57 protein-coding genes and 1 pseudogene (1 of these 58 running past the window's edge) are annotated in these 57,671 nt (G+C 42.2%); 53 read left to right on the top strand and 5 right to left on the bottom strand.

From position 1 onward, the window contains the following. The 41 genes from BXY41_RS13905 to BXY41_RS13705 form a co-directional block, all read left to right on the top strand. Positions 1-116, top strand: partial view of an NAD(P)/FAD-dependent oxidoreductase gene (locus BXY41_RS13905; RefSeq protein ID WP_104437468.1) — the 3' end only. 1,480 nt of this gene lie to the left of the window's left edge; only the last 116 of its 1,596 coding nucleotides appear in the window; its start codon lies beyond the left edge, outside the window; the stop codon is at positions 114-116. Positions 117-183: 67 nt separating this feature from the next. Beyond that, positions 184-1,047, top strand: coding sequence for a glutamate 5-kinase (gene proB / locus BXY41_RS13900; RefSeq protein ID WP_104437467.1), 864 nt, complete (start codon positions 184-186; stop codon positions 1,045-1,047). Positions 1,048-1,057: 10 nt separating this feature from the next. Continuing rightward, positions 1,058-1,279 carry a DUF896 domain-containing protein gene (locus BXY41_RS13895; protein ID WP_104437466.1) on the top strand — a complete coding sequence of 74 codons (222 nt, stop codon included), beginning with the start codon at positions 1,058-1,060 and terminating at the stop codon, positions 1,277-1,279. Beyond that, positions 1,257-1,799, top strand: a complete 543-nt coding sequence (locus tag BXY41_RS13890) for a 5-formyltetrahydrofolate cyclo-ligase (RefSeq protein WP_104437465.1) — start codon at positions 1,257-1,259, stop codon at positions 1,797-1,799. Before BXY41_RS13895 ends, BXY41_RS13890 begins: the two co-directional genes overlap by 23 nt. 18 nt (positions 1,800-1,817) lie before the next feature. Next, positions 1,818-3,062 (top strand): glutamate-5-semialdehyde dehydrogenase, encoded by a 1,245-nt coding sequence (locus BXY41_RS13885; protein ID WP_104437464.1) that lies wholly within the window; start codon positions 1,818-1,820, stop codon positions 3,060-3,062. Positions 3,063-3,218: 156 nt separating this feature from the next. Continuing rightward, a complete protein-coding gene (locus BXY41_RS13880; protein WP_104437463.1) occupies positions 3,219-4,025 on the top strand; it encodes a motility protein A in 807 nt (268 codons plus the stop codon). Positions 4,026-4,043: 18 nt separating this feature from the next. After that, positions 4,044-4,745, top strand: a complete 702-nt coding sequence (locus BXY41_RS13875; RefSeq protein WP_104437462.1) for an OmpA/MotB family protein — start codon at positions 4,044-4,046, stop codon at positions 4,743-4,745. Positions 4,746-5,076: 331 nt separating this feature from the next. Then, positions 5,077-6,588 carry a ribosomal protection-like ABC-F family protein gene (abc-f, locus tag BXY41_RS13870; RefSeq protein WP_104437461.1) on the top strand — a complete coding sequence of 504 codons (1,512 nt, stop codon included), beginning with the start codon at positions 5,077-5,079 and terminating at the stop codon, positions 6,586-6,588. A gap of 129 nt (positions 6,589-6,717) precedes the next feature. Beyond that, on the top strand, positions 6,718-8,160 hold the full coding sequence (gene miaB / locus BXY41_RS13865; RefSeq protein ID WP_104437460.1) for a tRNA (N6-isopentenyl adenosine(37)-C2)-methylthiotransferase MiaB: 1,443 nt from the start codon (positions 6,718-6,720) through the stop codon (positions 8,158-8,160). Positions 8,161-8,187: 27 nt separating this feature from the next. After that, a complete protein-coding gene (gene mutS, locus BXY41_RS13860; protein WP_104437459.1) occupies positions 8,188-10,842 on the top strand; it encodes a DNA mismatch repair protein MutS in 2,655 nt (884 codons plus the stop codon). Between the two features lie 20 nt (positions 10,843-10,862). Next, a complete protein-coding gene (gene mutL / locus BXY41_RS13855) occupies positions 10,863-12,836 on the top strand; it encodes a DNA mismatch repair endonuclease MutL (RefSeq protein WP_104437458.1) in 1,974 nt (657 codons plus the stop codon). Next, positions 12,833-13,786 carry a tRNA (adenosine(37)-N6)-dimethylallyltransferase MiaA gene (gene miaA, locus BXY41_RS13850; RefSeq protein ID WP_185140364.1) on the top strand — a complete coding sequence of 318 codons (954 nt, stop codon included), beginning with the start codon at positions 12,833-12,835 and terminating at the stop codon, positions 13,784-13,786. Before mutL ends, miaA begins: the two co-directional genes overlap by 4 nt. A gap of 3 nt (positions 13,787-13,789) precedes the next feature. Then, positions 13,790-15,070, top strand: a complete 1,281-nt coding sequence (locus tag BXY41_RS13845) for a methionine gamma-lyase family protein (RefSeq protein WP_104437456.1) — start codon at positions 13,790-13,792, stop codon at positions 15,068-15,070. 90 nt (positions 15,071-15,160) lie between these two features. Further along, positions 15,161-15,412: a DUF4321 domain-containing protein gene (locus BXY41_RS13840; RefSeq protein WP_104437455.1), complete on the top strand. Its 252-nt coding sequence runs from the start codon at positions 15,161-15,163 to the stop codon at positions 15,410-15,412. A 47-nt stretch (positions 15,413-15,459) separates the two neighbouring features. Continuing rightward, positions 15,460-16,155 carry a RadC family protein gene (gene radC / locus BXY41_RS13835; protein ID WP_104437454.1) on the top strand — a complete coding sequence of 232 codons (696 nt, stop codon included), beginning with the start codon at positions 15,460-15,462 and terminating at the stop codon, positions 16,153-16,155. Beyond that, positions 16,156-17,085 carry a rod shape-determining protein MreC gene (gene mreC / locus BXY41_RS13830; RefSeq protein WP_104437453.1) on the top strand — a complete coding sequence of 310 codons (930 nt, stop codon included), beginning with the start codon at positions 16,156-16,158 and terminating at the stop codon, positions 17,083-17,085. It abuts the gene before it with no gap. A 14-nt stretch (positions 17,086-17,099) separates the two neighbouring features. Next, entirely contained in the window at positions 17,100-17,618 is a 519-nt protein-coding gene (mreD, locus tag BXY41_RS13825) for a rod shape-determining protein MreD (protein WP_104437452.1), read from the top strand. Continuing rightward, positions 17,611-20,475 (top strand): penicillin-binding transpeptidase domain-containing protein, encoded by a 2,865-nt coding sequence (locus BXY41_RS13820; protein ID WP_104437451.1) that lies wholly within the window; start codon positions 17,611-17,613, stop codon positions 20,473-20,475. Before mreD ends, BXY41_RS13820 begins: the two co-directional genes overlap by 8 nt. Before the next feature lie 20 nt (positions 20,476-20,495). Beyond that, positions 20,496-21,161, top strand: a complete 666-nt coding sequence (locus BXY41_RS13815; protein WP_104437450.1) for a septum site-determining protein MinC — start codon at positions 20,496-20,498, stop codon at positions 21,159-21,161. A gap of 35 nt (positions 21,162-21,196) precedes the next feature. Continuing rightward, positions 21,197-21,988, top strand: a complete 792-nt coding sequence (gene minD / locus BXY41_RS13810) for a septum site-determining protein MinD (RefSeq protein WP_104437449.1) — start codon at positions 21,197-21,199, stop codon at positions 21,986-21,988. 11 nt (positions 21,989-21,999) lie between these two features. Beyond that, complete coding sequence (gene minE / locus BXY41_RS13805; RefSeq protein WP_104437448.1) at positions 22,000-22,278, top strand: cell division topological specificity factor MinE; 279 nt, start codon at positions 22,000-22,002, stop codon at positions 22,276-22,278. 2 nt (positions 22,279-22,280) lie between these two features. Further along, the gene (locus BXY41_RS13800; RefSeq protein ID WP_104437447.1) at positions 22,281-23,405 is read left to right on the top strand and encodes an FtsW/RodA/SpoVE family cell cycle protein; all 1,125 of its coding nucleotides are present in this window, start codon (positions 22,281-22,283) and stop codon (positions 23,403-23,405) included. Positions 23,406-23,421: 16 nt separating this feature from the next. Next, positions 23,422-23,817 (top strand): methylglyoxal synthase, encoded by a 396-nt coding sequence (gene mgsA / locus BXY41_RS13795; RefSeq protein WP_097004165.1) that lies wholly within the window; start codon positions 23,422-23,424, stop codon positions 23,815-23,817. A 15-nt stretch (positions 23,818-23,832) separates the two neighbouring features. Beyond that, positions 23,833-24,801, top strand: coding sequence for a D-alanyl-D-alanine carboxypeptidase family protein (locus BXY41_RS13790; protein ID WP_104437446.1), 969 nt, complete (start codon positions 23,833-23,835; stop codon positions 24,799-24,801). Between the two features lie 89 nt (positions 24,802-24,890). Further along, positions 24,891-25,310, top strand: a complete 420-nt coding sequence (locus BXY41_RS13785) for a twitching motility protein PilT (RefSeq protein ID WP_104437445.1) — start codon at positions 24,891-24,893, stop codon at positions 25,308-25,310. Positions 25,311-25,558: 248 nt separating this feature from the next. Beyond that, a complete protein-coding gene (locus BXY41_RS13780) occupies positions 25,559-26,896 on the top strand; it encodes a biotin/lipoyl attachment domain-containing protein (protein ID WP_170072392.1) in 1,338 nt (445 codons plus the stop codon). A gap of 12 nt (positions 26,897-26,908) precedes the next feature. Further along, complete coding sequence (locus BXY41_RS13775; RefSeq protein ID WP_104437443.1) at positions 26,909-27,613, top strand: YggS family pyridoxal phosphate-dependent enzyme; 705 nt, start codon at positions 26,909-26,911, stop codon at positions 27,611-27,613. Continuing rightward, complete coding sequence (locus tag BXY41_RS13770) at positions 27,610-28,128, top strand: cell division protein SepF (protein ID WP_104437442.1); 519 nt, start codon at positions 27,610-27,612, stop codon at positions 28,126-28,128. The genes BXY41_RS13775 and BXY41_RS13770 overlap by 4 nt, the downstream gene beginning before the upstream one ends. Before the next feature lie 239 nt (positions 28,129-28,367). Next, positions 28,368-29,456, top strand: a complete 1,089-nt coding sequence (gene aroB, locus BXY41_RS13765) for a 3-dehydroquinate synthase (protein ID WP_104437441.1) — start codon at positions 28,368-28,370, stop codon at positions 29,454-29,456. Between the two features lie 9 nt (positions 29,457-29,465). Then, a complete protein-coding gene (gene lspA, locus BXY41_RS13760) occupies positions 29,466-29,984 on the top strand; it encodes a signal peptidase II (RefSeq protein ID WP_104437440.1) in 519 nt (172 codons plus the stop codon). Then, entirely contained in the window at positions 29,981-30,895 is a 915-nt protein-coding gene (locus BXY41_RS13755; protein ID WP_104437439.1) for an RluA family pseudouridine synthase, read from the top strand. The genes lspA and BXY41_RS13755 overlap by 4 nt, the downstream gene beginning before the upstream one ends. 120 nt (positions 30,896-31,015) lie before the next feature. Then, positions 31,016-31,657, top strand: a complete 642-nt coding sequence (locus BXY41_RS13750; RefSeq protein ID WP_104437438.1) for a cytidylate kinase-like family protein — start codon at positions 31,016-31,018, stop codon at positions 31,655-31,657. 117 nt (positions 31,658-31,774) lie between these two features. Next, a complete protein-coding gene (yhfZ, locus tag BXY41_RS13745) occupies positions 31,775-32,710 on the top strand; it encodes a GntR family transcriptional regulator YhfZ (protein ID WP_104437437.1) in 936 nt (311 codons plus the stop codon). Positions 32,711-32,766: 56 nt separating this feature from the next. After that, positions 32,767-33,126 carry a PRD domain-containing protein gene (locus tag BXY41_RS13740; RefSeq protein ID WP_104437436.1) on the top strand — a complete coding sequence of 120 codons (360 nt, stop codon included), beginning with the start codon at positions 32,767-32,769 and terminating at the stop codon, positions 33,124-33,126. A 55-nt stretch (positions 33,127-33,181) separates the two neighbouring features. Next, positions 33,182-33,550 (top strand): DUF2620 domain-containing protein, encoded by a 369-nt coding sequence (locus tag BXY41_RS13735; protein WP_104437435.1) that lies wholly within the window; start codon positions 33,182-33,184, stop codon positions 33,548-33,550. Positions 33,551-33,554: 4 nt separating this feature from the next. Continuing rightward, complete coding sequence (locus tag BXY41_RS13730) at positions 33,555-34,865, top strand: YhfT family protein (RefSeq protein WP_104437434.1); 1,311 nt, start codon at positions 33,555-33,557, stop codon at positions 34,863-34,865. 9 nt (positions 34,866-34,874) lie between these two features. After that, positions 34,875-35,858, top strand: a complete 984-nt coding sequence (locus BXY41_RS13725) for an amidase family protein (RefSeq protein ID WP_104437433.1) — start codon at positions 34,875-34,877, stop codon at positions 35,856-35,858. A gap of 21 nt (positions 35,859-35,879) precedes the next feature. Then, positions 35,880-36,758 (top strand): phosphotriesterase family protein, encoded by an 879-nt coding sequence (locus BXY41_RS13720; protein ID WP_104437432.1) that lies wholly within the window; start codon positions 35,880-35,882, stop codon positions 36,756-36,758. Between the two features lies 1 nt (position 36,759). Beyond that, positions 36,760-37,854: an aminotransferase class V-fold PLP-dependent enzyme gene (locus tag BXY41_RS13715; protein WP_104437431.1), complete on the top strand. Its 1,095-nt coding sequence runs from the start codon at positions 36,760-36,762 to the stop codon at positions 37,852-37,854. After that, on the top strand, positions 37,855-39,012 hold the full coding sequence (locus tag BXY41_RS13710; protein ID WP_104437430.1) for an alanine racemase: 1,158 nt from the start codon (positions 37,855-37,857) through the stop codon (positions 39,010-39,012). Beyond that, a complete protein-coding gene (locus BXY41_RS13705; protein WP_104437429.1) occupies positions 39,009-40,229 on the top strand; it encodes a phosphopentomutase in 1,221 nt (406 codons plus the stop codon). The genes BXY41_RS13710 and BXY41_RS13705 overlap by 4 nt, the downstream gene beginning before the upstream one ends. Positions 40,230-40,279: 50 nt before the next feature. On the opposite strand, the gene BXY41_RS13700 is transcribed toward BXY41_RS13705, so the two are convergent. The 5 genes from BXY41_RS13700 to BXY41_RS26575 all read right to left on the bottom strand — a co-directional run bounded on the left by BXY41_RS13700 (position 40,280) and on the right by BXY41_RS26575 (position 44,868). Beyond that, positions 40,280-40,855 (bottom strand): TVP38/TMEM64 family protein, encoded by a 576-nt coding sequence (locus tag BXY41_RS13700; RefSeq protein WP_170072365.1) that lies wholly within the window; start codon positions 40,853-40,855, stop codon positions 40,280-40,282. A gap of 124 nt (positions 40,856-40,979) precedes the next feature. Beyond that, positions 40,980-41,906, bottom strand: a complete 927-nt coding sequence (locus BXY41_RS13695; protein ID WP_104437427.1) for a DUF4097 family beta strand repeat-containing protein — start codon at positions 41,904-41,906, stop codon at positions 40,980-40,982. Between the two features lie 88 nt (positions 41,907-41,994). Continuing rightward, positions 41,995-42,657 (bottom strand): TetR/AcrR family transcriptional regulator, encoded by a 663-nt coding sequence (locus BXY41_RS13690; protein ID WP_104437426.1) that lies wholly within the window; start codon positions 42,655-42,657, stop codon positions 41,995-41,997. A 157-nt stretch (positions 42,658-42,814) separates the two neighbouring features. Continuing rightward, entirely contained in the window at positions 42,815-44,632 is a 1,818-nt protein-coding gene (gene glmS / locus BXY41_RS13685; RefSeq protein ID WP_104437425.1) for a glutamine--fructose-6-phosphate transaminase (isomerizing), read from the bottom strand. Between the two features lie 32 nt (positions 44,633-44,664). After that, complete coding sequence (locus BXY41_RS26575) at positions 44,665-44,868, bottom strand: hypothetical protein (RefSeq protein WP_146088580.1); 204 nt, start codon at positions 44,866-44,868, stop codon at positions 44,665-44,667. 236 nt (positions 44,869-45,104) lie between these two features. Here BXY41_RS26575 and BXY41_RS13680 point away from each other — a divergent pair, with 236 nt between their 5' ends. The 12 genes and pseudogenes from BXY41_RS13680 to BXY41_RS13625 form a co-directional block, all read left to right on the top strand. After that, on the top strand, positions 45,105-46,205 hold the full coding sequence (locus tag BXY41_RS13680) for an ABC transporter ATP-binding protein (protein ID WP_104437424.1): 1,101 nt from the start codon (positions 45,105-45,107) through the stop codon (positions 46,203-46,205). Positions 46,206-46,216: 11 nt separating this feature from the next. Then, positions 46,217-47,083, top strand: coding sequence for a carbohydrate ABC transporter permease (locus BXY41_RS13675; RefSeq protein WP_104437423.1), 867 nt, complete (start codon positions 46,217-46,219; stop codon positions 47,081-47,083). Then, positions 47,083-47,991 (top strand): carbohydrate ABC transporter permease, encoded by a 909-nt coding sequence (locus tag BXY41_RS13670; RefSeq protein WP_104437422.1) that lies wholly within the window; start codon positions 47,083-47,085, stop codon positions 47,989-47,991. Before BXY41_RS13675 ends, BXY41_RS13670 begins: the two co-directional genes overlap by 1 nt. A 42-nt stretch (positions 47,992-48,033) precedes the next feature. Further along, complete coding sequence (locus BXY41_RS13665; RefSeq protein ID WP_104437421.1) at positions 48,034-49,440, top strand: ABC transporter substrate-binding protein; 1,407 nt, start codon at positions 48,034-48,036, stop codon at positions 49,438-49,440. Positions 49,441-49,461: 21 nt separating this feature from the next. Then, positions 49,462-50,193, top strand: a complete 732-nt coding sequence (locus BXY41_RS13660) for a glycerophosphodiester phosphodiesterase (protein WP_104437420.1) — start codon at positions 49,462-49,464, stop codon at positions 50,191-50,193. A gap of 7 nt (positions 50,194-50,200) precedes the next feature. Then, positions 50,201-51,061, top strand: a complete 861-nt coding sequence (locus BXY41_RS13655) for a Cof-type HAD-IIB family hydrolase (RefSeq protein ID WP_104437419.1) — start codon at positions 50,201-50,203, stop codon at positions 51,059-51,061. A gap of 246 nt (positions 51,062-51,307) precedes the next feature. Then, positions 51,308-52,837, top strand: a complete 1,530-nt coding sequence (locus tag BXY41_RS13650) for an LCP family protein (RefSeq protein ID WP_104437418.1) — start codon at positions 51,308-51,310, stop codon at positions 52,835-52,837. A gap of 171 nt (positions 52,838-53,008) precedes the next feature. Continuing rightward, positions 53,009-53,626 carry a YHYH domain-containing protein gene (locus BXY41_RS27210; protein ID WP_242980202.1) on the top strand — a complete coding sequence of 206 codons (618 nt, stop codon included), beginning with the start codon at positions 53,009-53,011 and terminating at the stop codon, positions 53,624-53,626. A 127-nt stretch (positions 53,627-53,753) separates the two neighbouring features. Next, a complete protein-coding gene (locus tag BXY41_RS13640; RefSeq protein ID WP_104437417.1) occupies positions 53,754-54,227 on the top strand; it encodes a hypothetical protein in 474 nt (157 codons plus the stop codon). Between the two features lie 322 nt (positions 54,228-54,549). Then, a complete protein-coding gene (locus BXY41_RS13635; RefSeq protein WP_104437416.1) occupies positions 54,550-56,004 on the top strand; it encodes a sulfatase family protein in 1,455 nt (484 codons plus the stop codon). 23 nt (positions 56,005-56,027) lie between these two features. Continuing rightward, positions 56,028-57,212 (top strand): helix-turn-helix domain-containing protein, encoded by a 1,185-nt coding sequence (locus tag BXY41_RS13630; RefSeq protein ID WP_104437415.1) that lies wholly within the window; start codon positions 56,028-56,030, stop codon positions 57,210-57,212. A 211-nt stretch (positions 57,213-57,423) separates the two neighbouring features. Continuing rightward, positions 57,424-57,671, top strand: a pseudogene (locus BXY41_RS13625) (sulfite exporter TauE/SafE family protein); the annotation flags it as partial.

Here is a 57,671-nt window from a genome sequence, read left to right as displayed (position 1 = left end):
GAATTTACCCATGTGGGGAAGGCGCTGGCTATGCAGGCGGTATCACATCCGCCGCAATGGATGGGCTGAAAGTGGCTGAAGCCATTGCCAGCCGGTATAAAAGCTTTTCTTTCTAAATTGACGTAATTTAAAAAATGATGTAAGATATCAGATAAAAAGTAATTTAGAAAGCGGATGAAGAAGATGAATATTGAGGAACGTATTAAGCTGAAGGATAAAAATCGAATTGTAATTAAAATCGGATCTTCCTCCTTAACCCATACTCATACCGGAGACTTGAATCTGATGAAGATTGAAAAGCTCATCCGGGTAATTTGCGATTTAAAAGGTCAGGGGAAAGAAGTGGTTTTGGTTTCTTCCGGTGCAATTGCAGCAGGACGGCAGGCTCTTGGCCGCCATACAAGACCCGTTACCATATCAGAAAAGCAGGCGTTTGCAGCAGTGGGGCAGGCAAGGCTTATGATGGTGTATCAAAAGCTGTTTGCAGAATACAACCAGATAGCAGCGCAGGTACTTCTAACCAAGAATACCATGGTCAGTGAAAACAGCCGTTTTAATGCACAGAACACATTTGACGAACTTTTAAAACTGGGAACCATACCGGTTGTGAATGAGAATGATACTGTTTCAACCTCAGAGATACCCCTTGTGGATAATTTCGGTGATAATGACAGACTCTCGGCAGTGGTAGCTGCCTTAATCGGGGCAGATCTTCTCATCCTTTTATCTGATATTGACGGACTTTATTCCGACGATCCCAGGCAGAACAAAGATGCCAGGTTCATCAGCCTTGTAAGAGAAATCACACCGGAGCTGATGGATATGGGAAAATCATCATCAGGCAGTGATGTTGGCACAGGAGGAATGTCTGCAAAACTGGCGGCAGCACGGATTGCAACGGACAGTGGCTGTGATATGGTGATTGCCAACGGAGATCATGTGGAAATCATTAGCCAGATTTTAGATGGACAGGAAAAGGGAACGTTGTTTCTGGCCCACCCCAATCATGATTTTGATTTAATGACCTATATTAATTACGAGTATTAAGGAGAGCACGATGAATCAGGATAAGATCGATCGGATTAACACACTTTATCATAAATCAAAAGCAACCGGACTGTCAGAAGAAGAAAAGGCAGAACAGGCAGCTTTGAGAAAAGAATATATTGAAGCCATACGAGGCAGCTTACGGGGAAATTTAAACAATATTTCCATACAGGAAGCAGACGGCACTGTTACAGATCTGGGAAAAAAATATGGCAATGTCGGAGAAGAATGAGATTCGTAAATGGGTAAAGGAACATCGTAGTGGCCTTAATGTGTCACAGGAAGCCAGGTGGGATGATGGGATTTGCCTGAGACTTCTGGAACTTGAGGAGATTAACAGAGCTTTCTGCATATACTGCTATGCTTCCATGCGTCATGAAGCCGGTACCTGGAAATTCATGGAGCATTTATTTAAACAGGGGAAATGCGTGGCTGTTCCCAAAGTATCAGGAAAAAATATGGATTTTTATGTCATTACAGGAAAATCAGATCTGGAAGAAGGCACCATGGGGATTATGGAACCCAAGGCTGACTGTTTAAAAATCAATGATACCCAGGCGCCCATGATAGTACCGGGAATTGCTTTTGATAAAAACAAAAACCGGCTGGGGTACGGAGGCGGATATTATGACCGGTTCTTTGAAAAGGAACCGGATCATAAGAGAATCGCAATTGCTTATGATTTTCAGATATTTGACAGGATCCCTGCAGATCCTCATGATAAAACAGTAGATATGATTATTACCCCTTAAAAGAAAGGCAGGTTCTTTATGACTATAACTGAGATAGGCAGACAGGCGAAAGAAGTGACAGGAATTATAGGAATCATTGGCTCTGCAAAAAAAGAGGAAGGACTGAAAGCAGCGGCAGCCGCTTTGCTGGAAGGAGAGGCGGAGATTCTGTCTGCCAATCAGGATGATGTGATTAAGGCAACGGCGGCAGGAATGAGCCAGGGTCTCATAGACCGTCTGGAGCTGACTCCCAAGCGGATCGAAGATATGGCAGAGGGACTTTTGGCAGTGGCAGCGTTAGAGGATCCGGTGGGGGAAGTGATATCCATGAAGATGCGTCCCAACGGCCTTACCATTGGCCAGAAAAGAGTTCCTCTTGGCGTCGTTGGAATTATATATGAGGCAAGACCCAATGTGACTGCCGATGCCTTTGGACTTTGCTTCAAATCAGGCAATGCAGTGATTTTAAAAGGCGGAAGTGATGCGCTGGAGTCCAATAAAGCCATTGTAAAATGGTTAAGAACCGGGTTATCCCGTGCAGGACTGCCAGAAAATATTCTTCAGCTCATAACAGATACGGACAGAGAGAAGACAAAAGAATTCATGCGTCTTCGGGAATATGTAGATGTACTGATTCCAAGAGGCGGAGCAGGGCTTATAAAGAGCGTTGTGGATAACAGCACCATACCTGTGATTGAGACCGGTACAGGGAACTGCCATATCTTTGTAGATCAATCGGCAGACTTTGACATGGCACTGGATATTATCTTCAATGCAAAGACCCAGAGAATCGGGGTTTGCAATGCCTGTGAGTCCCTTTTGGTACACCGGGCGGTTGCGGAGCGGTTCCTGCCCCTTTTAAACCAGCGCCTTTCAACAAAATCAGTGGAGGTCAGGGCAGATCAGGAAGCATGTAAGCTTGTTAAAGACTTTGTACCTGCAACGGAAGAAGACTGGGGTACGGAGTATCTGGATTATATTGTTTCTTTAAAACTTGTTGATTCAGTAGAAGAAGCCATTTCTCATATTAACCGTTATAATACCAAGCACTCAGAAGCGATTATCACGAATGATTATAATAATGCCCAGAAGTTTTTAAATGAAATTGACGCAGCCGCTGTTTATGTAAATGCGTCGACGCGGTTTACCGATGGATATGAGTTTGGATTTGGGGCTGAGATTGGAATCAGCACTCAGAAACTTCACGCAAGAGGTCCCATGGGACTGAAAGAACTGACTACCACCAAATATATTATTTATGGAAATGGACAGATTCGTCCATAATTCTTCTGTGTCAGAAATGGCGGTTACGCTTTATTTTGATATATGCCAACAAATTGATGTTTTGAAATTAATATTAGCAATATTTTAGCATCTATGTTTTACAGCATATGGTAAAATTGTAGCTGTAATTAATCGTTGGACATAAAGGAGAACACTATGGATTTTTCACTGATTATTGGTATCATAATTGGAGCGGCAGCACTTTTAACCGGTTATTCGCTGGAACATGGAGTTATTTCATCCCTATTTTTATTAAGCCCGTTTATTATTGTTTGCGGCGGCACAGTAGGAGCTGTTGTTGCTTCTTTTTCACTTAACGATATTGCTATGGCGATGAGGGCAATGTTTAAAAGTTTCAGACATCCTCATTCAGCCAGCATGGAAAAAATGATTAGTAAGATTTCCATGATAGCAAACCGTTACAGAGCAGATGGAGTAACCTGTTTAGAGGATATCAGCCGTGATCCTGAATTAAATCAGGAAGAATATTTACTGCTGAAGGAAGGTCTGGTACTGATTCAGGAATTAAAATCTCCCGAATCGATTCAGTACACGCTGGAGTCGGATATCAGGGCATATGTTCAGCAAAAGAGCATTGAAGTCAGTGTATTTGAGGCGGCCGCAGGATATTCTCCAACCATGGGCGTAATCGGAACGGTTATGGGACTGATTATGGTTTTGGCCTCCGGTTTTGATGATCCATCGAAGCTCGCCGGATCCATCGGTACTGCGTTTATCGCCACTTTGTATGGTGTATTTCTCGCAAATATAGTATATCTTCCTATTGCAACCAAATTAAAGACACAGCTGAAACGAAAGCATATCCAGAAGGAAATGATTGTTGATGGTGTATGTATGATTGCCAACGGAAACACCTCCAGAAATATTGAAAACGAACTTGCACTTTATTTTCAGGCCTTTTCTGATGGCGGAAAACGCTATAAGCAGGGAATTGATAATTAGGACAGGGGAGGTATCAAGATGCGAAAAAGAATGATGGACACAGATGGAGAGAAAGATAACTCTGATCGTTGGCTCCTTACATATTCGGATATGATTACACTGCTTCTGGCTCTGTTTATTATTATGTATGGAATGAGTTCGGTTGATACTGTTAAGGTGAAACAGATGTCACAGGGGCTGGAACAGGTATTAAACCACACCTCACAGACAGCAGACGGAAGTACAGGCGGAACAGTAACGGGAATACAGCCGGCAGATAATCTTGAGAAAGTATATAAAGCACTGCAGAATTATATTTCCGATAATAACCTGGGGCAGATGATAGATTTAAGTTCCACTGGCTCCTCAGTAACCATCCATTTAAAGGATGCCATGCTGTTCAGTCCCAATACGGCGGTTCTTTTGCCGGAAAGCAAACCGGTTATTCAGGAAATAAGCAGCAGCCTGCAGTCAATATACACCGATATCAACCATATTACTATTACAGGAAATACGGCTGACCTGGGCAACCGAGATCCGGCTAATGAAGCGGACTCCTGGCAGCTATCGGTTGACCGAGCAGTTTCAGTTTTAAATCAGATGACAGCCATGGGGCTGGAAGCTGACAAAATGTCCATTGAGGGAAATTCTCATTACAATCCGATTGCGTCAAATGACACGGAAAGCGGAAGGGCTCAAAACCGAAGAGTGGAAATTACCATTACGGGAAGGGCGAATTGACGTGATTAAACAGAGTATTATTGTTTGACAATTTAATTATTGTATGATAAACTACCGTCAGAAGAAATGGAAGGGGTGAAAGGATGAAGAAATAATTCTTGTAAAGTAACTGCATAATAATTCAGATATTTTTATATCTTTTTTTATTGTGCCTGTTTTTGCAAGAATATTACTTCATTCTCCAGCCTTTTTTTGTGTCATGAAATAGACACCATCTGCAAAGAGAACGGCCGTGCCTGTTCTTTTTGACCGATCCGGCTGTGAGAAATATGATTCTTGCAGCTGTTTTTTATGCAGAAATTTATTTTCTGCTATATTTGGAGGGATGTCTATGTCATTGATTCAGGTTACAGATCTTTCGTTTACTTACGAAGGAAGCAGTGATCCAGTATTTGAACACGCTACGTTTCAGCTGGATACAGACTGGAAGCTTGGTTTTACAGGAAGAAACGGGCGGGGGAAGACTACATTTTTAAATCTTCTTATGAACCGGATGGAATATACAGGAAGTATTGTATCAAGCGTTACATTTGATTACTTTCCCTATGAAGTGGAGGACAAGGAAGCACAGACCCTTGATATCATCAATTCCATTCTGGGCGACTGTCCATACTGGGAGATAAAAAGAGAGCTGACAAAGCTTCAGGTTTCAGAGGATGTGCTTTACCGGTCCTACAATACACTGTCAAACGGAGAACGGACCAAGGTTTTACTGGCAGCGTTGTTTTTGCGCGAGGGCAATTTCCTTCTGATTGATGAGCCCACCAATCATTTGGACAGGGAAGGAAGGGAATTGGTCAGTCAGTATTTAAACAGCAAGAAAGGGTTTATTCTGGTATCCCACGACCGTAAGTTTTTAGATGATTCGGTAGACCATATTTTATCCATTAACCGAGCTGACATTGAGGTTCAAAAAGGCAACTTCTCCGTGTGGTACGAAAACCGCCAGAGAAAAGATCAATATGAACAGTCGGAAAATGAACGGTTAAAAAAGGATATCCGGCATCTGGAAGCAGCAGCCAGACAATCAGGAGAATGGGCGGATAAAGTAGAATCCACAAAAATAGGAAAAAAATCAATGATTCACGAAAAGTCCATTGATACAAGAGCCTATGTGGGAGAAAAGTCAAGGCGCATGCAGATGCGCAGAAAAAATCTGGAGCGCAGACAGAACCAGGCAATTGATGATAAAAAGGGTCTGTTAAAAAATATTGAGGAAGCAGAAAATTTAAAGCTGTATCCACTAAAGCATCATTCCGGAAGACTTCTTGTTTTAAAAGATATTGTTCCGTTTTACCAGGGTCCGGTGTGCGAGCCGGTCAGCCTAAGCCTTGAACAGGGACAGAGAATATCCCTTCAGGGGAAAAACGGCAGCGGAAAGACAACCATTCTTAAATTGATTCTGGGTAATAAAGCAGCGGGTGATCCCATTGATTACCAGGGGACAATTGAAACTGCAAGCGGAATGAAGATCTCCTACGTTTCCCAGGACACCTCCTTTTTAAAGGGAAGTCTGACAGAATACGGAATACAATGCTCAGTAGAGGATTCCCTGTTTAAAGCGCTTTTAAGGAAACTGGATTTTTCAAGGGAACAATTTCAAAAACCCATGGAATCATTTAGTGAAGGACAAAAGAAAAAAGTTTTAATTGCACGCAGTTTATGTGAACAGGCTCACCTTTATATATGGGACGAACCATTAAACTTTATCGATGTATACTCCAGAATTCAGATTGAAAACCTGATACTGAAATTTCAGCCGGCCATGTTGTTAGTAGAACATGATGAGTTCTTTACCCAGAATGTGGGAGCAGAGCCTGTTACGGTTCGGTCTTCTAACTAAAAAGGCTGTTGGCTGCGGGTTCAAAAAATCGGGAGAACTGTCTGGCAAAGTTGACATTTTATGGTGTTTCATGTAAAATGCTTTTGATAAAGGGTTTAAAAACAGAACGAATGAAAGGGATTTTTTCAGATGCAGATTGATATAGATCAGATAGATTTAACAGGGGAAGTACCAGTAAGAGAACCTGAAAGACAATATTATTTTATGGCAAAAGTCAGCGGGTATGTAAAACGCCGGAGTGAAGAGCTTGGACGCCCCATGACGTTTTGCACCCAGACTTTTGGCTGTCAGATGAATTCCAGAGATTCCGAAAAGCTTGAAGGGATTTTAGAAGCTGTGGGGTTTGTACAGACAGATACCGAAGAAGCGGATTTTGTTCTTTATAATACCTGTACGGTAAGAGAGAATGCCAATCTGAAGGTTTACGGAAGACTTGGAGTTTTAAACAGCCTGAAAAAGAAAAATCCTGATATGATGATCGCACTTTGCGGATGTATGATGCAGGAAGAGGATGTGGTAGAAAAGATTAAAAAGAGCTACCGGTTTGTAGACGTCATTTTTGGTACTCATAACATCTATAAGCTGGCAGAGCTTTTATACCAGCGTCTGGAAGCCAAAAAGATGGTGGTTGACATCTGGAAGGGAACAGACCAGGTGGTGGAAGATCTTCCGGCAGACAGAAAATATTCGTTTAAGTCCGGGGTTAACATCATGTTTGGCTGTGATAATTTCTGCAGCTATTGTATCGTACCTTACGTAAGAGGAAGAGAGCGCAGCCGGAGCCCCAAAGACATTATTACTGAGATCAAAGGACTTGCAGATGACGGTGTGGTAGAAATCATGCTGCTGGGACAGAATGTTAATTCCTATGGAAAAACACTGGAAGAGCCTGTCAGCTTTGCAAATCTTCTTTCCCAGGCAGATGAGGTGGAAGGTTTGGAGCGCATCCGTTTTATGACGTCCCATCCAAAGGATTTATCCGATGAACTGATTGAGACGATGAAAAATTCTAAAAAAGTATGCCGTCATATTCATCTTCCTCTCCAGTCAGGAAGCAGCCGGATCTTAAAGCTGATGAACCGGAGATATACAAAAGAAAAATATCTGGATCTTGTGGATAAAATTCGTACTGCCATGCCGGATATCTCTATTACAACCGACATTATTGTAGGGTTCCCAGGGGAAACGGAGGAAGACTTTTTAGAAACTTTAGACGTTGTGAGAAAAGTACGCTTTGACAGTGCCTTTACCTTCATCTATTCCAAACGTACCGGAACACCGGCAGCGAAAATGGAAGACCAGATACCGGATGAGGTTATAAAGGACCGGTTTGACAGATTGCTGTCCTTAGTCCAGCAGATTTCATCTGAAGTTTGCGGCAGAGAAGTTCATACGGTTCAGAAGGTTCTGGCAGAGGAAGTAAATGACCATAAAGAAGGCTATTTAACCGGACGGTTAAGCAGCAACACAACAGTCCATTTTAAAGGAGATCCTTCTCTGATCGGAAAAATAGTGGACGTATATCTTGATGAATCAAAGGGATTTTACTATATGGGAACGTTAAGACCATAAACAGAAGAAAAGAGGAAACAAAAGAGAATGGCTGGATTATCGCCAATGATGGCTCATTATTTGGAAACAAAAAAAGAATACCCAGGATGTCTTTTATTTTACAGACTGGGTGACTTTTATGAAATGTTTTTTGAAGATGCGATTACGGTATCCAGAGAGCTGGAAATAACTTTAACAGGTAAAGAATGCGGATTAGAGGAACGGGCACCTATGTGCGGCGTTCCTCATCATGCTGTAGAAACCTATTTAAACCGTCTGGTACAAAAGGGATACAAAGTCGCCATCGCCGAACAGATGGAAGATCCCAGACAGGCGAAGGGACTTGTAAAGCGGGAAGTAATCCGTGTGGTAACTCCCGGAACCATAACCAGCGCGCAGGCTCTTGATGAAACAAGAAACAATTATCTGATGGGAGTTGTTTACATCGGAGAAGCATTTGGAATTGCGGTGACCGATATCAGTACCGGTGACTTTCTGGTGACACAGGTGGAATCTGATCGGGAGCTGATTGATGAAATCAACAAATTTACACCTTCTGAGATCATTTGCAATGAAGCCTTTTATGTATCAGGCGTGGACATTGAAGATATAAAAAACCGTTATCAAACTGTTATTTCATCTCTGGATCATCATTATTTTTCCGACGAAGTCTGCAGAAAAATTTTACGTGAGCATTATCAGGTAGGCACCCTTACCGGGCTTGGGCTTGATGATTACGATATGGGTGTAATTGCAGCCGGTGCAGTGATGCAGTACATGTATGAGACCCAGAAAAGCAGCCTGTCCCATATCACGACGATCACACCTTATTCCACCGGGCAGTACATGATAATCGATACTTCTACCAGAAGAAACTTAGAGCTTCTTGAAACCCTTAGGGAAAAGCAGAAAAGGGGAAGTCTTTTATGGGTTCTTGACCGCACCAAAACGGCTATGGGAGCCAGAATGCTGCGTACCTATGTGGAACAGCCTCTGATTCATAAATCTGAGATTATCGGGCGTCAGAATGCCATTGAAGAGCTGAACATGAATTACATATCCAGAGAAGAGATTGGTGAGTATTTAAATCCCATCTATGATCTGGAACGTCTGATCGGAAGGATCAGCTATAAGACCGCAAATCCAAGAGATTTAATTGCATTTAAGAGTTCACTGGAGATGCTTCCCCATATTAAAACGCTGCTGAAGGAATTTACCAGCGAACTTCTAACTGATTTATATAACGAACTGGATCCCCTTGATGATATTAAGGATTATATCGAGCGTGCAATTATAGAAGACCCGCCTGTTTCCATTCGGGAGGGCGGAATCATTCGGGAAGGTTTTCATGAAGAGGCAGATAAGCTTCGCAGTGCAAAAACAGAAGGAAAAACCTGGCTGGCAGATTTAGAGGCAAAAGAAAAAGAAAAAAGCGGCATCAAGAATCTGAAAGTAAAATATAACAAAGTATTTGGTTACTATTTTGAAGTGACCAATTCCTTTAAGGATCTTGTGCCGGATTATTTTATCAGAAAGCAGACGCTGGCCAATGCAGAGCGTTATACCACCAATGAGCTGAAGGAACTGGAAGACATCATACTGGGGGCTGAAGATAAGCTTTTTTCCTTGGAATATGACCTGTTTTGTGAAGTCCGTGATACCATTGCTTCCAAGGTACTGAGAATTCAAAAAAGCGCCAGAGCCATTGCAGGCATTGATGTGCTGGTTTCCTTATCCTCTGTTGCGACGAGAAACAATTATGTAAAACCCCAGATTAATGAAAAAGGTATCATTGATATTAAAAACGGACGTCATCCGGTGGTAGAAAAGATGCTTCGGGACGATATGTTTGTATCCAATGACGTTTATCTGGACAACGGCAAAAACAGGCTGTCCATTATAACCGGTCCTAACATGGCAGGAAAATCAACTTACATGAGGCAGACGGCTTTGATTGTACTGATGGCTCAGATTGGCTGTTTTGTCCCTGCCGATGAAGCGAACATAGGAATCTGTGACCGGATCTTTACCAGGGTGGGAGCTTCTGATGATCTGGCCTCCGGTCAGAGTACCTTTATGGTGGAGATGACAGAGGTTGCCAATATTCTTAGAAATGCCACTAAAAACAGTCTGATTGTTCTGGATGAGATTGGAAGAGGAACCAGTACGTTCGACGGTCTGAGTATTGCATGGGCGGTAGTGGAGCATATCAGCAACCAAAAGCTTCTTGGTGCAAAGACGCTGTTTGCCACTCATTATCATGAACTTACCGAATTGGAAGGAACCATGAGCGGGGTCAATAACTATTGCATCGCTGTGAAAGAACAGGGCGATGACATTGTTTTCCTAAGAAAAATTATTAAAGGCGGAGCCGACAAAAGCTATGGAATCCAGGTTGCGAAGCTGGCTGGAGTTCCCGATACTGTCATAATCAGAGCAAAGGAACTGCTTGCAGAGTTAAGCGATGCGGATATTACGGCAAAAGCGAAAGAAATTGCGGAAGCAAATGGGGGCATAACCCAGCGAAAGGCTGTTCCAAAGCCGGATGAAGTGGATTTACAGCAGATGTCACTGTTTGATACGGTAAAGGATGACGATATTATCCGGGAATTAGGGGAACTTGAGCTGGGCAATATGACACCCATAGATGCCCTGAATACGTTATACCGTCTGCAGACCAAATTAAAAAATCGCTGGCAATAGAAAAAAAAGGAGCAGGTGCCATGGCAAATATAACCGTACTGGATCAAAATACGATTAATAAAATAGCAGCAGGAGAAGTGGTTGAGCGCCCTGCTTCTGTGGTAAAGGAGCTTTTGGAGAACGCAATTGATGCAAAGGCAACGGCTGTTACGGTGGAAATCAAAGAAGGGGGAACCACATTTATCCGTGTGACGGATAATGGCTGCGGTATCCCAAAGGAAGAGGTTTCCCTTGCTTTCCTGCGCCATTCTACCAGTAAGATTAAATCCGTTGAGGATCTGTTTACCGTATCGTCCTTAGGCTTTCGGGGTGAGGCTCTTGCCAGTATCGCCTCTGTTTCCCAGGTGGAAATTATTACGAAAACCAGTGTGGGATTAACCGGAACCAGATATCAGATTGAAGGCGGTATTGAACGCTCTATCGAAGAAATCGGAGCGCCTGAGGGAACCACCTTCATTGCCAGAAACTTGTTTTTTAATACTCCGGCAAGAAAAAAGTTTTTAAAAACTCCGGTTACGGAAGGTGCTCATGTGGCTGATCTGGTAGAAAAGCTGGCATTATCCCACCCGGAGGTATCCATACGTTTCATACAGAACAATCAGAACAAGCTTCACACCTCCGGCAACCATAATCTGAAAGATATTATATATACGGTATTTGGCAGAGAGATAGCCTCTAACCTTTTAGAAGTTTCCGTAAAAAAAGGAGAGGTTACCGTCCATGGTTTTATCGGAAAACCGGTGATTGCCAGAGGCAACCGCAATTATGAAAATTATTTTATCAATGGAAGATTTATAAAAAGCAGTATTATATCACGGGCAATTGAAGAAGCTTACCGGCCGTTTATGATGCAGCACAAGTATCCATTTACCATGCTTCATTTTACCATAGAACCGGAACTGCTTGATGTGAATGTTCACCCCACCAAAATGGAACTTCGTTTTCGCGACGGAGAGATGATTTACCATATGGTTTATCAGGCGGTGGCCAATGCTCTTGCCCATAAAGAATTGATACCGGAGGTCAGCCTGGCTAAAAAAGGGGAAGAAACCAAAGAGGCAATGCCTGGAAAGAAGTTTCAGCCCACACCGGAGCCTTTTGAAAATCAGAGGCTGATGGCGTTAAACCAGACAGCTGCTTCTCAGGAAAAAAAGCTTTCTGACGGAACTCCTTTTCCAAAACGACTGGTTCCTCCCCAGCCTGAAGCTGTGAAAGAAGCAAATACGCTGGAAGAAAACTGGCTTGCGCCACCGGCTTCCGTGTCAGAAGAAATCCGTTCTGTGAGCCAGCCGGAGTCTGTGAAGCAGAGTGAAATGATACATGATTCACAACAGGAGCAAAAGCAGGAACAAAAGCAGGAACAAAAAGCAGAACAGCTGGATTTATTTGACGGTAAGCTATTGGAAGCAGAGTCCCGCAAAAAGCATAAATTAATCGGTCAGGTATTTGATACTTACTGGCTGGTGGAATTTTCTGACCAGCTTTATATTATTGATCAGCATGCAGCCCATGAAAAGGTTTTATATGAGAAAACCATGGCAACACTTAAAACCAGGGAATATACTTCCCAGGTGATTAATCCTCCCATTATTCTGACCTTAAACCGGAATGAAGAACTTCTCCTGAACCGGCATTTATCCGTTTTTACAGATATGGGTTTTGAGATCGAACCGTTTGGCGGGAGAGAATTTGCAGTAAGAGGGGTACCTGCCAATCTTTTTTCCATTGCAAAAAAAGAACTTCTGATTGAAATGATTGACGGTTTGTCCGATGATATGTCATTTAATAATCCGGGTATTATATATGAAAAGGTGGCTTCCATGTCCTGCAAAGCGGCAGTAAAGGGAGGAAATTCTCTTTCAGCAGCAGAAGCCAATGAACTGATTGACCAGCTTCTGAAACTGGAAAATCCCTACGCCTGCCCCCATGGGAGACCCACCATCATTTCCATGAGCAAATATGAACTAGAAAAGAAATTTAAGAGGATTGTCTGATGAAACCATTAATTATAATTACCGGTCCTACCGCTGCAGGAAAGACTGACTTGTCTGTTCGTCTTGCACGGGCAATCGGAGGGGAGATTATCAGTGCAGACTCCATGCAGGTTTACCGCCATATGGACATTGGATCTGCCAAGATCACAGAAGAAGAGAAAAAAGGGGTTCCCCATTATTTAATTGACGTCCTAAATCCAGATGAAGAATTTAATGTTGCAGTTTTTCAGAAAATGGCCAAGGATGCAGTGAATACAATTTACTCTCATGGAAATATTCCTATTGTGACAGGCGGTACCGGCTTCTACATTCAGGCACTTCTTTACGATATTGATTTTACCGATAACGGGGAAGACTCCTCCATTCGGGAGGAACTGGAACTGTTGGGAAACGAAAAAGGCGGCGAATACTTGCATGAACTGCTACAAAAGCTGGATCCCGATGCTGCAGGGGAAATTCATCCCAACAACAGGAAGCGGGTAATCCGGGCTATTGAGTTTTTCCGGCAGACAGGAGAAAAGATTTCAGAACATAACCGCAGGGAGAGGGAAAAAGCTTCCCCCTACGATTTCCTTTATTATACTGTAAACATGGACCGGGAGACTTTGTATCAGAGAATTGACCGGCGGGTGGATTTAATGATGGAACAGGGGCTGGTTGAAGAAGTAAAAAGGCTGAAAAAGATGGGCTGTACCAGAAATATGGTGTCCATGCAGGGACTGGGATATAAGGAAATACTGGATTATCTTCAGGGAGACTGTACCCTTGAGGAGGCGGTTTATATTCTGAAACGGGATACCAGACATTTTGCCAAACGGCAGATCACCTGGTTTAAACGGGAACGGGATGTCAGGGATTTATACCTGCCTGAATTTGACTATGACTTAGAACAGGTGTTAAAAAAGATTGTGCTGGACACAAATGAGATCATTGGATTGGAGAACGATTAGATCATGGAAATTGACAGTATATATGGGGAGCTTGGGATCAGCCGGAATGTGCTGGATTTTGGAACAAAAATTGAAGAAAAATTAAAAGCCAGATTTGAAGAGATTGATAAAAATGCAGAATTTAATCAGATGAAGGTTATTAAGGCCATGCAGGAAAACCGGGTCAGTGACATTCATTTTGCTGCAACGACTGGTTACGGTTACAATGATCTGGGCAGGGATACGCTGGAAGCGGTTTACGCCAGTGTTTTTCATACGGAAAGTGCACTGGTAAGACCGAATTTAATCAGCGGAACTCATGCACTTTCTATTGCATTATCCGGAAACCTTCGTCCCGGAGACGAATTGTTATCACCTGCCGGAAAGCCCTATGATACTCTGGAGGAAGTGATTGGAATCAGGGAGAGTACTGGTTCTCTGAAAGAATACGGCGTCGTATACCGTCAGGTAGACCTTCTTCCTGACGGAACCTTTGATTATGAATCCATAGGAAAAGCGATTAACGAAAAAACACGTCTGGTTACCATCCAGCGTTCCAAAGGATATGATACCCGTCCCACATTTTCCGTTTCGCAAATCGGCGAGCTGATTGCATTTGTTAAAAAAATCAAGCCGGAAGTCATCTGTATGGTAGATAACTGCTATGGTGAGTTTGTAGAGCGCATAGAACCTTCTGATGTGGGGGCCGATATGATCGTTGGATCCCTGATTAAAAATCCCGGAGGCGGTCTTGCTCCCATAGGTGGTTATATTGCAGGAAGAACCGACTGTATTGACCGTGCGTCTTATCGTCTGACTGCACCCGGACTTGGAAAGGAAGTTGGAGCCAGCCTTGGGCTGAATCAGTCATTCTATCAGGGACTGTTTCTTTCTCCTACCGTAGTCGCAGGCGCCTTAAAGGGAGCTGTTTTTGCAGCCAATGTGTATGAGAGCCTGGGCTTTCCGGTTGTACCTGACGGCAGCCAGTCACGCCATGATATTATACAGGCAGTCACCTTTGGAAATCCGGAAGGCGTAATCGCTTTCTGCCAGGGAATCCAGGCTGCAGCACCGGTGGACAGCTTCGTTACTCCGGAGCCATGGGATATGCCCGGATACGATGCCCCTGTCATTATGGCAGCCGGGGCTTTTGTACAGGGATCCTCCATCGAATTAAGTGCGGATGCTCCAATTAAACCTCCATATGCAGTGTATTTTCAGGGTGGTCTTACCTGGTATCACGCAAAGCTTGGAATACTGATGTCACTCCAGAAGCTTCTTGATGCAGGTTCGATTGTATTGTAAAAAGGGGTGTACACAGCTGTAAAATTATGCTAAAATATTTTGACAGGTATGGGCAATCCTGCCAGGAAACAAAAAGGAGTATCATAACAGATGAGAGGTAAAAACTACTGGGTAATGCTTCTTCTTATGCTTGCCGGTGTCGTGCTTGGCGGCTTTGTCGGAGATTTAACTAAGACAATCCCATGGCTTTCCTGGCTGAATGCTGGTCAGTCATTTGGGTTTGATGCTCCGTTAATTGTTAATTTTGGTGTTCTGGTCATAACCTTCGGCATTAACATTAAAATTACCATGGGCGGCATTATTGGAATGGCTGCAGCTCTGGTAACATATCGATTGATTTAATTCTACATATGTCTGTTGCGTACCTGGAGAGTAACCGTAGGAGGCATATGGAACGTATAACGATGAAAGACATCCCAAAGGATGAAAGACCCTGTGAAAAGTGTCTGAGAGAAGGACCGGAAGGTTTAAGTGATGCAGAACTTCTGTCCATTATTATCCGGACAGGTTCCAGAGAGGATAACTCTCTTGAATTGGCACAAAAGATACTGGCCTTAAACTATCCCAGGGAGGGTATTTTAGGGCTTTTGCATCTTTCCATGCAGGAACTGATGCAGGTTAAGGGAATCGGCCGTGTAAAAGGCGCCCAGTTATTATGCATTGGGGAATTGTCCAAACGTATCTGGAAGCGGACGGCCAGTTTAAAAGGAACCGATTTTCATCATCCGCAGGATATTGTAAATTATTTTGTGGAGGATATGCGCCACAGAGAACAGGAGCTGGTTTTTGTCATGCTCTTAAATACAAAAGGTGCCCTTATTAAGGACATTATGATCTCTCAGGGAACAGTGAACACATCCGTTGTTTCTCCCAGAGAGATTTTCATTGAGGCGGTTAAGTATCATGCAGTCAGCCTGGTTCTGGTTCACAATCATCCAAGCGGAGATCCGGCACCCAGCAGAGAGGATCTTTCTATTACCCGCAGGGTGAAGGAAGCAGGAGATTTAATTGGTATCAGACTGTTAGATCATATTATTATAGGAGATAATTCCTATATCAGTTTAAAAGAACGGGGAATCGTATAGATGGAACCAAAACGCAGTAAATATATTCTGATTGCATTAACAGTTTTTTGTGTCCTGCTCATCGGACTGACATCCGTTCATGATGAGTGGCTTACGCCCCTGCGAACAGGGGTGGGATATGTTCTCATTCCCGTACAGTCCGGAGTTAATTCAGTGGGGTCGGCTATTTATGATGAGTTCAGGGATTATTCCAAACTCAGGAATGCAATGATTGAGAATAAAGATATGAAAGATCTGATCAACCAGCTGACCGAGGAAAACACCAGGCTGCAGTCAGAGGAATTTGAATTAAAACGATTAAGAGAACTTTACAGTCTGGATCAGCAATATGGCCAGTATACAAAAGTAGGCGCCAGAGTCATCGCCAACGATTCAAGCAACTGGTTTAAAGTGTTTCGAATTGACAAGGGTTCAAAGGACGGGATTGCCACAGATATGAATGTGGTGGCAGGCGGCGGTCTTGTGGGCATTGTTACCGATGTAGGTGCTAATTATGCTACGGTACGGTCCATTATCGATGACTCCAGCCGGGTCAGCGGTATGGCCATGCAGTCTGGTGACAGCTGCATCGTTGCCGGTGATTTAACCCTGTTTAAAGATGGCAGGTTAAGAATTACCAACGTATTAAAAGACAGCGATTTAAAAGACGGAGATAAGATTGTAACCTCCAATATCAGTTCTGTGTATTTACCTGGAATTTTAGTGGGATATGCTTCCGATATCACCAACGATACCAACAATGTGACTAAATCCGGTTATTTAATTCCTGCCGCAGAGTTTGGCAGCCTTCAGGAGGTACTTGTAATAACCCAGCTGAAAGCTGATATGATGAAGGAAGGGGAATCTGCTCCGGCTGCAGAAGGAGGAGACACTGCAGAAACCACAGCCCAGTCAACCCAGGCTGCAGAGAGTGAAAGCGCTTCCCAATAGTGAAAAGGAGTAACATGAGACGGATTTTATTCAACGTACTGCTTATTATACTGGCATTTACCATCCAAAACTGTATATTTCCCCTGCTTCCGTTTCTATCGGCTACACCCAACCTGCTGTTAATTCTCACTTTTTCTTTTGGATTTATACATGGGAAAGAAGCAGGAATGTACTATGGTCTGTTAGCAGGTCTTCTTATGGATTTGTTTTACAGCGGTCCCTTTGGATTTTATACCCTGATTTTTATTATTATGGGCTATGTTAACGGAATCTGTACCAGATATTACTATGAAGATTATATAACACTGCCATTAATTATGAGCGTTCTGAATGAACTGGCCTATAATTTTTATATCTACGTGTTCCGCTTTTTGATCCGGCAAAAATTACGGATCGGTTTTTACTTTATTAATCTGGTTTTACCTGAGATTATCTTTACTGTTGTGACCACGCTTCTGTTTTACAGGGTATTCCTGATTATGAACCGCCATTTGGAAGAGATTGAAAAAAGAGGTGATTCTACGATTGTTTAGGGATTTAATGGAGATTATAAGAGATGTATTCAGGAAAGCTGCTTCATCCCGTCTTTTTATTCTTGGAATCATCTGTCTGGCCATGTATACCGGACTGGTTCATACACTTTTTAATATGCAGATTATTAATGGTGAAAAAGCCTTAAGCGATTACCTGCAGCTTACAGAACAGACCATTACCACTGCAGGCACAAGAGGAAACATCTATGACAGAACCGGAAAGGTGCTGGCATATAATAAACTGGCTTACACAGTTATGGTACAGGATAACGGTGCCTATAAAAAAACAGATGATAAAAACCGCATGTATTTAAGACTGGTGCAGATTCTTAAAAAGCATGGAGAAAACGTAGAAGGTAAATTTGAAATAGCCGTTGATTCCAATGGCGATATGGTTTATACCTCTTCATCTGAATCTGCAAGAAAACGTTTCCTCAGAGATTATTACGGACTGAAGAAGGTAGAGGACTTAGATGATGCAAAAGGTCTATATCCTTCTAATTTAAGCGCCAGGGAACTGTTTGAGCGGATCTGTGAAGATAACGGCTTAAAGAGTTTAAAAGATTCTGACGGAAACCCCGTTGCCCTGACTGATCAGGAGGCATTGGATATTATTAATATTAAATATGCCCTCCGTCTCATGCTGTACCGAAAGTATGAAGCGACTGCGGTGGCCACGGAAGTATCGGACGATACGGTAGCCGATATCCTGGAACACATCGGAGATCTGCAGGGGGTTACCGTGGAGGAGACCACAATCCGGGCTTATAACGACAGCATTCCCTTTGCCCCTGTTATCGGATATACAGGAAAGGTTCCAGAGGAACAGCTGGAGAATCTGCAGAGCCGGAAAGATGACTATGATATCAATGATATTGTAGGACGGACAGGCATTGAGTATACCATGGAGCATGAGCTTCAGGGAACCAAGGGGAAAAAGACCATTTATAAAGACAGTGTGGGAAGAATCCGGGAAACCAAGGATGAGACGGATTCTCTTGCCGGCAATGACGTTTACTTAACATTGGATGCAGATCTGCAAAAAGGTATCTACCATTTGATTGAACAGTCTCTCGCTGGGGTTTTAATCAAAACCATTGTTAATGGAGATTACCAGGCGAACAGTACGACAGACGGATCCAATATGAAGATTCCCGTAAAAGATGCTTATTTTCAGCTGATCAATAACAATGTCCTGTCTTTAAAGGGGATTGAATCAGAAGAAGCGTCAGAGACGGAAAAGAACATATACCGGAAGTATGAAGCTTCAAGGAAAGAGATATTAGACCAGCTTCGCAGTGAACTGATGAGTCCTCATGCAACAGTTATGAAAAATCTACCGGAAGATATGAAAGCCTATATGTTTTATATTTACAGCTATCTTTCCGAACCTACTGTAGGAATTGTAAAAGCAGAGGCCATAGATGCGTCCAGTGACGAATTTCAGGCATGGAAATCAGATGAAATAAGCCTGAGGGATTATCTTTATTATGGAATTGCAAACGGCTGGATTGATACCACGAAACTGGAAACAGACGTCAAGTATTCCAGCGCAGATGATACCTTTGAAGCGTTGGTAACTTATGTGTCAGCCAGGCTGGAACAGGACAGAAGCTTTACCAAGAAGATCTACCGGTATTTAATTAATAATGATACCATAACCGGGCAGGAATTATGTCTGGCTTTATACGATCAGGGTGTAATAAAGGAGAATGAACAGGACATTGCCGAATTAAGAGCGACTGGTGATGCATATACCTTTCTTTTAAAAAAGCTGTCTGCACTGGAGATCACTCCTGCTCAGTTAGCCCTGTCCCCCTGTAATGCAGGAGTGGTAGTGACCAATGATAAAACCGGAGAAGTGCTTGCGCTGGTTTCCTATCCGGGGTACGATAATAACAGGATCGGGGATGGTTCTTATTTCAGCCAGCTTCAGGCAGATTTATCCCTCCCCCTTTATAATAATGCAACACAGACGCGAAAAGCACCGGGGTCCACATTCAAACCGATTACAGCAGTTGCAGCTCTTGAAGAGCATGCGATCACCGCCGATGAAACCATTAACTGCTCCGGTATTTATACTGATGTGGAACCTCCCATCAAGTGCTGGATCTATTCCGGCCAGCATGGTCCGCTTAACATTGTTGGGGGAATTGAAAACTCCTGTAACTATTTCTTTGCAGATTTAGGCCACCGTCTTTCTACAGATGGAAGCGGAATTTATTCTCCGGATTTAGGACTGGAGGTTTTACGAAGCTATGCAGCCAAATTTGGACTGGATCACAAATCCGGTGTGGAGATAGGTGAGCTGGATCCCCAGATTTCCAAAGAAGCACCGGAACGTTCCGCCATGGGACAGGGAAGCCACGCCTATACCAATGTTCAGTTGTCAAGGTATGTTGCTGCCATAGCAAACAGGGGAACTGTTTTTGAACTCAGTTTACTTGATAAAACAACGGATTCTGAAGGTAATCTGATTAAAGATTATACCCCTGAGATTTCTTCTCATATTGACGCGGCGGGCTCAACGTGGGATACTGTACAACAGGGAATGAGAGAAGTGATTGCAAACGGTTCGACTAAGAGATTATTTGCGGATCTGGAAGTGGAAATTGCCGGTAAGACGGGAACTGCCCAGGAAGCCCGTAATAAGCCGAATCACGCGTTCTTCATTTCTTATGCGCCATATGACAATCCGGAAATCTGTGTAACAGTGAATATTCCGTATGGCTATTCATCATCGAACGCCGCTAACATTGCGAAGAATGTCTATAAGTATTATTATGGCTACATAGACTTAGAATCCATTGTAAACGCAGGCGCCCTGGATGCAGCGAAGGTCAACATTCGCGATTAACGAGGATAAGAGGTGATATGATGCATGATACCGTAGTAATAAAAAGCAACAAAGCAGGTATGACTGTTATCCTGGATCCGGACATCCCATTCCCTCAGCTTCTTTCTGACATTGGGAAGAAATTCGGAGATCATGCCAAATTCTGGGGATCCGCACAAATGACTCTGACAATTGAAGGCAGAGAGGTTACTCCAGCGGAAGAATTCTCTATCATAAACCAGATTACGGAAAATTCCAATGTGGAAATTATTTGTCTGGTGGATACAGATGCAAACCGCATGAAGCGATGTGAAAAAGCACTGAATGAGAAGCTGATGGAACTATCCTGCCAGACGGGACAGTTTTTCAAAGGTAATTTACAAAATGGAGAGACTTTGGAATCAGAAGCAAGCATTGTAATCATCGGAGATGTATTAAAGGGTGCAAAAGTCCTGGCAAAGGGCAATGTAATCGTTCTTGGCAAGCTTTCCGGCACCGTTTGTGCAGGCGTGGCAGGGAATAAAGGAGCACTGATTACAGCCCTGGAAATGGCACCTGCCCAGCTTCGGATTGCAGACTGTACTTCAGGACTGGACGGCAGAAGCCGCCGTCTTGGGCGCGGACCTATGAAGGCGTATCTGGAGAATAATAAAGTCCTTATAAAACCAATGAAAAAAAGTGTGGAAATATTCCGAAAATTAAGGTAAAATAGAATGAGGTATAAAAAACAGGAGGATATGGTATGAGCGAGATCATCGTAATCACTTCTGGAAAAGGCGGGGTAGGCAAGACGACAACTTCTGCCAATGTTGGTACCGGACTGGCGATTCTGGGTAAGAAGGTAGTCCTGATAGATACAGATATCGGACTTCGGAACTTAGACGTGGTTATGGGTCTGGAAAACCGCATTGTCTACAATCTTGTAGATGTGGTAGAGGGAAACTGCCGTATGAAGCAGGCCCTGATTAAAGACAAAAGATACCCGAATTTATTTTTACTTCCATCAGCCCAGACGCGGGACAAGACTGCAGTTACACCCGGGCAGATGGTAAAACTGGTGGATGATTTAAGAGATGATTTTGATTACATTCTGTTAGATTGTCCGGCGGGAATTGAACAGGGCTTTCAGAACGCAATTGCAGGTGCTGACAGAGCCATTGTAGTAACAACTCCGGAGGTGTCCGCAATCCGGGATGCTGACCGGATTATCGGTCTTTTGGAAGCTGCCGATATGGGCAGCATAGAACTGATTGTGAACAGGATCCGGGCTGATATGGTAAAAAGGGGAGATATGATGTCTCTTGATGACGTCATGGACATTCTGGCCATTGATATTATCGGTGCTGTTCCGGATGACGAGGATATTGTCATTTCCAGCAATCAGGGAGAGCCTCTTGTAGGCATGGGGACTCCAGCCGGACAGGCCTATATGGACGTATGCAGGAGAATTATCGGTGAGAATATCCCGATCCAGAATCCGGCAGTACGGGAAGGTCTTTTCTTTCGACTCTCGCATCTCTTAAAGAGAGCATAGGAGGGTCTGATATGAACCTGTTTCCTGTATTCCGTAAGAAGAATTCAGGAGAAATTGCAAGAAATCGTCTGAAACTTTTGCTGGTTGCGGACAAGGCTGACTGTTCTCCTGAGATCATGCAGATGATAAAAGACGATATGATCCGTGTTGTTTCACGTTACATGGATATTGATTCCGACAGAATAGAGATACAGATGAAGAAATTAAAGCAGCCGGATTGTGAACGCTTTACACCGGTGCTTTATGCAAACATCCCTATTCGCGATGTACCTGATAAGGGGATATACTGACTATGTTTTCTGACTACAATTTTAAATATTATAATTACCGGTTAGTTTTGTACATGCTGTCGCTGGCAGTGATTGGAATTTTAGTGGTGGCAAGTGCCTCCAACCAGGATTCCGGGATTGTAACAAAACAGATTATCGGCGTAATGGTGGGATTTGCACTGGCAATCGGTCTTTCCATCATAGACTATCGTAAAATCGTAAAGCTTTATGTTCTGGTTTATGGACTTTGTATCCTGTTACTGGGAGCAGTTCTTGTCATGGGACATACGGCAGGAGGTGCCACCAGATGGATCTACATTCCTGGATTAGGTCGGATTCAGCCTTCTGAATTTGTAAAAATCGGGCTTATCGTATTCTTTTCCTGGTATTGGAACAAATACCAGGAAAAGATGAATACGCCTGTTATGGTGGGACTGGCTGCTTTGCTGGCGGCGTTCCCCATAAGTCTTATCTTTGCAGAACCCAATTTATCTACCAGTCTGGTTGTTACAGTCATCATACTGTGTATGGTTTTTTCAGCCGGAATCAGTTATCGGTGGATTGGTGGCGTTCTGGCTATTGCAATACCGGCAGGTATGCTGTTTATCTATCTGCTGACTAAGGGCTTAATTCCGTTCATACACGATTATCAGGCGCGGCGTATTCTTGCATGGATCTATCCTCATGCGGAACAGTATGCGGAAAACTTATACCAGCAAAAGAATTCAATTATGGCAATCAGTTCCGGACAGCTTCAGGGAAAGGGACTTTTTAATACAACCATTGCTTCTGTGAAAGACGGAAACTTTTTATCAGCCGGTGAAACGGATTTTATCTTTGCCATTATCGGTGAAGAGATGGGATTTCGAGGCAGTGTGATTGTCATTGCTCTTATTGGACTGGTTGTATTTGAATGTCTTTATACTGCATCCAAAGCAAAAGACATGTCCGGCAGACTGATTTGCACCGGTATGGCAGCCCTGATCGGGTTCCAGGCTTTTTCTAACATCGCGGTGGCGACACAGATCTTTCCCAATACAGGTCTGCCGCTTCCCTTTGTCAGTTCGGGAGTGAGCTCTCTGACCAGTATTTTTATGGGAATGGGCCTGGTACTGAATGTTGGACTGCAACGCAAAATCGGTAATTAAAAGGAGGTATATCGTTATGAATATAGGATTAGTTGCCCATGATTCAAAGAAAAAACTGATGCAGAATTTCTGCATTGCGTACAGAGGTATTTTAAGTAAGCATATGTTATATGCGACAGGAACAACAGGACGTTTGATTGAGGAAGTCACAAACTTAAATGTTCATAAATATCTGGCAGGTCATCTGGGAGGAGAGCAGCAGTTGGGATCTCAGATCGAGCACAATGAGATTGACCTTGTTATTTTCCTGCGGGATCCTCTGACACAGAAATCACATGAACCGGATATTGTGAATATTATGAGAACCTGCGATATGCATAATATCCCTCTTGCAACCAATCTGGCCACAGCAGAGCTGTTAATTAAATCTCTGGAACGCGGTGATCTGGAATGGCGAGAGATGTATAAATAGCAGAGGTAGATATAAGTGAAAAGAAAAGTTTTTGTGACATCAGGCTGCATCATCTTAAGCGCATTATTCCTGACGGGCTGTGCTGGTCTTCATAAACTTGACAATCCTTATGAATTTTCTGAGAGGACCGCCCTTTACCAGTCCGCTTCTGTGGCTGGTAAATCGGAAACCTTTGCTCATGATCTTTGCGTGGTATCGAAAGATACTGCTGATTCAGACAGTTCAGTGACAGCAGAAGCTGCCGCTGTATTTGATTTATCTGATAATAATGTGATTTTTGCGAAGAATCCTTTTGAAAAATTATATCCCGCAAGCATTACCAAGACGATGACTGCACTTTTGGCAGTTAAGTACGGAGATCTGTCCGATGAGGTGACAGTGACAAAGGATGCTGTAATTAAGGAGTCGGGTGCCAGCTTATGTGGTATAAAACCAGGAGATAAGCTGACTATGGAGCAGCTTCTGTATGGTCTTATGATCCCATCTGGTAATGATGCAGGTGTTGCCATTGCAGTTAATATGGCGGGAAGTGTTGATCAGTTTGCTCAAATGATGAATGACGAGGCAAAAAAGCTGGGAGCGACCGGGACACATTTTGTAAATCCACATGGTCTCAGTGATGAAGATCACTATACCACGGCGTACGATCTGTATCTGATATTTAATGAAGCTTTGAAGTATCCGGAATTTCGTAAAATCATCGGTACGGCTGAGTATAAAACCTCTTATCAGGGCGGTGACGGGAAGACAGTAAACGAAACCTGGAAAGGTACCAACTGGTATATGACGGGAGAGCGCAAGACTCCTGACGGACTGACGGTATTAGGAGGTAAAACCGGGACTACTCTTTCGGCAGGAAGCTGCCTGATTATGGGAAGTTCTGATTCATCAAAAAATGAGTATATTTCAGTGGTTTTAAAAGCCAGGGATCATGCCGGACTATACGATAACATGTCAAATATCCTGAATAAAATTGTAGAATAGTGATTGCCTTTCTTATGAATTTGTACTATAATTATATTAATCCGAATAGACTTTTTATACAAATCATATAACGCAAGGAGGAGAGTGCTATGGTGCAGATAATAGCAGGAAAAAAGGGTAAGGGGAAAACAAAGCATCTGTTAGACAGAGCTAATTCCGCCGTAAAAGACTCAAAAGGTTCTATTGTATATTTGGACAAAAGTTCGAAGCACATGTATGAGTTAAGCAACAAGATCCGCCTCATTAACGTCAATGAGTATCCGATTACTTCAAGCGAAGGATTTATTGGTTTTATCTGTGGTATCATATCTCAGGATCATGATTTGGAGATGATGTTCTTTGACAGCTTTTTAAAGCTGGCATGTCTGGAAGGAGAAGACATATCAGAAACCATAGCGACTTTGGAAAAGATTGGTGAAAAGTATCATATTACCTTCGTTCTCAGCGTTTCTGTAGATGCGGAGAATATACCGGGGAACACCAGGGCTAATGTGGTTGTTTCATTATAATCATAGATAGGAATAGGGGACTGGGTGCCAGTCCCCTTTATTATTTTGTAAAAAAGAAATGGAAGGCTGTACCACCCCTTCCATATTATGCTTGAATTTTTTAAATTTTCCTTTTATAATAGCTAAAAGGGAAAGGAGGCGTCAGGTTGGCTAAACGAAAGGCAACACAGCCATCAAAGAAGGCTGTACATCCTAAAAAAAGCAAAAAGATCATCCGCTATCGGCGGCCTCTGAATATCAATGTTGGTATGATTATTTTTGCCCTGATTTTCATCTATATGGTCTTTAGTGTAATCACTTACGCGAGAAGAGATAAGGTACAGTTCTATGAAGTACAGGAAGGCAGTATCGTTAACAGCAAGGACTATACGGGGATTATACTGAGACAGGAAGAAGTAAAGAATGCAGACCGTTCCGGCTATGTGAATTATTATGTGCGGGAAGGTAAGCGGGCAGCGATTGGGACAAGGGTTTACTCCATCGATGAAACCGGAAGCATTACTTCATTTCTTGCAGACCATTCACAGGACAATGTAACATTGACTTCAGAAAATCTGACTGAACTAAAAAAACAGCTGACCGCATTCAGCCTTACTTATGACAATAATCAGTTTCGCTCAGTATATGATACAAAATATGCTCTGGAATCTGAAGTAATGGAATATATGAATCTTAACGCACTGGATAATCTGGGCAGTATGATGGATGAGGCCGGAATCAGCTTTGAACAGGTGAAAGCAGATCAGGCTGGAATTGTATCCTATGGTGTGGATTCATTTGAAGGTTTGCAGCCATCGGGTATTTCCGAGACCTCATTTGACCGCAGCAGCTATGCAAAAAACAAGACTCAATCAGGAAAGCTGATTGAAAAAGGAGCGCCAGTCTATAAAACCATCACCTCTGATCAATGGTCAGTGGTATTTCCTATGTCAGAGGATGATATAAAAGCATATGGGGATAAAAAGAATCTGACCGTAGGATTTTCTGGTCGTGATTTAAAGGCAACCGGAAGTTTTTCTGTCATTACGGGTACCGATGGAAAAAGCTTTGGCAAGATTGATTTAGACAAATATATGGTACAGTTTGTTTCGGATCGTTATGTAAATTTTGAAATTGTTTCCGACCGGGTAGACGGGCTTAAAATTCCTGTGACAGCTGTAACAAAGAAAGACTTTTACCTTGTTCCCATGGACTATATGACTCAGGGCGGTGACAGCTCTGATACTGGTTTTAACAAGGAAGTCTATTCAGACTCAGGGACCTCCGTGGTATTTGTTCCCACGGAAATTTACTATTCTGAGGGGAATAATTATTACATAGAGATGGATCAGGCTGACGGTTTTAAAGCCGGGGATTACATTGTAAAGCCCAATTCTACAGAGCGGTATCAGATTGGAGCCAGCAATTCCCTGCAGGGAGTTTATAACATCAACAAGGGTTATGCCGTATTTAAGCAGATTGATGTTTTGGTTTCCAATGATGAGTATTATACTGTAAAGAAGAATATGACCTATGGACTTGCTGTCTATGACCATATAGTCCTCAATGCACAGACTGTTAATGAGGGAGAATTAATTTATCAATAAGAGGTGATAAACTTGGTGAAAGAAAATCTTTTAATCGTGGAAAACAGGATAGAAGAAGCCTGTAAAAGACGGGGGCGGGATCGCAGTGAGGTTACTTTAATCGCGGTCAGCAAGACAAAACCTGCTGATATGATACGTGAGGCTTATCAATCGGGAATCCGGGATTTTGGAGAGAATAAAGTTCAGGAAATCTGTGATAAATATGAGCAGCTTCCCGATGATATACGCTGGCATATGATCGGTCACCTGCAGCGCAATAAGGTGAAACAGGTAATTGATAAAGCTGTGCTGATACACAGTGTTGATTCAGTCAGACTGGCAGAACAGATCGAGGAAGAAGCAGCAAAGAAAGGGATCTGTGTGGACATCCTTTTAGAAGTAAACGTTGCAGACGAAGAATCCAAGTTTGGCTTTCGTTTGGAAGAGACAGAACAGGCAATCCGTGATATTTCTGTTTTTCCCCATATAAGTATAAAAGGACTCATGACTATTGCACCTTTTGTAGAAAATTCTGAGCAAAATCGTCCTGTTTTTAAAGAATTAAATCAATTTTATGTTGACATGCAAAGGAAAAACATTGATAATGTTAATATGAATATGCTCTCAATGGGTATGACCGGAGACTATGAAATTGCCATAGAGGAAGGAGCTACTCTGGTAAGAGTCGGTACCGGAATTTTTGGTACAAGATATAAGATTGGAGAGAATGAAGTATGAGCATTTTAGGCAAATTGATGGATAGCATGCGCTTGAATGATACAGATGATGAAGATGATTACTATTTAGATGACGACTATGAAGATGATAGCGATAAACATGCGAAGAAACCCCTCTTTTCCAAAAAGACAGAAGATGAGTACTACGAGGAAGAGGAGTATGAACAAAAGCCACGTTTCTTATCACGCTCTCCTAAGGTAGTTCCCATGAAGCAGACTCGTACAATGGAAGTTTCCATGGTTAAGCCTACCTCGATTGAGGATGCCAAAGAAATTTGTGACCATATGCTTGCTGGTAAGGCAGTTGTACTGAATATGGAAGGTATTCATACTGAGGTAGCTCAGAGAATCATAGATTTTACATCCGGTGCTACTTATTCCATGAATGGTAATTTACAGAAAATATCCAATTATATTTTTATAGCAACTCCGGAATCCGTAGAGCTTTCCGGTGATTTTCAGGATTTATTAAACAGCGGAAGTCTGGATATGGGCGGTATGAATTTACGCCTTTAACGGATTTTTTCAAAGAAATATTGGTTTCTCTTAATGGGACAAGCAGGCATTTTTCCATTTCAGCATTCTCTTTTTGCTGACAATGGAAAATTGTTTGCTTTCTTCCTTATTATCGTCCACGCTTTTTGGACATAAAGGGGTGCCCGAAGGGTGTTTCTTATTATCGTCCACGCTTTTTTGGACATAGAGGGATGCCCGAAGGGTGTTCCATAAAATAGATGCAATGGAGGAAAAGCAGCATGGGAAGCAGAATGCCGGTACATATGGATGGTACTTTTATTTACGATATCGTGATGGAGACTTCGTTTAATGGGCTGAAAGAAGAACTTGGTAAAATGAACTTAGGGGAGCGAAAAGTTTGTATTGTTACAGATACCAACGTTGCTCCTCTTTATCTGAATGAAGTTGAACGCATTATTTCCAGCTGCTTTCACAAAACAGAACATTTTATTTTCCCTGCAGGAGAAGAACATAAAAATCTGAACACAGTAAGGGATTTATACGAAACACTTATTATAAAACAGTTTGACAGACACGATTATCTGCTGGCATTGGGCGGCGGTGTTGTGGGAGATCTCTGCGGCTTTGCAGCTGCCACTTATCTCAGAGGAATTTCCTTTATACAGGTGCCTACCACCCTTCTTTCTCAGGTTGATTCAAGCATTGGCGGGAAAACCGGTGTTGATTTCGATGCTTATAAAAACATGGTTGGTGCATTTCACATGCCAAAGCTGGTTTATACCAACGTAGCTTCCTTACAATCATTGTCAGAGGAGCAGTTTTCTTCCGGAATGGGAGAGGTTATTAAACATGGTCTGATCAAGGATGCTTCCTATTACCAGTGGCTGACACAACATGCCAGTGAAATACAAAACCGCAACCTGGATATTTTAAGCGAGATGGTGACTGTCAGCAACCGGATCAAGCGGGATGTGGTTGAAAAAGATCCTACCGAACAGGGAGAACGGGCACTTTTGAATCTGGGACATACATTGGGACATGCAATTGAGAAACTTTCTGATTTCAGCCTTTTGCATGGGCACTGCGTCGGTCTGGGATGTATCGCAGCTATGGCTGTCTCCGTGAAACGGGGATTTCTCCACGAAGATCAGATTTCAGCACTGTTAGACGTGATGAAGTTGTATCATATGCCGGTTACAGTCTCTGGTTTATCTCCAGCTGAAATAGTAAAGACTACAAAGAGTGATAAAAAAATGGATTCGGGAGCCATACGCTTCATTTTACTGGAGCAGATAGGCAAAGCCTTTGTTGATAAGACCGTTACTGATGAGGAAATGGCAGAAGGGCTGTCCCAAATTTTAATCTAAGGAGAACTCATGAAACAAAAAACAAATTTAATCATAGGAATGTTCATTGGCTTTTTTTGTGCCATAGGATTGGATCAATGGACGAAATTACTTGCAGTGAGACATTTAATGGGCCAGAAACCCTATTCTGTCTGGAACGGTGTGTTTGAATTATACTATTCTGAAAACCGTGGAGCTGCGTTTGGCATGCTGCAGGGAAAACAGTTCTTTTTTCTTTTGATTGCAGTATTGGTGCTGGGCTGTGCCGTTTATAGCATCAGCCGGATGCCTGCCACAAAAAAATACATTCCGTTACACCTGGTTGCCATGTTTTTATCAGCAGGTGCAGTGGGAAATATGATAGACCGGTTCACCAGAGGCTATGTGGTAGACTTTTTGTATTTTAAATTAATTGATTTTCCTATTTTTAACGTGGCTGACTGTTATGTTACGGTTTCCATGTTCATTTTTCTGCTCTTATTTTTATTTTATTATAAAGAAGAAGACTTACAATGCCTGTCTTTTCGTAAAAAGGAGGAACAGGCTTGAATCAGGAATATTTTGTAGAAGCGGGCGAATCAGCAATCCGCATCGACCGGTATTTAAGTGATCGAAACCAGGACATATCCCGGTCTTATTTACAAAAGCTTTTAAAGGATGAAAAAGTTCTGGTAGATGGTAAACCAGTAAAAAGTAATTATAAAGTAAGTGCCGGGGATAAAATTCAGCTAACCATTCCGGATGCGGTTGAGCCGGAGATTGAAGCAGAGGAAATGGATCTGGACATTCTTTATGAAGATAAAGATATTATTCTTATCAATAAGCCCAAGGGCATGGTGGTTCATCCAGCCGCCGGACATTTTAGCGGTACGCTGGTAAACGCGCTGATGGCCCATTGCCGTGATGATTTGTCAGGAATAAATGGAGTGATGCGTCCAGGTATCGTACACCGCATTGATATGGATACCACAGGCGTTTTAATTGTGTGCAAAAATGACAACTCTCACAATTCCATTGCACAGCAGCTGAAAGACCACTCCATTACAAGAAAGTATTATGCAATCGTCCATGGTGTTCTAAAGGAAGAGGAAGGCACTGTTTCTGCCCCTATCGGACGTCATCCCGTTGACCGGAAAAAGATGAGCGTGAATGAAAAAAACGGAAGAGAAGCAACCACACATTTTCGTGTTCTGGAACGCTTTAAACAGTTTACCTATGTGGAATGCCAGCTGGAAACGGGGCGTACCCACCAGATCCGCGTTCACATGGCCAGTATCGGTCATCCGCTTTTAGGCGATGTGGTTTATGGTCCCTCAAAAAGTTCCTATAAATTAACCGGTCAGACTCTGCATGCAGGAGTATTGGGAATTGTTCACCCCACCACAGGGGAATATATGGAGTTTCATGCACCATTACCCGATTATTTTGAAGATTTATTAAGAAAATTACGTGCCACCTAGATCACAAGATCCAGGTGGTTTTTTATTTCGATAATAACTGTTAAATATGGATAAAATATGGATTTTTCAGAAATTTAGTTGTATAATAGTATTATAAGTTAACTGGAAGGAGTGATCAATATGAGTGAAAACTTAGTGATTGCGATTGGAAGGCAGTGCGGAAGTTCTGGTAAGGTTATTGGTGAGAAAGTTGCGGCAGCCCTTGGTATTAAATGCTATGATAAGGAGTTACTGGCACTGGCTGCCAAGAACAGTGGATTATGTGAGGAATTATTTCAAAGCCATGACGAAAAGCCTACCAATAGCTTTTTATATTCTCTGGTTATGGATACATACAATGTTGGATTAACAAGTTCCGGTTATATGGATATGCCAATTAACCACAAGATTTTTCTGGCACAGTTTGATACGATTAAGAAGCTGGCAGAAGAAGAATCCTGTGTTATTGTCGGAAGATGTGCGGACTATGCACTGGCAGACGATCCCAATCTTGTTTCTGTATTTATTACAGCAGATGACAAAGATAAGATACAATCCTTAAAAGAGCTGTACCAGATTGATGATGCAAAGGCAAAAGAAGTTATGGTTAAGACAGACAAAAAGCGTTCCAGTTATTATAACTATTATTCCAATAAAAAGTGGGGAGATGTGAGAAGCTACGATCTGTGTATAAATCGCAGTCCCATTGGAGTGGATGGAGCAGTAGATATGATTCTGAAGTATATTGAAGTAAAAGGTAAGGGAAAAGACCAACAGCAGTAAATAATAGTTTGAAAACGGACATTTCTTTGAACAGGGGAAATGTCCGTTGACATTTTCCCAGGAATGTGGTAATGTTTGAATATACAAAATAATGTAAATTGATGAGAGCGTGATTGGATGAAAGAAAAGGAACTGGGGTATGGGAGTTTATATCAGAAAACGGGAGTAACAAAAAGCCTGCTGGCTCTTGATTTAATGTCCAGAAATGTGGGAGACAGACTTCTTCCCATATCGGAGTATCAGGAAAAATTCGGAGTTTCCCGTGGAACGATACAGAATGCGTTTGCTTTTTTGAAGGACAGTAATGCGGTCGTTTTAGAAAATCATGGACATCAGGGAACTTATATTACATCACTGGATCATAAGAAGCTGCAGGAGAACTGTATGCCCAGAGGGGTTATGGGGATTATGCCTCTGCCTTATTCTGTAACGTATGAAGGTCTGGCTACTGCCATGTATGAACAATTTTCTTCTTTAAACTTTAACATGGCTTATGCAAGAGGAGCAGTGGGACGTATAGAGCTGGTGGAATCAGGAACCTATCATTTTGCACTATGTTCCCAGTTTGCTGCTGAACAATCCATAAAAGATGGAAAACAGATTGAAATAGCAATGAATTTTGGACCTGGAAGTTTTCTTTCCAGGCACGTACTGCTTTTAGCTGATTCCGGATATGACAGTATACAGGATGGAATGAGAGTGGCTTATGACAGCAATTCCCTGGATCAAAGCTGCATTACAAGAAATATCATTCATGGCAGGAATGTGACGCTGGTTCCCATCAGAACACAGCAGACTTTAACCGCATTAAAAGAGGGAATCATAGATGCGGGTGTCTGGAATTATGATGACATTCTGGAAAATAAGCATGATTCCGTGAAAGTGGCATTTCTTGCAGACTCCGATTACAATAATCTGTTTTCTACAGCTGTTCTTGTGATTGGAAAAGAAGAGGAGTACTTAAAAGCAATGTTATTAAAATATATTCATGCAGCACAGGTTACAGCTATTATACGTGATGTAAGAGAAAAGAAAAGAGAACCCTTTTTTTAATTGGGTTTTTAATCTATCAATATACAAAATAATGTACATTAGACTTGGGGGAAATCATGAATCTAAATGAACTTTTAATGGAACGTCTGAACATTCTGGAAGAGAATCATGTAATTTGTAAGGAAGCAGCCAGTTTCTCAAAAATAGCCGTGGTGCATATTCTGGCTGAAATACCGGATTTGGAAGAATCAAAAGCGGTGATGTTCATTACCCATCTTGCCATGGCAGTGCAGAGAATCTTAAGTGGTGAAGATGAGACTGCGTTGGACAGTGAGGTGTTAAAAAGTGTAATGGATGAGCCGGTTTTCAGACAGGCGCAGGAACTCAGGGATGAACTTTTGCAGGAAACTGAAATTCAGTTTCCACAATCAGAAAAGGATTTTTTAGCTGTTCATCTTTGTAACCTGCTTACATAACAAGGTGTGAATGCGAAATCGCATTTATATAAAGGAGAATAAAGGAGGTAGCAAAATGAAAATTGTGGTTGGGGGCCAGATTGACAAGGAAGAAATCGCTAAAATTGTGAGTCAGCTGATGAATGGAAAAGCTGAGATCGAAATTAGGGGTGACCTTGATGGTGCCATGGGAGTCAAGGAAGGGAAATATGATTATTATGTGGGGGCTTGTAATACAGGAGGGGGCGGAGCCCTTGCAATGGCACTGGCGCTGTTAGGCTCTAAATCCTGTTCTACCATTTCCATGCCAGGCCAGATTAAAAGCGAAGCATTTATACGGGAAGAGGTAGAAAAAGGGAAAAAAGCCTTCGGTTTTACAGCCCAGCATAAAGATGAGGTTCTTCCGGTTCTGTTAAAGGCAATCTGCGAAAAAGAGGGGGTATAATTATATGAAATATATTGTAATTACATTAATCGGAGCGTTGGCTTCTGTTCTTTCTAACCAGGGAATTGCAGTATTTAATGATGGTTTCCGACCGATTGCAGGTCAGTATTTTAATGGAGAGATCAGCCGCAAAGAATTAGCAGCCATGAGTTTCGCCATCAGCTTCGGACTGGTAATTGGATTTGGTATTCCCACTTCCATAGCAGCAAGTATTATTCTCATCCACTGTTTACTGCTGACCACAGATATGATCGGTTCTTTCTGCAATAACAGCAGAAACGGTATGATACTATCCGCAGCAATCGGAGCGGTTTATGGTGTTGCCATTCTGGCAGGACTGGAATTTATAGTAAAATTTTTCGGTTATCTTCCTTATAATTTTACAAGTGATTTAGGAAGTGTATCTGGCTACATAACAGTGGCATTTGCCATATTCCCTGCAGTTGGCATTGCTTATCAGCATGGCTTTAAGAAAGGTATGACAGCTGGAGGGGTAACGATCCTGGTTTATTATCTGATTAAAAAATTCGGGGTTTTTACATTAGGAGCTGGTAAGGTTACTTTAAATGCAGAAGGCATGGCAATGCTGGCAGGAATGATACTGATGATCGTTTTTGCTGCACAGCGTAAAGGAACTGAAAATACCAATGAGGTACTTACCCAGGGCTTTGAAGGCAATATTCTCCGGATTCGTAAAAAATGGCTGCTTCTTGCAATTATGGGCGGACTTCTTGCGGCTGGGACCAGCCTTTCCATCGTAGCAGGTGATCCGGCCTCCCTGGCACTGTTAGCAAAACAAGAGTACAGCAACGCCGGTCTGACTGCTCTGGCAAGAGCAATCGGGTTTATTCCACTTGTATTTACCACTGCCATTGTTACTGGAGTGTATGGCGTGGCAGGATGTACGTTTGTTTTTGTAATTGGATTATTTTTCCATGGGAATCCCATTGTTGCTTTTATTCTGGGTTTTGCAGTTATGGTTGCTGAGATTTATCTTATTAATATATTTGCAAAGGGCATGGATCGTTTCCCTGGTGTGAAAGACATGGGCGAATACGTCAGAACTTCCATGAACAAGGTGCTTGAGGTTTCACTGCTGGCTGGAGGAATCGTGGCAGCTGAAAAAATGTCTGTGGCTGCCTCAGGCTACACAGGAATTGGAGCACTGTTTGTAATAGGGGCATTTCTGTTAAATAAGAAAGCAAAAAAACCGATCGTAGATCTTGCGGTTGGCCCGGTGGCATGTATCGTATTTGGTATACTGATGAACCTGCTTCTACTGATAGGACTAATAGCAGTTCCTGTTGCGAAATAAGGTCATTTTATGGAAAAGATTGTACCTTATGCAAAGAAGACATTTCTTGCACTGAAAGATCCCTATCATACCGTTATTACTGTAAAACCAGGTATTATTGACCGAGCGGCTTCTTTTTTGGAGAATGAGGGTGAGGTCTGGTATACGGGAATTAAAAATACAGACGCCATACCGGCAGAACTAAAAGAACGGCTGGAGAAAAGGGGATTCCTGATTCATACAACGGATCAGATGGCTTTAGGAGGAAGGGCAATTGACTTACAGCTTATTAATCCCATTACCGGTAACTGGATGACCGGATCCAGCAGCGGTACGGCCTTAAATGTATTTTATGGAATCAATGATGCAGGTATTGGAACGGATGGCGGGGGCAGCGTACTTGCCCCAGCAGCCGCTCTCAATCTTTACGGCTTTATATCTCCCATGATCGAGCAGGAGAAAATGATTGGCTATCATAAGATTTCAACAGATGGAATCGGGTTTCAGCCTGCCATAGGCGCCATTACCAGAGATCTGGAAACCATGGGAAAGCTGTTAATCCCTCTGTTTGGCTACGACATAACCAAGTTTCAGCCCCAGGAAGAAACTTACACAATCATTGAGACGGAACAATGCCATAACCTGCCAGACATTTATGGAAGCCGGGAACCATTGATCGAATATTTAAAAAGTGTTGTAAAGCCCCGTACGATTGTTATATCCACGGAAGGCCCGGTAGACGTAAATGCTCCTGGTGACAGCATATTTGGACATTTCGATGAAGAAACGGGAAAATGTCAGAGCCGGTCTGGCAAAGGGCTGATGCGGGTTGTTAATATGAGCGGAAAATCAGCACTGACCGTTCCTGCAAAAGGACTTGGCCGCTGTACGGTTCTTATCTGTGAAAGCAGGCCGGGGGATATCGCTTACATGTTCCAGCTGGCAAAGGCATATCAAAATCAGCCTTCCCCATTAATTCAACGGTATTTCATGAATTTTGATATGTATTTTTAGCATTAAAGAAAGGAGGAGCTTATGAAAAAAGGATATACAATGATGCATGAACACATCACCATAGATTTATCCGGAATCAAGAATGATGAGGACTGCCGTCTGGACTGTTTTGAAGAGTCACAAAAAGAACTGTGCCGACTGTATGAGCTTGGGGTAAGAAGAATCCTCGATGTAACCAATATCGGCATGGGACGAAACTCCAATTACTGCCGCCTGATGGAAGAAAACACCGGAATACAGATTCTTTCATCGACCGGGTTTTATAAGGAGCCCTTTCTTCCCGACTTTGTTTATACCATGTCAGTAAGGGAGCTGGCGGAGCTAGCGGTAAAAGAAATCTCAGAAGGGATTGTAAATACAGGAATTAAAGCAAGTGTAATCGGGGAATTCGGCACCAGTAAGGATACCTTTACTGAAATGGAACGGAAAGTTTTTGATTCCATGGCTCTTGCAGCCGTACAAACCGGTGCAGTTGTTACCACCCATACTACCCTTGGAACCATGGCTCTGGAGCAGGCAGAATATTTAAAAGCCGAAGGAGTAAAGCCGGAAAATATTATTATCGGGCATCTGGATCTGTCCCAAAATCCGGATACCATTATATCGGTATTGAAGGAAGGCGTAAATATTGGATTTGATACGGTAGGGAAAAACAATTACTGTCCGGATACATTCCGCGCCCAGATGTTAAAACGAATTGCAAAAGAAGGTTATCTGGATCAGGTGGTGCTATCCATGGATATAACCAGAAAGTCACATTTAAAGAAGTGGGGAGGACCTGGCTATGCATATTTGATTGAAACATTTCTTCCCATGCTTCTGGAATACGGATTGTCTGAGGAGCAGACCCAGCAGTTGATGATTGATAATCCCAACAGGATATTAAAACAGGAGGCTTAACATGAATACCAGTCCACTTAACAGCTTATCCGTTCAGGAAGCAGCCAGGCTGCAATTTAAAATCATAGACTGCATTACGAAAAGATTTAAAGGTCATGAAATACTGACACAGGGAGATTTAGGAGTCACTCCCGGAATTAATAAACCTGCCATAACTCAGAAAGCAGAACAGGTAATTGCAGATATTTTCGATGCAGAAGCCTGTATTCTGGTGAGAGGTGCAGGAACCGGAGCCATCCGTCTGGGACTTCACAGTATGTTAAAACCGGGGGAAAAAATACTGGTTCACAAAGCGCCCGTTTACAATACTACGGCTGTTTCCATGGAAATGATGAACATTTCAGCGGTAGAGGCAGATTATAATGACTTAAGTGAGATAACGCAGGTAATAAAGGAAAACCCGGGGTTAAAAGGTGCATTGATCCAGTATACAAGACAGAAACCGGAGGATGCCTATGATATGGCACAGGTGGTGAAAACAATAAAAGAGTGCGGCAGCCTGCCAGTCCTTACTGATGACAATTATGCCGTTATGAAAGTCAGCCGGATTGGAATTCAGTGCGGCGCTGATCTTTCCTGTTTTTCAGCCTTTAAACTTCTGGGACCGGAGGGGGTCGGCGTAATCGTAGGAAAGGCCTCTTATATTGAAACGCTTGTGAGAGAAAATTATTCCGGTGGCATGCAGGTGCAGGGACATGAGGCACTTGAAGTACTCCGTGGTTTTGCATATGCGCCGGTTGCTCTTGCCATACAGGCAGAGGTAAATGAAGAATGTGTAACACGGCTGAATTCAGGTGAATTACCTTGCGTAAAGCAGGCGTTTCTTGCAAATGCACAGTCAAAGGTTCTTCTGGTGGAGTTTAAAGAAGAGATTGCTGAGAAAGTTCTTATAGAAGCAGAAAAATTAGGAGCAGCGCCTAATCCCGTAGGAGCAGAGTCGAAATATGAGATCGTACCTATGTTTTACAAAATATCCGGGACATTTCAGAGTACAGATCCGGCACTTAAGAAGCGCATGATTCGTATCAATCCCATGCGGTCGGGAGCTGATACCATTTTACGCATATTAAAAGAAGCAGCGGAAAGAGTGATATAGATGTTTTTAGAGCAGACAGTAAAACGAAACAGGGATTTAGCAGAGGTTTCTTTTCAATTGCATCAAAGCGGACAAATCCAACCGGATTCCTATGTGATAGACGTGGATACATTTTTGGAAAATGCGGCTCTGATGCATAAGGAAGCAAAGAAAATGGGAATCCGGCTGTTTTTTATGCTGAAGCAGGTGGGCAGGAACCCGTACCTTGCAGGAAAACTGATGGAACTTGGCTTTGAAGGAGCGGTGGCAGTTGATTACAGGGAAGCCAGAATCCTGATGAATCATCGGATTCCCATAGCCAATATGGGGCATCTGGTGCAAATCCCCGACTCCCAGATTGAGGAGTTTGTGGCCTATCGCCCAAAGATGATTACGGTTTATTCGGAGGAGAAAATCAGCCGGATACATGAGGCAGCCAGGAAGCTGGGAGTGATTCAGGATGTGATTTTACGTGTTTACAATGATTCAGATATGATATATTCCGGGCAAACAGCAGGGTTTCATCTGAATGCATTGGAAGCGCTTACGGCACGGATAAAACATTTGTATCCCTGTGTCACTATTACAGGTGTAACATCTTTTCCCTGTTTTTTATATGATGAAACTGCCGGAGATCTAAGAGCCACCGAAAATATGAATACAGTAAAACAGGCTGTGGAAATTCTTAACAGAAACGGGATAAACTGCAGTGTTATTGATACTCCTTCCGGAACCTGTATCCATGCTTTGGAAAAAATAAAGGAGCAGGGCGGTAACTGCGGAGAACCAGGTCATGGGCTTTCAGGTACAACACCAATGCATGCAGTAAAGATGATGCCGGAACTACCATGTGTAACATACGTAAGTGAAGTATCCCATAACTTTATGGGGCAGGCTTATTGTTATGGGGGCGGTTATTACAGGCGTTCCCATTTGCAAAATGCACTGGTTGGCGTATCTCTTGAAAAATCGGAAGAAATGAACGTAACCCCTCCGTCTGATGAAAATATTGATTACTATATTGGGTTGGAGAAGGAGTGTGCAGTGGGGGATACAGTTGTAATGGCTTTCCGTTTTCAGATATTTGTAACCAGATCTGATGTTGTACTGATAGAAGGATTAAAAGAGAAAAAACCGTATATTGCCGGGATCTATAACAGCATGGGGATGAAAAAATGAAAAAAAGGTTTATTATTATCGTTTTAGATGGATTTGGCATCGGAGCAATGGAAGATGCTGCCAGAGTCAGGCCGGGAGATGAAAGAGCCAATACTTTAAAAAGCATTTTAAAGGATTACCCGGATTTAAAGCTTCCAAACCTTGAAAAGCTGGGTCTGATGAATGCGTATGGGGAAGAAAGTGAACGGATGAAATTTTCTCCAGAGGCTAATTACGGCAGCTGCCAGCTGATGCATTTTGGTGCGGATACTTTTATGGGACATCAGGAAATCATGGGGACACTTCCAAAAGAGCCTAAGATTCATCCATTCCAGGAGAAGGTGGATGAAATTAAATACCATCTTAAGGCAAGCGGGCATGACGTTCAGATTATGGAAAACCAGGGTTTGCGATACCTTCTGGTGGATCAATATGTAACAGTAGCAGATAATCTGGAAGCAGATCCTGGCATGTGCTACAATGTAACGGCACCACTGGATTTCATATCATTTGAAAAAGAATACGAAATTGCCCGAAAGGTGAGAGAAATTGCCTTAGTTGGTCGTGTCATTGTATTTGGTGGTAATGGAAATACGATGGAGGATCTGTTTCAGGCTGAGGAAGTAAAGCAGAATCGCTTTATTGGTATCTCCTCAGTAAAATCAAAATCCTATGAGCGTGGATATCAGTGCAGACACTTAGGGTATGGAGTAGACCAGAACGTACAGGCTCCTGCAATTCTGACAAGGGAGGGCTATTCCTGTACATTAATCGGTAAAGTGGCGGACATTGTTGCAAACGACAAGGGGTTAAGCATTTCCTGCGTACCTACAAAAGAGGTTATGGATCTGACAATTCGTGAAACAAAAGCCATGACTCAGGGATTTGTCTGTACCAATGTACAGGAAACAGATCTGGCAGGTCACTCTCAGTCTACCAAAAACTATAGGGAGATTTTGGAGATTGCTGACAGGGGAATCGGAGAATTGATTTCAGAACTGACATCAGATGATATTCTTGTAGTAATGGCTGACCATGGAAATGATCCTTTAATTGGTCACAGCAGACATACGAGAGAATGTGTCCCTCTTCTGGTATACAAAAAGGGTGTGACTGGCAGAAATATCGGACGAAGAAAAAGTCTTTCTGATGCAGGCGCATCTGTCTGTGATTACTTTAATACAATGAAACCACAAAATGGAGAATCATTTCTTAATGAGCTTTCAGACAGAAGATAGGAAAGAAGGCTGGAATTTTCGTATACCAGTGAAGATTCCAGCCTTCCGCATTATTCCATACCATTTATTTTTTTGCCAATTCTTTTACAAAATCTAATTATACCATCCTGGTACTTAATTCCAATGATACCTAACATAGCAGTAAAAGCAAAAACAGAAGCACTCATTATCCATTGGCCCTCCCGCATTGCAGATCCGATGATAGTGGAGGACAGGACAGAAGGAAGGCGTGCAAGAGTTGAGATAGCCAGGAATGGTATTAACTTCATGGAACTGGTTCCAACTACATATGTCAGCATATCCTTTGGAGTTCCGGGAATTAAAAACAGAATAAATACTATGGTTTCTAATTTCTTAGTGTCTTTCAGAAACGAAAATTTATCAAGTCTCCCTGTTCTGATAAGGTTTGCAGCAAAAGGTGCCCCCACTCTTTTGGAAAATACAAAAATGCCGGAGGAGGCCATTACACATCCAAGAAGACAAAGAAAAAGTCCGCCGGCCCACCCATACAGGGCTCCTGCCAGGATTTCAATGGGTTCGCCAGGTATAAATGCAATTACTATCTGGATTACCTGAATGCTAAGAACAAGAAGCCAGCCCCACAAGCCCAAAGAAGTAACCATCATTTTCAATTTCTGCTGTATTTCAGGCGCTGATAAAAGTCTAATATAAGGGAGTGAAAGTAAACCAAGAGCAAGCATGAGAGAAAAAAGCAAAACAAATACAAAGATCAATTGTATTACAGTGCTATTATTTTTTTTCATAGGATTGCCTTGATACTTTCATGTCTCCATTTCGGGTTTCCAGTGCTATGGTTATATCAGGAGATGAGCCAACAGATCCCCAGGCAGTGTGTTTGGTGGATTCAAGCTGATCTGTAAAAGAGGTATTAATTGATCCTTGTTTGGTTACGGCTGAAAATTGAAAAGCAAGTGTATCAGGAAGAATTACAGTAAGAGTTCCATTTTTTGAATATGCGGAAATATTGCCTGTTACATCGTAATAGGAAAGGTCAAGAGAACCCTCTCCTGAAGCATGAAAGGAGCCGGAGCCCCTAAGCTGGTCAGCGTTCAGCGTTCCGCCTTTCGATTGATAGTTAATGGTTCCGTTTATCTCATCCATTAATGTGGCGGCGTTGGCAGTCTGTACGTCAAATTTCTCTGTATCGATATTTTTAAAACTCAGACTTCCGTTTGCACTGGAAGCTTTTATCGCTGAAGCCTTTACATTAGAGATTTCCACGTTGCCGCTCGTCGTATCAACACCAAAATCACCTGGCACAATGAGAACAATTTCAGAGCGAATTGTTCCGCTTGTAGAATGCAGGGATAAGTTTTTTGTATTATTTTTTGGAATGTAAATTTCTATATAGGATTCAAAGCTGGAACGTCTAGGCCTTTTTCCCTCTGTAATCAGAAGTTCACCGTACTTTAAGGAGGTTCTGGCGTAATAGCTCCCTTTATTTTCGTTCATATATTCTTTTAATATCACTTTGCTCTGATCACTTTCTAAAACATAAATATCATCTGCATCATAATCAAGCCGGAGACGATCGAAATCGTCAGTATCGAAGGTAAGAGTATTCACCAGTGCAGTTGCTTTTTGTCCTCCACAGCCGGAAATTATTCCAAAGAGAAAAAAAGTAGTACAGGCGATCAATATTGAATTGCGTTTCATTAAATTATTCTCCTTTTTAGGATTTTATTAATTGAACCATTCATTCATCGGAACTCTATTTTTTTACGGAGCAGCAGCCCCGTAAAAATTATCTTTTATATGCGTGAAACAAGCTATCCATACAAATGCTTTTAGCCAATTCGACAGAAATGTTTTTTTGAATTTCGTAGGCATCATTGGTAATGTGCATTCCCCACCATGACATGGTTTCAATAATTAAGCGAGCAACGTATTGTGGATACTCGACCTGACGGAATGTTCCGTTTTGAATATACAGTGTGATGTATGACAGAACCTGATTGTAAAATTTTTGCCTGTATTCCTTATAATATGAAGTGAGTTTTCTCAAATCATCAGGATTTTTTTCAATGAGTAAACAGCCGATTCCGTACTTAGATATGACGTCAAATGCGTTGGACAACATCTCCTCCAGAGGAAAGTTTGTAACATCATCTAAATGTGCGGAGAATGATTTTGTATTCTGCTCAAACGCTTCCATAATTTCGTGATCCAGATTATCGAATAGCTGGGATTGGATTGGTAATTCGAACTCCTGAGTAAGAAATGATGGATCTATGGTTGCTTTAAGAAGAAAACTTAATAGTTCTCTCTTTCCTGTGAAATACACATAGAGCATACCGGTGGATAAACCAATTTCCTTTGCGATATCCTTCATTTGTGTCCGAGAATACCCCTTATTGATAAATAAATGACTGGCTGCGTCAAATATTAGTTTCATTCTGTTTTCCATTTTTAACACCTCCTTAATTGAACGATTCATTCAATAACCATTATATTCCTTTTTATCTGATTCGTCAACCGGGGATTAGCTGGTTGGATAGAAGTTAAAACAGGCATACCGCCTGTTTAGAGCGATATGCCTGTTTTAATGTTTTATAAAAATAATTCTATTCTACAGTCACGGATTTAGCCAGATTCCTGGGCTGATCCACATCTAAATTTTTCCCTACAGATGCATAATAGGCAATGAGCTGTAAAACCACTGCAATGGGAAATACTGTGAAACGATCCCCGATATCCGGAATATTAATCTGAATATCTGCGATGCCAGGCTCTACATTCATACTTTCCTTTGTAAGCAGAATTACAAAGGCTCCTCTTGCTTTTACTTCTCTGATATTGGATATGGTCTTTAAAAAGACATTTTCCTGGGTGGCAATGGCGATTACGGGCACCTCCTGTGTGATGAGAGCGATGGTACCGTGTTTTAATTCGCCGGCAGCGTAGGCTTCCGCATGAATATAAGAAATTTCCTTTAATTTTAATGCGCCCTCAAGAGAGAATGCATAATCAAGTCCACGTCCAATGAAAAAGGCATCCGGTTTATTGATTAAATGGGTTACCAGTGCTTTCACCATATCCTTTTTTTCTATCATGGCTTCCATGGCAGGTATGGAGTCGAGGAGCTTCTTCATGAAATCCTCTGCCTCTGCCACGCTGTATTTTTCCCTTACAAGAGCCATACGGCAGCAAACCATATAGAGGGCAGCCAGCTGAACGGAATAAGCCTTTGTGCTGGCTACTGCAATTTCAGGACCTGCATGGGTATAGAGTACAAAATCGCTTTCTCTTGCAATGGTTGAACCTTTTACATTAACGACTGAAAGGGTTCTGGAACCATAGCTTTTAGCCAGACGAAGAGCTGCCAGGGTATCGATGGTCTCACCGGATTGGGAGATGATAATAACCAGGGTTTTATCATCAACCAGTGGATTTTCATACCGGAATTCCGATGCGATGGATACTGTGACCGGAATTCGAAGAAGGGGTTCCATTAAGGCTCTTGCAGCCATACCTGCATGCATGGCAGTCCCGCAGGCCACAATCTGAACCTGATTACAATCTTTAAATACATCGTCAGGTATCTGGTCATCGGTAAAATCAGGCAGCCCCTTTGAAAGACGGGGGAGTATGGTGTTTTTTAACGCATCGGGTTGTTCGTGTATTTCTTTCAGCATGAAATGAGGAAAACCGTTTTTCATGGCAGCATCCATATTCCAGTTCACTTCCAGTATTTCCGGCTCCTGCTCCTTTAAATCCAGGTCATATAAATGGACTTTGTAGGAGGTGAGTCTTAAAATGTGGTCTTCGGGCACTACAAAATATTGTCTTGTATAAGGAATCAGCGCGGTCAGATCCGATGCCACAAAGGAACCTGAATGGGTATATGCAGCCACAAGAGGACTTACGTTCCGGATTGCATAGATTTCCCCCGGATGATCTTCAAACATCATACAGAAGCTATAAGACCCTTTTAAATGGGTAACCAGCTTTGAAATAGCTTCTGCCGGATTTCCGTCATAAAGACTTTCAAGAACCCAGGCTGCCACTTCGCTGTCTGTTTCAGAGAGAAGCTTTCCTTCCAGATGAAAGTCAGTGGTGAGCTGATGATAGTTTTCAATAATGCCATTGTGAACCAGTATTACCCGTCCGGCTCTGTGAGGATGGGTGTTTTCCGTAGTGACACCACCGTGGGTTGCCCATCTGGTGTGTCCCAGTCCGCAGTGAGAAACCTGCCTTATGTCCTCACAGCCCTTTTTCAGATTAGAAACTTTTCCGGTATGACGTACTAACTGAATTCTGGAATTTTCCATACAAAGAGCAATTCCTGCACTGTCATATCCACGGTATTCCAGCTGGGAAAGTCCTTCCAGCAATATTTTTTTTGAATCCAAAGGTCCTGTATATCCAATAATTCCACACATAATATAATCTCCTTTTTCATTGCTCTATTAATTTATGATCTGAATCTGTCAATTGCGCACACAAAAACAAGCTGTCTTCCATCGTCTGTAAAAACGGACAGCGTTTTGTCTACCAGGTTTTCTCTTGCATATACCGGTTCCAGAGTGGTTGTTTTGCAGTTACCTGCATATTTCACAATGGATACACGCCCGGCTGGCATGGAAGGGCATCCGCCGAATATTCGATCACCCTTCACCTCGTTAACCCTGGATACCGTTTTCTTACGAAAACGTTCACGATCGTATCCTCAGGTGCATGGCGCTTAGCTTTGCTATTTGTATTTATGCCTCCTTCATAAATTTAGTTTATTATAACTTCTCTTTCTTTGTGCGTCAATAGCATGATTTACATTCATTTTACTAAAAGATTCTTTTTCATTTTACATGGGTTCTCTAAAATGAAGTCAGGACACAAGAAAGGAAGCAGCGTCATATGGCAAGTCTATCTTTGGTAAATGTATGTAAAACATTTAAAAATGGTCAGATTGCAGTGAAGAATTTCAATCTGGATATAAGAGATCAGGAGTTTCTGATTCTGGTTGGTCCATCGGGCTGTGGAAAATCTACTACACTGCGGATGATAGCCGGACTTGAGGAAATATCCTCAGGGGAGCTATGGATAGACGGAGAATTAATGAATCTGACTGTTCCCCAAAAAAGAGATCTGTCCATGGTATTTCAGTCCTATGCTCTTTATCCTCATCTGACTGTTTATGAGAACATGGCATTTAGTTTGCGAGTACGAAATGTTGGTAAAACAGAAATTGATCAGCGAGTGAGAAAAGCGGCAGATGTTTTATGCATCAGCCACTTATTAGACCGGAAACCCCATGCTTTATCCGGTGGACAAAAGCAGAGAGTGGCCATTGGCAGCGCGATTGTCCGTGAACCAAAAGCTTATCTCATGGATGAGCCTCTGTCCAACCTGGATGCAAAGCTGAGAACACAGATGAGAGTTGAATTATCGAAGATACACAAAGAGCTTGGGGCAACCATGATATATGTAACTCATGATCAGGTAGAGGCAATGACTTTGGGCACCAGAATTGTGGTTATGAATTCCGGGGTTATATTACAGGCTGCTGAACCAAAAGTTCTATATACGAATCCCATCAATAAATTTGTAGCTGGCTTTATCGGATCTCCTTCCATGAATTTTATTCCAGTCTGGGTGGAGAGAAGGGAAGAACGAATTTGTGTGGAGTTTTCAAAAAACAGACTGTTTGTAAATGAGGAATGTGCAAAAAGACTTATAGAAGGTGATTATCTGGGCAGAAGAGTTTATCTGGGTATCCGTCCCGAGGATTTGCACGAAACTGGTACCAAAGATCAGGAACTGAAGCTGCATGTAGAGATAAAGGAAGTTCTGGGTTCAGAAATCCTTCTTCATGGAAAAATAGGAAGAAGCCCGGTATGTGCCAGACTGAAGCCGGATTTTCCATCTGAAGGGGGAAGGGAAGTATCCATCTTTGCAGACATGAGCCGTATTTTGCTGTTTGATATGGAGACGGAAGAAAACATATTATACCGTTAAGGAGCAATCCAATGAATTATAAAATAGTTACGAGAAAATTAAGCCCATATGTATACATCGCTCCAGCCATGGCGATTTTTGCACTTTTTCTGTTTTTCCCATTTTTCAAAACTATTTATTTAAGCCTTTTTAAAACAAATAAAATGGGTCAGGCAAAGTTGTTTGTGGGTGCAGGAAATTATTCCGAGCTTTTAAGCTCAGCGTCTTTTTTTAACAGCCTTTTTGTAACGGTTGTATTTGTAGTGATCGTAGTAAGTGTCAGTATGCTCCTGGGTCTTATCACTGCCGTATTATGCAATCAATCTTTTCCAGGGATCCGGATATTCAGCACTGCTTATGCGCTCCCAATGGCAATCGCTTCCAGCTCAGCCGCCATGATCTTTAAAATCATGCTTCATCCGGCTATTGGAATTGTGAATAAGATCCTGGGATTACATATCAACTGGATCAGCGACCCCAGATATGCACTGATTTGTGTGGCACTTTTAACAGCGTGGCTTAACAGCGGTATTAACTTTCTTTACTTTAGTGCTGGTTTAAGTAATATTGATGAAGTTATTTATGAGAGGGCGTCGGTAGACGGAGCCAGCTCATTCCAGAAATTTTTCCGCCTGACACTTCCTGGGTTAAGCCCGATTTTGTTTTATACGCTGGTTGTTAATATTATTCAGGCGTTCCAGTCCTTCGGTCAGGTGAAAGTATTGACCATGGGAGGACCGGGGGAATCCACCAATTTAATTGTTTACTCCATTTACCGGGATGCATTTTTTAATTACCGTTTTGGCAGCGCAGCAGCCCAGTCTGTGATTTTGTTTATCATCATTATGGTTCTGACTTTATGTATGTTTCGATTGGAAAAGAAAGGAGTACACTACTGATGGAAACTGTTATTTCCAGGGCTGTTAAAGATATCAGCATAGAAGAACTTGAGAATCTGAAAAGAGAGGCATTAAAGAAAGCGGTTTTACGCCGCAGGGTTGCCAGGCTGGCTTTGACCGGGGTTAATTTACTTATGACGTTGTTTCTTTTGCTGCCGCTTTTATACGCCGTCAGCATAGCGCTGATGCCTTCCGGTGAACTGTTTACAACCAGTATGAACTTAATACCGGCAACAACAACACTTGATAATTTCCGTCAGGCTATGGTTAAAATACCGTTAACCCGATTTATTGTGAATTCATTTTTAGTAGCAGGCTGTATCACTGCAGGACAGATCATATCCTGTTCACTGGCAGCATTTTCCTTTTCCTTTCTGGAATTTAAGGGCAAAAATCTGCTGTTTATGCTTGTGATGGCGACCATGATGATACCTGGAGAAGCGACGATTATATCCAATTACTTAACGGTAAGCGGATTTCGGTGGCTTGACAGCTATAAGGTTTTAATTATTCCTTATCTGACATCTGCCATGGGAATCTTTTTATTCCGGCAGTTCTATAAATCGTTTCCCATATCATTATACGAATCGGCCCGGATTGATGGCTGCTCTGACTTAAGATTCATTTACAGCATCCTCATACCTCTTACCAAGTCAGCCATAGGTGCCATGGCAGTATATACCTTTATCAATGCCTGGAATATGTATTTGTGGCCTCTTCTTGTTACAGGTTCAGATAAAATGAGAACGGTTCAGATCGGGATCGGGATGTTAGACAGTGTGGATTCCCAGTCGATTTCCATGATGATTGCGGGAGTAGTAATGATTATCATACCATCGATTTCCGTATTTATCTTAGGACAAAAGCAGCTGATCAGAGGAATGTTTTCAGGAGCCGTAAAAGGCTGACCTGATTCAGAATAAATCTTACATAAAATTTGGAGGACAATCATGAGAAAGAGAGCAGTTTCCTTTTGTATGGCGGCTATCATGGCTGCAGGAATGTTATCCGGCTGTTCCAGCCAGACCGGATCCGGAAATACCGCTGCATCTGAAACGAAAGAAGAAGTAACCACCAGTGCAGCACCTGTTGCCGCTAAAACCGCAGAAACTTCAGGAAATACACAAAAGACTTCCATTACCTTCTGGCACTCCATGGGCGGCGTCAATGGAAAAGCAATTGATGCACTTGTAGAAAAATTTAATAAGGAAAACACTTCAGGGATCACAGTTGAGGCTCAGTATCAGGGCAGCTATGACGATGCCATTAACAAGTTAAAAAGCGCTCAGATCGGTAACATGGGGGCAGATCTCGTGCAGATTTACGACATCGGAACCCGATTCATGATTGATTCAGGCTGGGTTGTTCCAATGCAGCAGCTGATTGATGAGGATAAATGGGATCTCTCTCAGGTTGAACCTAATATTGCGGCATATTATACAGTAAATGGTACTTTATATTCTATGCCCTTTAACTCATCGACTCCTATTCTATACTATAACAAAGATATGTTTAAGAAAGCCGGAATTACAGAGATTCCAGACAGCCTTCCTGGAATTGAACGGGTGGGAGATGACCTGCTTAAGAAAGGCGGAGCCGGAGAGGTTCTTTCTCTTGGAATTTATGGCTGGTTTTTTGAGCAGTTTACCTGCAAGCAGCAGGCCAGCTATGCAGACAGTGGCAATGGAAGAAAAGCAGCTGCAACGGCCGTTGATTTCGATAAAAATGGAGCCGGTGTAAAAACACTGACGGCATGGAAAGAATTATCAACCAAAGGTTATGCACCAAACGTGGGCAGAGGAGGAGATGCAGGACTTGCAGACTTCAGCTCTGGAAAATCTGCCATGACACTGGGTTCAACTGCATCCTTAAAACAGATCTTAAATGATGTAAATGGAAAATTTGAAGTAGGAACCGCTTATTTTCCAAAAGTTAGTGACGATGATAAGGGTGGAGTATCCATCGGGGGCGGTTCTTTGTGGGCATTAAATAATAATGATGCAAACAAACAGAAAGCGGTATGGGAATTTGTTAAGTTTCTTGTTTCACCGGAAAGCCAGGCATACTGGAACTCCCAGACAGGATATTTTCCAATCACCACTGCAGCTCATAATGAACCAGTTTTTAAAGATAACATAGCAAAATTCCCGCAATTTCAAACCGCCATTGATCAGCTTCACGATTCCACACCACAGTCAGCAGGCGCTTTATTAAGTGTATTTCCAGAAGCGAGACAGACGGTGGAAACAGAAATTGAAAACATGATTAACAACAATGGTACCCCAGAGGATGCAGTTAAGAAGATGGCTGATAGCATTAATAAATCCATTGCAGATTATAATCTATTAAATAAATAGTTTCAGAAAGGATATTAGCAGATGAAAACAAAGGTATGGGCTCACAGGGGAGCTTCCGCTTATGCGCCGGAAAACACACTGGAAGCATTTGAACTGGCTGTCAGGCAGCAGGCAGACGGAGTGGAGCTGGACGTACAGCTTACCAAAGACGGGAAACTGGCAGTAATCCATGACGAAACAATTGACCGGACCTGCAACGGTGTGGGCAATGTAAAAGATTACACCATGGCTGAACTAAAACAATTTTCCTGTAATAAAACACACCCGGAATACACAGCTGCAGTCATACCAGAGTTAAAGGAAGTTCTTAAGCTGTTAAAGCCAACTGATTTAACTGTTAATATCGAACTTAAAACCGGGGTATACCGTTACAAGGGGATTGAAGAAAAAGTATTAAAGCTGGTTAAAAAATTGGAGATGGAAGAGAGGGTAATCTATTCCTCCTTCCATCATCCCAGCATTATAAAAATTAAAAGGCTGAATCCCAACGCAAAAACCGGTGTTTTATATTCAGATGGCTGGATTCATGTGGTCGCTTATGCAAAGCTGATCGGAGCAGACGCTCTTCACCCGTCTGTTAACAACCTGCGGTCAGAAAAATTAATCAAAGAATCAAAAAAGAAGAAGATTCCTCTTCATGTATGGACTGTCAACGAGGAAGCGTTAATGAAATATTTAGCGGAGCAGGGGATTGGAGCAATTATAACCAATTATCCTGATATCGCAAGAAGAATAGTGGATAAGAAAGGATAAAAATTATATGATACGATTAGTAGCCTCCGATATGGATGGAACACTGTTAAACCGATATGGCAAAATTTCTTTAAAAAACCAGGCTGCTGTTCATGCATTGAACAGAAGAAATATTGGTTTCGTTGTATGTACAGGGCGAAATTATGCAGATGCTTATGCGCCTTTGGAGGAAGCAGGAATATCCTGTGACATCATTTGCATGAATGGCGCTTCTGTTTATAACAGCAAGGGAGAACAAATCCGCAAGCAGACGTTACTTAAAAATCAGGTCAGTCGTATTCTCAGCATATGCCGGCCATTTTCCGTGCTTTACGATTTTATGACGGATGAGGGCAGTTACACCACCTCAAGTCTGGAGGAATTTAAGGAGAGCTTTGAGAACAAAATTTTTCTTTCCATGGTTTCCGATGAACATACCTTCGAAACCATTGTGAAGCGTTTTCAGTTTGTTTCGGAAGAAGCTCTCATTCAATCTGATACTGATATTTATAAAATGTCGATTGTACATGAGGATCCTAAAGTTCTTTCTTATATCCGTTCCTGTCTGGAGAAGGAAGAAGGAATATCCATTGCATCCTCAGCAGCTACCAATCTTGAAATAACACATTTCTATGCTCAAAAAGGAAATGCACTGCTTGAATTCGCCATTAATAATAAAATTCACCCCAGAGAAATCCTTGCCATGGGGGACAGTGAAAATGATTTATCCATGCTCGTTCTTCCGTTGGGTTACACCGTTGCCATGGAAAATGGATCTGAGAAAATCAGGAAAAGTGCACGGCTCATTACCAGATCCAATGAAGAGGATGGAGTAGCAGCAGCAATTGAAGCGCTGGTTTTGTCGGATGCAGCGTTAGCAACCGGTTAAAAAACGATTATCATTCCAATAATCATCTGATATCATATCTGAATCCTCATCTTTTCCCTTTTATTCTACCGTTCAGACTCATTTCTTAACATTCAATTTTAACTTTATCCCGGTTTTATCCGGATCTTTTGAAAAATTATTGATTGACCGATAAAATTAAGAGAAAAGCAAGAAATAAGAGTTGAATTTCTGTTAGAATATGTGGGGTTGTCTAAGACAACATGGGAAAGGATTGAGGACAGAGTCATGGATCATGAGGATGAATTAGATCGTATGAGGGCCCGGAAGAAAAGAAGCGATAACGGCAGAATGCGTGAGAAGCCTATACAACATACACCGGAAAGAAAAAGTCAGGCACAGGAGCCAATGCAGGCTTCCCATGGTGACAGAACCTATTACAGTACTGGTGACGGCAGGAATCCACGGGCCAGATACAGTGGTCAGCAGACTAGTGCAAACCACAAAAAGAAAAAAAGGCATCATAAGAAGCACAAAATTATAGTTAAATTAGTTATCATTGCAGCATTGCTGATTGCAGGATTATTTCTTTTTAAACAGAGAACCCATCAGAAGGGTTATTGGACAATTGCCGTTTTCGGCGTGGACTCCAGAGATGGAAACTTAGAAAAAGGCGCCTTGTCGGATGTGGAGATGCTTTGCAATATTAATAAGGAAACTGGTGAAATCAAGCTGTTGTCTGTTTACCGCGATACTTATTTAAAGATTAACAGCAAGGGCACTTATCATAAAATCAATGAAGCATATTTTAAGGGCGGGCACAAACAGGCCATGGAAGCCCTCAACGAGAATCTGGATTTAAATATTGACGATTATGCAACCTTTAACTGGAAGTCTGTAGCAGATGCCATTAATATTCTTGGTGGAATTGATTTGGAAATCACAGACTCAGAATTTGCTTACATAAACGGTTTTATCACAGAAACAGTAAATTCCACAGGAGTTGGTTCCCACCAGCTGAAACATGCCGGAATGAATCATTTAGATGGTGTACAAGCAGTTGCTTACGCAAGACTGCGTCTGATGGATACTGACTTTAACCGAACCGAACGCCAGAGAAAAGTCGTAAATCTGGCTATGGAAAAAGCTAAAAATGCAGATTTTGCCACCAGAAAAACACTGGTAGCAACAGTTTTCCCGCAGATCTCCACCAGTGTGGGCATGAATGATATTCTGGCGATTGCAAAGGGCATCAGCAAATATCATATTGGCGAAACTGCCGGCTTCCCATTCTCTCGTACAACCATGAAAGTTGGGAAAATGGACTGTGTAATACCAACCACCCTGGAGAGCAACGTAGTGCAGCTGCATCAGTTCCTCTATGGTCAGGAAAACTATGCACCGTCCTCCGCTGTGAAAAAAATCAGTGCATCGATTTCGAAAGAAACCGGACTCACAGAACCCGGTAAAAATACCCCTACTGGAGGCAGCTCCAGCGGCAAAAAAGGTAAGAAACAAACGGAGGCTGCTGTAGAGACGGCTCCGGCACAGACAGAGGCTGTTGTTGAAACGACAGAGGAAACCAAAGAGACAGTAAAGGAAACAACGGTAGCAGAAACAAAAGAGCAGGAGAGTGGGAAAGCACCAACCAATGAAGACGGAAGTCTGATCGGGCCTGGAGCAAAAGTTCCTGATACAAAAGAAGAAACAAAGAAAGAAGAAACAACAAAAGAAACGAAAAAACCAGTCAGCTCAGAAAAAGCTACAGAGGAAGAAGTACCCACGGAACCAGAGACAAATGCAGGTCCAGGGGCATAAATAAAATTAATTTTATAGATTATATAATTAAAAATGACAAAACGTTAAAATGCCAAAATAAAAGGGCAACGTTTTGTCATTTTTTATTTATGCAAATTATATTACCAAATATTTGTAATTTATTTTGCCATATGATATATTTAAAGAAAATAGGTAAGGGGGAAGTATTATATGAGTACAGAGAAAAAAATCACCAAAAGAAACTCCGGATTAAAGTTAAAAAAAGGGAAGAAAATCGCATTGTTTCTGGCTGCATTCCTAATTCTTGGTTGTACGCAAACAAAATACGGAAATAACGTAATAACCGCCCAGGCACATTCCGGCAGGACAGATTCACAGGGAGGACACCGTGACAACAAAAACAAAAGCGGTTTAGGCAGTTACCATTACCATCATGGATATTCTGCTCATCTCCATCCAGGCGGAGTATGTCCCTATGATAATAATAGCAACAGTAATGCTTCTTCGACAAAGCAGAATTCTTCTGTACCTGAGACTAAGTCTGATGCTGTATTAAAAGCGGAAGATTATAAATTGATATTTGAATCCACGTATTATTATAATAATAATCCTGACCTTCAGACCACAATTGGAAGCAACGGACAAAAGTTATTGGAGCACTTTGTAAACAATGGTATGGAAGAGGGAAGGAGAGGTTGCAGTACCTTTGACGTGATGGTTTATAAAGATAATAATTCGGATTTGGCAGCTTTATATGGAGATGATTTAAAGAAATATTACGAGCATTATATGAATTGTGGGTACAATGAGCAGCGTGTGGCCTATTAATGGCTACAAAGTGGCAGCGGAGAGTAGAAAAGCGCTTAATAGTGGGAACATTCATTCATATTTATTAGAAAATAATTGTAATGAAGGATTTATTATGATATTATGGAAAAAAAAGGAGGTTTTATGTATGAAGGGGTTTTTTAGAGCTATATTTGCAACAATTATACTTGCTGGTTTAATGATAATACCTGCAAGTGCAGCAGAAGACCAGGCTGTTAACTGGGGAGATGAAAGATATCAGATTATGGTTCCAGGCTTTATTGAAACAAGAGACATGACAATAAACGGAGAGACTACAACAGTAGTCGTTGTTCAGAAACCAGAAAAAAATGCTGAGAATAGGTATCGTTTTTTCGATATTGTGACAACTGATACAAATGCAGTATCCATAACTTCAACTGTTTTAAAAGTAAATCATGAATATGCAGGCGATTTAATGATTGAACTTGAGAATGGCCGCGTCAGCTACGTTCCATTTTTAGATGGCGATATTGAAGAATTATCTAAAGAGCCATTGTATTTTGGATTCACATTTAGGGATAATAAATGGAATGAAATTTGTGATTTCCCACTTTGGGTAGTGTTTGAAGATAAGAAATAAAATTATTTCAGATTGTTAAAGGTTTAAAAAAATATAGTTATTATAAGACGGGGCGATTGTTAAAGTAGATATAACTACGGTAACAAATTGCCCCGTTTATTTCTATTAAACATATATCCTTCTTTTAAAACATCGGTTGCTTCCCATCTGCCGGATATGGTAAGATCAAAGAGAACAGTATTAACGGATATCCCAGATATATGGCATATGAATGATAACAAATACAGACAATTGTGTCCGGATTCAGACAGTAGTTATAAACTGTGTGGGGGTATAATAGCGGCATAAATAATTCAGTGTTTTATACAGGAGGAGCAAAGATATGTCAAAGGATATTCTTTTTATCATTTCGGATCAGCATTCATACAAAGTACAGGGTTATGCCGGGAATCGGCTGGTGAGGACTCCTAATCTGGATCGGCTGGCTGCAGCCGGTACTGTTATGAGTGATTGTTATGCGGTATGTCCGCTGTGTGTACCGTCAAGGCTTAGTATGCTGGCGGGCCAGTTTCCCAGCACGGTGAAAGCATTGACAAATGATGCATCCCTGGACTCCGCGGTGGCTACCTTTGTACATTCTTTAAATGCCGGTGGGTACGAAACAACCCTTTGCGGCAGAATGCATTTTGTCGGACCGGACCAGCGGCATGGCTTTATCAACCGACTGGTTGGTGATATTACTCCCACGGGTTATGTAAGAAGAGGGAAGAAGGAAGGGGTGGACGCTCTGCCGTGGAACAGAGGACGGATTGAGCATACAGCGATCCAGTGCATCGGAGGCGGTGATTCCACCGTGCTGGAATTTGACCGTGATGTGACAGCAGCTGCAATCGCGTATCTGGAGAAGGAACATGAACGTCCGCAATTCTTATGCGTTGGCATGTATGCACCGCATTTTCCGTATATTGCGCCCAAGGTATTGTTTGATTATTATTATGATAAGGTGGAGTTGCCGGAAGCATCCTACCGGGCCGATGAACATCCCATTCTGGAAGGAAAGCTGCGGGATACAGATCCTCAGACAGTTCGTGCGGCTATGGCCGCCTACTACGGCATGACAGAATTTATGGATCAAAACATCGGAATGGTTGTGAAGGCCTGGGAGCAGTATCTGACTCGTACAGGCAAAGAGGGAGTTGTGATTTATGTATCCGATCATGGGGATTCCAACGGTGAGCATGGGTTTTATGGAAAAAATACATTTTATGATTCCTCCGTTCATGTGCCGATGATCTTTGCCGGGGAGGGGATTCCTGAAGGTAAGGAAATCACAACTCCTGTCAGCCTGCTGGATTTGAGCCCGACCCTTTGTGAAATGACCGGGGCTCCGCTTCCGCCAAGGCAGGACGGGGAAAGCCTGGCAGAGATAATCTGCGGAAAAACACAGAACGATGAGAGGATTGTTCTTTCTGAACTAAGTCACCGCTTCGGCATGAAATCCATTGGCCGAATGGCAAAATGGAAGCAGTATAAATTTATCACGTTCTCCGGTTTTGAGGAAGCCGACCAGTTATTTGATCTGGAAGCGGATCCCTTTGAGACGAAAAACCTGATCTGTGATTATCCGGAAATTGCAAAGAAATTGTCTGCTTATATTAAAAATAATATGAAAGCACCGGAAAAAGTACTGTCTGACATCAATACCCTAAGTTTAAATATGGATATTATCTCTAAATGCAGGCAGGATAATAAGGAAGAGTGGCAGGTACAGGAGGGACTTGCTCAGGAGGCACCGACGCCGATGATCGCTACCGGGGTTGAGATATCCTTCCGATAATAAAATGAAGGCGGGGTAGAATTATGCATGGACAGATTTTGTCAGGCTATATCGATTACATTAAAAATCTGAATATACTGAGTAAGCTGGATATTGTCCTGTTAACGGAAAAGGGAAATGTTGCTGCAGATTTTATTAAGTGTTCTAATCATAAATTTATCCAGAAACGCCGCAATTGTTCCAGACAGAATTTCATTGACCATGTATTAGCTCTTGCAGCGAAAGACCCGGATTTTCAGGGGACTGAATCTCCATTGTTAATGGGGGAATACTATTTTCATGCGGTTTCTGTTAATTTGCAGGATGAGAAGTACTATCTGTGTATCGGACCGTTCTATATCGTTGAAGTTATTTCAACGATGATTGAAGCAGATCTGCCCCATTACTGGCTGGCAGATATAAAAGCAGCTGCGGTTTTATTTCGGAGCCTTCCTGGAATATATAACACTCAGTTACCAGCTCCTCAACGGGACACTTCCCACGGAATCTACCGGAAAGAATTGGAGATCAGAGAAATCCATCGTCTGAATCCCACCTCACAGATTCGTTACAATGCGATGAACGAAAAAATCATTCGTACCGCCATTGCAAACGGCGATATAGAAATAATTAAAAAATACAATTATGAGTTCAACTACATGATACCGGATCACATGATGAGTGGCGAAGAACCGCTTAAGCGGGCGAAACACGGTATTCTAAGCGGAAACAGTGTGTATTGCCGTGCTGCAGAGGACGGCGGTGCCTCCAGCGTTACGGTCAGAAATATCTGTGCCGAGTATGCGGCGCAGATGGATCATGCAGGCACCATTGAGCAATTAATTAAACTGAGAGAAGAGGCAGCTCTGACGTATTGCCGGAAGGTCAGGGAAGCGAAACAGGAAAAATACTGTGTGTATGTGAGACGCTGCGTTAATTGGATCGAAGAAAATCTGGCTGACGATCTGACCCTTTCCGGGGCAGCCCAGTACTGCGGAATTTCCTATGATTACCTTTCCCGGTTAATAAAAAAAGACTGCGGGTGCTCTTTTTCGGATCTGGTTCACAAATCGCGCTGCCAGGCGGCAACTTATTATTTGCAATGCGGCATTGAGATATGGGAAATTGCCGAAAAATGTGGTTATAAAAGCAGTTCGCAGTTTTGCCATGCATTTTATAAACGATATGGTATGCCACCGGGACGGTGGCAGAAAGAACATATGTTATAAGAAAAGGTCATGAGGACTAGCAATTAGTTCTCATGATTTTTTTGTGGATTTATAGCGAAAACAGGGCGTATCGGACGAAATCAGACAATGAAAAGCAGAATTTATTTACTATAATCTACCTGCATAGAATAGTCGATAAAAACTGATTAGGGTAAGTTTTATCGACGATAAAGGTGTTTATAGAAAATAAAAGTGGAGTTGGTGAAAAATTATGAAGCTACATGAAATTATATTGTTTGGTATGATTGGATTAAGTGCTTCCACGGCAGGGGCGGTTTGCGGTATTGGAGGCGGGGTGATCATAAAGCCTCTTTTAGATGCATTTGGTTTGCTGAGTGTGGAAGCCATAAGTTTTCTATCCGGCTGCACAGTGCTTGCCATGGCATGTTTTTCTGTGTTAAAATCAATTTCAGGCGGAGATTCTTCTGTTGACAGAACAACTGGTACACCTCTGGCAAT

The sequence above is a fragment of the Lacrimispora xylanisolvens genome (assembly GCF_002934545.1).
Taxonomy (GTDB): domain Bacteria; phylum Bacillota; class Clostridia; order Lachnospirales; family Lachnospiraceae; genus Lacrimispora; species Lacrimispora xylanisolvens.
This window is presented reverse-complemented; position numbering and strand designations above follow the sequence as displayed.

Bases quoted from the DNA above. Each gene is read 5' to 3' on its own strand.
- proB (WP_104437467.1), top strand. From the start codon at position 184: ATGAATATTGAGGAACGTATTAAGCTGAAGGATAAAAATCGAATTGTA.
- BXY41_RS13895 (WP_104437466.1), top strand. From the start codon at position 1,058: ATGAATCAGGATAAGATCGATCGGATTAACACACTTTATCATAAATCA.
- BXY41_RS13890 (WP_104437465.1), top strand. From the start codon at position 1,257: ATGGCAATGTCGGAGAAGAATGAGATTCGTAAATGGGTAAAGGAACAT.
- BXY41_RS13885 (WP_104437464.1), top strand. From the start codon at position 1,818: ATGACTATAACTGAGATAGGCAGACAGGCGAAAGAAGTGACAGGAATT.
- BXY41_RS13880 (WP_104437463.1), top strand. From the start codon at position 3,219: ATGGATTTTTCACTGATTATTGGTATCATAATTGGAGCGGCAGCACTT.
- BXY41_RS13875 (WP_104437462.1), top strand. From the start codon at position 4,044: ATGCGAAAAAGAATGATGGACACAGATGGAGAGAAAGATAACTCTGAT.
- abc-f (WP_104437461.1), top strand. From the start codon at position 5,077: ATGTCATTGATTCAGGTTACAGATCTTTCGTTTACTTACGAAGGAAGC.
- miaB (WP_104437460.1), top strand. From the start codon at position 6,718: ATGCAGATTGATATAGATCAGATAGATTTAACAGGGGAAGTACCAGTA.
- mutS (WP_104437459.1), top strand. From the start codon at position 8,188: ATGGCTGGATTATCGCCAATGATGGCTCATTATTTGGAAACAAAAAAA.
- mutL (WP_104437458.1), top strand. From the start codon at position 10,863: ATGGCAAATATAACCGTACTGGATCAAAATACGATTAATAAAATAGCA.
- BXY41_RS13845 (WP_104437456.1), top strand. From the start codon at position 13,790: ATGGAAATTGACAGTATATATGGGGAGCTTGGGATCAGCCGGAATGTG.
- BXY41_RS13840 (WP_104437455.1), top strand. From the start codon at position 15,161: ATGAGAGGTAAAAACTACTGGGTAATGCTTCTTCTTATGCTTGCCGGT.
- radC (WP_104437454.1), top strand. From the start codon at position 15,460: ATGGAACGTATAACGATGAAAGACATCCCAAAGGATGAAAGACCCTGT.
- mreC (WP_104437453.1), top strand. From the start codon at position 16,156: ATGGAACCAAAACGCAGTAAATATATTCTGATTGCATTAACAGTTTTT.
- mreD (WP_104437452.1), top strand. From the start codon at position 17,100: ATGAGACGGATTTTATTCAACGTACTGCTTATTATACTGGCATTTACC.
- BXY41_RS13815 (WP_104437450.1), top strand. From the start codon at position 20,496: ATGCATGATACCGTAGTAATAAAAAGCAACAAAGCAGGTATGACTGTT.
- minD (WP_104437449.1), top strand. From the start codon at position 21,197: ATGAGCGAGATCATCGTAATCACTTCTGGAAAAGGCGGGGTAGGCAAG.
- minE (WP_104437448.1), top strand. From the start codon at position 22,000: ATGAACCTGTTTCCTGTATTCCGTAAGAAGAATTCAGGAGAAATTGCA.
- BXY41_RS13800 (WP_104437447.1), top strand. From the start codon at position 22,281: ATGTTTTCTGACTACAATTTTAAATATTATAATTACCGGTTAGTTTTG.
- mgsA (WP_097004165.1), top strand. From the start codon at position 23,422: ATGAATATAGGATTAGTTGCCCATGATTCAAAGAAAAAACTGATGCAG.
- BXY41_RS13785 (WP_104437445.1), top strand. From the start codon at position 24,891: ATGGTGCAGATAATAGCAGGAAAAAAGGGTAAGGGGAAAACAAAGCAT.
- BXY41_RS13780 (WP_170072392.1), top strand. From the start codon at position 25,559: ATGATTATTTTTGCCCTGATTTTCATCTATATGGTCTTTAGTGTAATC.
- BXY41_RS13770 (WP_104437442.1), top strand. From the start codon at position 27,610: ATGAGCATTTTAGGCAAATTGATGGATAGCATGCGCTTGAATGATACA.
- aroB (WP_104437441.1), top strand. From the start codon at position 28,368: ATGGGAAGCAGAATGCCGGTACATATGGATGGTACTTTTATTTACGAT.
- lspA (WP_104437440.1), top strand. From the start codon at position 29,466: ATGAAACAAAAAACAAATTTAATCATAGGAATGTTCATTGGCTTTTTT.
- BXY41_RS13750 (WP_104437438.1), top strand. From the start codon at position 31,016: ATGAGTGAAAACTTAGTGATTGCGATTGGAAGGCAGTGCGGAAGTTCT.
- yhfZ (WP_104437437.1), top strand. From the start codon at position 31,775: ATGAAAGAAAAGGAACTGGGGTATGGGAGTTTATATCAGAAAACGGGA.
- BXY41_RS13740 (WP_104437436.1), top strand. From the start codon at position 32,767: ATGAATCTAAATGAACTTTTAATGGAACGTCTGAACATTCTGGAAGAG.
- BXY41_RS13735 (WP_104437435.1), top strand. From the start codon at position 33,182: ATGAAAATTGTGGTTGGGGGCCAGATTGACAAGGAAGAAATCGCTAAA.
- BXY41_RS13730 (WP_104437434.1), top strand. From the start codon at position 33,555: ATGAAATATATTGTAATTACATTAATCGGAGCGTTGGCTTCTGTTCTT.
- BXY41_RS13725 (WP_104437433.1), top strand. From the start codon at position 34,875: ATGGAAAAGATTGTACCTTATGCAAAGAAGACATTTCTTGCACTGAAA.
- BXY41_RS13720 (WP_104437432.1), top strand. From the start codon at position 35,880: ATGAAAAAAGGATATACAATGATGCATGAACACATCACCATAGATTTA.
- BXY41_RS13715 (WP_104437431.1), top strand. From the start codon at position 36,760: ATGAATACCAGTCCACTTAACAGCTTATCCGTTCAGGAAGCAGCCAGG.
- BXY41_RS13710 (WP_104437430.1), top strand. From the start codon at position 37,855: ATGTTTTTAGAGCAGACAGTAAAACGAAACAGGGATTTAGCAGAGGTT.
- BXY41_RS13705 (WP_104437429.1), top strand. From the start codon at position 39,009: ATGAAAAAAAGGTTTATTATTATCGTTTTAGATGGATTTGGCATCGGA.
- BXY41_RS13700 (WP_170072365.1), bottom strand. From the start codon at position 40,855: ATGATGGTTACTTCTTTGGGCTTGTGGGGCTGGCTTCTTGTTCTTAGC.
- BXY41_RS13695 (WP_104437427.1), bottom strand. From the start codon at position 41,906: ATGAAACGCAATTCAATATTGATCGCCTGTACTACTTTTTTTCTCTTT.
- BXY41_RS13690 (WP_104437426.1), bottom strand. From the start codon at position 42,657: ATGGAAAACAGAATGAAACTAATATTTGACGCAGCCAGTCATTTATTT.
- glmS (WP_104437425.1), bottom strand. From the start codon at position 44,632: ATGTGTGGAATTATTGGATATACAGGACCTTTGGATTCAAAAAAAATA.
- BXY41_RS13680 (WP_104437424.1), top strand. From the start codon at position 45,105: ATGGCAAGTCTATCTTTGGTAAATGTATGTAAAACATTTAAAAATGGT.
- BXY41_RS13675 (WP_104437423.1), top strand. From the start codon at position 46,217: ATGAATTATAAAATAGTTACGAGAAAATTAAGCCCATATGTATACATC.
- BXY41_RS13670 (WP_104437422.1), top strand. From the start codon at position 47,083: ATGGAAACTGTTATTTCCAGGGCTGTTAAAGATATCAGCATAGAAGAA.
- BXY41_RS13665 (WP_104437421.1), top strand. From the start codon at position 48,034: ATGAGAAAGAGAGCAGTTTCCTTTTGTATGGCGGCTATCATGGCTGCA.
- BXY41_RS13660 (WP_104437420.1), top strand. From the start codon at position 49,462: ATGAAAACAAAGGTATGGGCTCACAGGGGAGCTTCCGCTTATGCGCCG.
- BXY41_RS13655 (WP_104437419.1), top strand. From the start codon at position 50,201: ATGATACGATTAGTAGCCTCCGATATGGATGGAACACTGTTAAACCGA.
- BXY41_RS13650 (WP_104437418.1), top strand. From the start codon at position 51,308: ATGGATCATGAGGATGAATTAGATCGTATGAGGGCCCGGAAGAAAAGA.
- BXY41_RS27210 (WP_242980202.1), top strand. From the start codon at position 53,009: ATGAGTACAGAGAAAAAAATCACCAAAAGAAACTCCGGATTAAAGTTA.
- BXY41_RS13640 (WP_104437417.1), top strand. From the start codon at position 53,754: ATGAAGGGGTTTTTTAGAGCTATATTTGCAACAATTATACTTGCTGGT.
- BXY41_RS13635 (WP_104437416.1), top strand. From the start codon at position 54,550: ATGTCAAAGGATATTCTTTTTATCATTTCGGATCAGCATTCATACAAA.
- BXY41_RS13630 (WP_104437415.1), top strand. From the start codon at position 56,028: ATGCATGGACAGATTTTGTCAGGCTATATCGATTACATTAAAAATCTG.